This window comes from Arthrobacter sp. sptzw42 (assembly GCF_059089685.1).
Map to the genome: position 1 here is coordinate 338,081 of NZ_JBNHEX010000003.1, position 53,809 is coordinate 391,889.

Below are 53,809 nucleotides of genomic sequence, written 5' to 3' on the forward strand. Positions count from 1 at the left end.
GGACACTAAAGCGTCCGTCCGTCATAGGGAGTGACGTTGACGGGGTGAAGAAATGATGGAAAAACCCATCCGGCTTGATCATCTGGCTGGCAATGACGGCTGACAGGAACCCCGGATGTTCCTCGAGGAGGACTATGTACAAGTGGAAGTCGCGGCATAAGGCGCCACAGGCTCGAAGCAGACGGCGCCTGCGGCTGGAAGCGTGGGCGGTAGGTGCCACCTTCCTTGTCCTGATTACGGTCACCGTTGCGCAGTCGCTGTCCTTCGCGCCCTGAGGCGACGCGGACGGGGGACCCCGGCACAAAGGAAGGCGGACGACGGCGGGACGCCGCCACGAAGGAAGCTGTCGACGGCGGACGTTCCGCCGTCGTCCGCCTTGCCTTAAGCGGTCGGCACATTGACCGCCCGCCGGTAACCGGCAACGATGAGGTATGACTGACTTCGCTGATACCGCCGGTGCCCCTTTTGATGACGATGACAGCGTGGAGGAGGTTGATGGCGTGGAAACTGCGGAAAGCATCGCAGAAGAGGTCAAAGACGAGATCCGCCTGGGCCACGTCCAGGACGACGTAAGCCATGTGCTCGAGGAGCGGTTCGATGAGGCCGGCATCGAGCTTCGGCCCGAAGCCGTGGACGAGCTCGCCGAGGAAATCGAAAAGGACGTCTCGAGCTAGCCAATTTTGCGGGCTGTGCGGGCCTGAAACGGTAGGGAACAACCTGGATTAGTGCGCTGGCCGTGTTGGGCGCATGGCTTTTCGAAGTCATACCGGTGATCCAGGTGGCCCGCACTTGACTTGCTGGAAAACGGAAGCGGGCGACGGCGGGTGGAAACCCGCCGTCGCCCGTCCTCGCTTGGATAAGCTGCTAGTCCTCGTAGGTGTTGGCGATGTAAACATCGCAGGGGGCGTTGTGCGCCACGCTGTTGGCGACGCTGCCGAGGAGCCGGCCAATGCCGCGCATTCTGCGGTTGCCCACCACGATCACCCGCGCGTCGAGGCGGATGGCTTCCTTGATCAGGGCATCAGCCGGTTTGCCCCGGGCAGCGGAGTGCGTGATTTCCAGCCCTTGCGCTGAATTGCCCAGGGCCTTCGCGACGTGTTCGGCGCTGTCGGCGTTCGAGACCCTGACCGTGTCCGAGCCGCTGCCGAAGGTCTCGGCGTTCTCCGTCTCGAAAGCGGTCACCACATGAAGCGACGCACCCAGCGAGGCTGCCAGGTCCCGGGCAGCCTCCGCCGCCTTCCTGGCCGACTCGCTGCCGTCCACTCCTACAACGACTACTCCGCTCATCTTTGCTCCTTCGTCCCTTGTTGCGGCTTACGTTTCCCTGGCCAGTCTAGAGAACTTGAGGCTGAAGACCCTACGGCAGGACTTGAGGTTCGGCCTCAGCACCGTCGTCCAGTGTCCGCCCCTCCGGTAGCCTGTTGGGATGGCGCGTGGAGTGACGGATTTGGGCGCAGAGGGCATCCTGCTGGCCGGAGCAGGCCGTGCCATCCTGCTGCAGCTCGCTGACCCTGCGGTGGGCAGGGGCGTTGCCGAGCACAGCAGCTTCACGGACCGTCCCATCGACAGGCTGACGGGCACACTCACGTACGTCTACGCAGTTGTGTACGGCACGGACGACCAGCTCAAAGAGGTCCGCCGCCGGGTGAACCGGGCCCACGTTCCTGTGCGCCGGGCGGCTGATGAAGATTCCCCGGGCTACAACGCCTACAACGCCGAGCTGCAGCTGTGGGTGACGGCGACGCTTTACGACACTGCCCACACCATCATCGAGAAAATCTACGGACCGCTTGACGACGAATCCGCCGATGCGATGTACCGTGACTACGCAAAAATCGGCACGGCCCTGCAGCTTCCGGAGCGGATGTGGCCAGAGGACCGGGCAGCGTTCCGCCGCTACTGGGATGAGCGCATCCGCACACTGCGCGCCGATGAAAACGCCGTGCGGGTGGGCCGCGGCCTCCTCTACCCGGAGCGCGCGGCTCGCTGGCACCGCGCGGGCATGCCGGCCGCCAGGTTCCTCACGGCCGGGCTCCTTCCGCACCAGCTGCGCCAGGACTTTGGACTGCCCTGGAGCGACCGCCACGAGCGCCGCTTCCACCGCACCATGCACGTCCTGGCCCTGACCTACCCGAAGCTGCCGCAGGGCATCCGGCACTGGTTCAAGAACTACTGCTTGAACCAGTTGGCAACCCAGCAATAGATAAGCCCTCCAAGCAAGATAAGCTTGCTTACTAAATTCGGGTAAGCGGCAGGAGGGCTCAGGAAACATGGTTGCAGCGAAGGATCTGCCGGAAGCCGGGGTGAGCGGCGAAGTTCAGCAGGACCGCTTTGTGGGCGGACAGGACCTCACCCGGTGGGATACCAAACCCGGCCGGCTCCTGGCCTCCACGGTTCAGCGGATCAGCGCACTTTTGGGTTCGCATGCGGCATTGGTCCTCATACTTGCCGCCGGTGTGGCCCTGGCCGTTGCGCTGGCCGCCGTGTTCGCTGAGGTGTATGAATCCGTAGTCGAGGCCGACGGCGTCGCGGGACTGGATCATCCGGTCCTGGACAGTGCCAAAACACTGCGGTCCCCGACCCTGGACGCCGTCATCACCGGCTACACGGACGTCGGCGGGACGGTGGGCATGCCCGTGCTGGCACTGGCCATCATGATTGGACTGGCAGTGAAGCGGCGGTCCGTGACACCTGTCATCCTGATGCTGGTTGCCGGGCTGGGGTCCCTTCTGATGACCATCGCCGGCAAGGAGCTGGTGGGCCGGACCAGGCCGGACCTTGCCGACGCGGTGCCGCCGTACGAATACTCGGCGTCATTCCCCAGCGGCCACTCATTGAACTCGGTGGTGATCGCCGGAATCGTGGCGTACCTGATCATCCTCCGCCTCAAGTCCGCCCGCGCACGCGTCCTCACTGGCGTGGCAGCAGGTATCTTCGCGGTCACCATGGGGCTGAGCCGTGTCTACCTCGGGCACCACTGGCTCACCGATGTCCTGGGCGCCTGGGCGCTCGGAGCGGCCTGGCTGGCACTGGTCATCACCGCCCACCGCCTCTACCTCACCAGCCGGGTGCATCCAGCCTGATCTGCCGTGGCAACGCAGCGCCACGATCCGCAACTCGGGTTAATGTGACTGGAAGGGGAAATGTGATGGATGGGAGAAGCACATGCGCCACGGGTTAGTCGCTGCGGCAGCCATTGGAACCGCCGTCCTGCTGGCAGGCTGCACTGCCGCCCCGCCGCCTCCCACGCCCACCTCCAGCGCTTCCCCCGAACCGGCATCTTCTGCTCCGGCGTCCTCTGCACCGGCAAGTGCACCCGCTCCGGCGGCAGCGGCCCGCATCGGCGGCACGCCGCAGCCGGTGGCCACGGACCTTGACGCTCCGTGGTCGGTGGTCTTCCGGGACGGCACGCCACTGGTCAGCGAGCGGAACAGCGGGCGCATCCTCGAGCTTGCACCGGACGGATCGGCGCGGCCCATCGGAACCGTTGAGGGAGTGGCTGCCAGGGGAGAATCGGGCCTGCTGGGCCTTGCCGTGGGCCGTGAGGGCAGCCTGTTCGTCTATTCCACGGGGTCGGACGGCAACCGGGTCCAGCGCTTCGCCGTCACCGGCGAACCAGGCTCATTGTCGCTGGGCCAGGCTGAGACCCTCCTCGATCGCCTGCCGTCGGCGAGCATCCATGATGGCGGCCGGATCGCCTTTGGCCCTGACGGCATGCTGTACGTCACCGCCGGCGACGCGAGCCAGCGGAACAGCGCCCAGGACCGGGACTCGCTGGCCGGGAAAATCCTGCGGATGACTCCGGACGGTGACGTACCCGCCGACAACCCCTTTCCAGGCTCCCTCGTCTATAGCTACGGGCACCGGAATCCGCAGGGCATAGCGTGGGCGGACGACGGAACCATGTTCGCCACGGAGTTCGGCCAGAACACGTGGGACGAACTGAACATCATTCGACCGGGTGCCAACTACGGCTGGCCCACGGTCGAAGGAATTGCGGGACGGGAAGGCTTTGTTGATCCGGTGCAGCAATGGCAGCCCACCGCCGCAAGTCCCAGCGGCATGGCCCATGCAGGCGGGACCCTCTTCATCGCCAACCTCCGCGGCCAGGTCCTGCGGTCCGTTCCCGTTTCCGACCCCTCCACCGCCACAGAACACTTCGGCCGCGAGTACGGCCGGATCCGTGACGTTACGGTGGCCCCGGGCGGGCAGCTGTGGTTCCTGACCAACAACACGGATGGCCGGGGTGACCCCCGGGCCGGGGATGACCGGATCCTGGAAGTGCCGTTGTCCCAGGGGTAACGGGTCCGGGGCAAGCGGAGGGCCCGATGCTAGTTCCGTGCTCCTGCCAGGGCCAAACCAACAATGTTTTCCGTCACGGCCCAGGATGCGAGGAGCTTGAGGGCCTCGTCGGAGGGGCTGCCCGGAGTGGCCGGGTACACCGTCAGGGAGTGCCCCGGATCTTCTTCCAGGCCGAGGACCTGGTAGTTCAGTTCGAGGAGTCCCGCCACCGGGTGCTGGAAGAACTTGGTGCCGGCGTAGTGGCTGCGGACGTTGTGTGCAGCCCAGCGCGTGCGGAATTCGTCGCTGCGCATGGACAGCTCTCCAATAAGCTCGGCAATGCCCTTGTCGTGCGGATTGCGGCCCGCTTCACGCCGCAGTATGGCCACGTTGGCGTTCGCCGCCCGTTCCCAGTCGGTGTAGAAAGCATGGGAACGGGGGTCCAAAAAGATGAACCGGGAGTGGTTCGCCGGCCTGGCAGTGCTCTTATACATGTCGGAGTACAGGGCGTAACCAAGGGTGTTGGCCGCCACGATATCCATCCTGTTGTTACCGATGAACGCAGGCGCCCCGCTGATGGTGTCCAGGAGGTACTGCAGTTCCGGTCGCACCCGTGACGGAACCGGGGCCGCCGAACGTTTTCGGCCGGACATGTTGGCTGCCCGCGCGAGGTCATAGAGATGGTCGTGCTCAGCGCGGTCCAGCTCGAGGGCCCGCGCGATGGAGTCCAGCACGCTGTCGGAGACGCCGGAGAGATTACCGCGCTCCAGGCGGGTGTAGTAGTCCACGCTGACGCCGGCCAGGCGGGCCACTTCTTCCCGGCGGAGCCCTGGCACGCGGCGCCGCCCGCCGTACGGTTCAATGCCTGCCTGCTCCGGGGTGATACGTCCACGGCGGGTGGACAGAAACTGCCTGACCTCGGATCGGTTATCCATAGGCCAACGTTACGACGAAAGGGGAAGCCCTAAGGGGGTTCTGCCATACCCCGTTTCGGCAGGGCCCTCGCTACGGCTGCCGGTCATCTGTTTGATGTTAATCAACCCTGTAGCATTCAGTTATCCCCCCAAAACCCACAGGAGAACCATGACCACCGTCAAGGCCTACGCATCCCCGTCCGCCACCGAGGACCTTTTTGCCACCACCATCGAGCGCCGGGAAGTTGGAGCCCATGACGTCCTGATCGAGATCAAGTTCGCCGGCATCTGCCACTCGGACATCCACACGGTCCGCGGCGACTGGGGCCCGCAGCAGTATCCGCTGGTCCCCGGCCACGAAATCGCCGGCATCGTCACCGAGGTGGGCGCGGAGGTAAGCAAGCACAAGGTTGGTGACCGGGTCGGTGTCGGCTGCATGGTCAACTCCTGCCGCGAATGCGCCAACTGCCTGAAGGGCGAGGAACAATACTGCCTCAAGGGCAACGTGGGAACCTATGGCGCCGTTGACCGGGACGGGACCATCACCCAGGGCGGCTACTCCACCCACGTCGTCGTCACCGAAGACTTTGTGGTGACCATTCCAGAAGGCCTGGACCTCGACGTCGCCGCACCGCTGCTGTGCGCCGGCATCACCACCTACTCCCCGCTGCACCACTGGGGCGCCGGCCCGGGCAAGAAGGTCGCCGTCGTCGGCCTCGGCGGACTTGGCCACATGGCCGTCAAGATCGCCCACGCCATGGGCGCAGAGGTGACGGTCCTGTCGCAGTCGCTGAAGAAGCAGGAAGACGGCCTGCGCCTGGGCGCCGACTCCTACTTCGCCACCAACGACGAGAACACCTTCACGGAGCTTGCCGGCCACTTCGACCTGATCATCAACACGGTCAGTGCTTCGATCGACATCAGCTCCTACCTGCAGCTGCTGACCCTCGACGGCGCACTGGTCAACGTCGGCGCCCCCGCCGAGCCGCTCCCGGTCAACGCGTTCGCCCTGATCGCCGGCCGCCGCTCCTTCGCCGGTTCGATGATCGGCGGTATCCGCGAAACCCAGGAAATGCTGGACTTCTGCGCCGAGCACGGGATTGGAGCGGAGATCGAGGTTATTCCCGCCGACAAGATCAACGATGCCTACGAGCGCGTCCTCGTCTCGGACGTGCGCTACCGCTTCGTGATCGACACTTCCACCTTCTAATAACAAAACGCATTCGACGGCGGCCGGCTCCCCAAGGGGCGGGCCGCCGTCGGGCTTTAAGCCCCGAAAGCCTTTCTGTTACTGGGCACAACGGTTCGGCGCCAAACTGGCAGCCCCCAGGTCCGGAACCTGCCGGCGGTTCCACAATTGGAGGACAAGTTTCCTGGCCTTTGGAGGGTGACATGCGCAGGTCCGGCGGGCTGCTGCCCGCATTGATTCTGGTTTCTGTCGTACTTGCCGGATGCGGTCCGCAGGCAGGGCCGCCCACCGCGACAAGCACCGCACCCGCGACCTCAGTATCGCCCGGTACCGAGCCCACTGCCCCCAGCTCCGTGGCTTCTTCCTCGCCTCCGGCACCCCCACCCGCCACAGCCCCGCTAGCAACGTCCCCTGCGTTGACCACCCCGCCCACAGTCACTGCCACGAAGGGGGCCTGGTCCACGTTTACGACCGCGGACGGGCAGTTGGCCTTCGACTATCCCTCCGCCTGGAGCGTCCAGGACCCGGCCGGGGAGTTGCCTGAAGGCGGCGGCGCGTTTGCTGAGGTCACTAACGAGGCCGGAAGGCCACTGGCCACGCTGAGGACCAACATGGCAACGGGATCCACCTGCATGGAAAAGTATCCCTACTCAGAGTTTGAGTCCCAGGAACTTCCTGCGTTGGCTCAGGATGGCGCAGCGCCGCGGTACGTCTTTGAAACCCGTGGAGACGCCAACGCTCCCGGCCCCGCTGATACGCCGGCGGCCGCCTACGGCATCACATCCGTTCCCGCTCCCACCGGCGATTCAGCCTGCGCCATGTTCCACTTCTTCACCTGGCCGCCCACCGCGGCAATGTTCGGGGCGTTCTATGACCCCGTGAACAACCGGACGCCGGGTGCTGAATCCATGCCATACCTGGAACAGGCCCGGAAGTACATGGACACCACCGAATACCAGAACATCAGGCGCATGATCACCTCACTCCGGCCCGCGGGGTAGAAACATCCGCCGACTGCGGCAACAGGGGACGCCGCCACAGCGGCGGGCAGCGGAAGAGGGGGCGCGTCAGTAGAGGAAGATGTCGATCCACTCGCGGTTGTGGGCGTGGATGAGCACCAGGAACAGCACAAAGTCGAACAGCAGGTGGACGCTGACGATGTAGGACAGCGACTTGGTGATGGTGAAGAGCCGTGCCTGGAGCAGGGCGAACGGGAAGATAAAAAACGGCGCCCAGGAGTGGAAGCCCAACTCCCACAGGAAGGACGTGAAAAGCACTGCCTGGAGCAGGTTTGCCTGCCAGTCGGGAAGGTGCCGGCGGAACAGCGTGAAGGCAGTGCAGATGAAGAAAAGTTCGTCCCAGATTCCCAGCACGTTGGTTCCCAGGAAGAGCCGGGCGATGCCTTCGGGGTCACTGACGGCGGGCCAGTTGGTGTAGACGCCGGTTCGGATCATGTAAACGGGCATCAGGGCGTACCCAATCACCAGCACCGCGGGCAGGTACCACTTCTCGGCTGGGGTCCACGGCTGCCCGGTCCTGACCGGGAAGCGGATGGCGTGGTCCTTGGTGATGAACCGCGATACCGCGTAGGGGATGCCGACGGCGAGGATCATCGCAGTGCCCATCACGGCCATGTGCCCGGTACTGATATCGGTGGTGATCGGGACCAGGCTCATGGCGGTTAGTCCCACCCCGATCAAGGCGAGGTCAATAACAAGGCGGCGGCTGAGCATTGCGGCCAGGACCAGGGCGGCAGCCAGGAGGAGGAAGCCCGAGATGCGGTCCTGGCGGGCAAACAGCAAGAAGCCCGACGCCGAGACCAGCGCCGCCGGGATAACGTTCAGCGACGGGAGGGGAAGGGCAGCAGGCGCGGCTTCGCGCGTTTGGGCTTGCGCTGATTGCTGTTTCACAGCGTCGCCAGGAGTCCGGCCGCCTCATCGAGGGCGCCGGGGACGAGAGAAAAGTATGCCCAGGTGCCCCGCTTTTCCCGGTGCAGCAGCCCGGCGTCCACCAGGATTTTCAAGTGGTGTGACACCGTGGGCTGGCCGAGGTCCAGCGGTTCGGTGAGGTCGCACACGCAGGCCTCTCCCGATTTTCCGGCCTTAACGATGGACAGCAGGCGAAGCCGGTTGGGATCGGCCAGCGCCTTGAAAACCAGCGCCCTTTGCTGGGCTTCCTTCGCGCTCAATGCCGGCTTCTGCGCAGGATTGCAGCAGGCGGGGTCCACCTCGGGCTCGAGGGTTTGCAGGGCTGTCATGCTCCCCATTATGCAACGGATTGACGGCTGTCGATATAGCCCGCCAAGCGCAGCGGGAACCTGTAAACACGCAACGCCCGAACATTCGATGCCAGCCTGGGCGGCACTAAAACGGGCGACGGCGGGACATGCCGCCGTCGCCCGTGTTGCTGAGGCGGTGGAATTAAGCGGAAGCCAGCGCGAGGTCCTCGCGAACGCTCAGGGTAAAGGTGTTCGGTCCGCTGCAGGTGACGGCGATGCGGCACGTGGTGGTGTTGTGGCGTGCTGAGAGGTCGCTCACTGCGGTGTCCAGCGTGTGGTGGAGGGCAGACCTGTCCCAGATCTTCAGGGTCACGGAGTTATTGGTATCGAACGTCATTATTCAACTTCCATTTCGCGTTTTGGCAGCCCGGAGTCGTCATTGCCCGGACTGTGTCCTCGTCTATGAGGACGGACTGCAGTGGGAAAGCGCATTCCCGTACCTTCAATGGTGCAGGTTGCCGGGAGGATTAGCAACCTTCGCAGGGGTGGATGTGACCAAGCACACGGCTCCTTGAGGGGATGCCAGGAAAGGTCACCACCCTGCATTTCCATAGTGCCCAGAGCGCGGGAGGCGACTCAACCAAAGCGCGTTTTGTTGCAGGTGAGTCTCATCACGTCGCCAAAAGGGGGCGGCCCAATTGCAGATCAGCGGACACCCGGTGAGGCAGCGGGATCCACCAGCCCTGCCCCTGCCGGCGTGATGGATCCGCCCCAGATGAACCAAGGTAGGGTGGGGAGATCGTTTGGAAGTGGGCGTTATGGAACCGCACACCAAGAACTGAAGCGGTTAAACCCCAACTTCAGGAATGTGCAATGGACGCCTCACCCAATATCGCTGTCGATTTACCCGGCACTGCTGATGCCATCCCTTATTCGGCTGCCTTTCAGGGCGGGATCGCCTCCCGTCTGCAGGACCTCGTCCTGCAGACTGCTGACGCCCAGGACTTTTTCGAGGAACTCGCAGTTTTCTCAGCTTCCCTCCTTGCCCCGCCCGGTGGTGAGGTCATCTGCAACGTCACGGTGGCCCGCCGAAAGAAGCCCCTAACTGTCGCCTCCAGTACGCCGCGGGCGCGCGAAATGGATGAGTTGCAGTATTCCTTCCAGGACGGTCCCTGCCTCCACGCCATGCGAACAGGCGAAACCACCTACGTGGGTGACGTCAGCAGCGAGCGCCGCTGGCCGGAATATGCACGGGCGGTTGCAGCCCACGGCGTCTGCTCACTCCTCTCGGTTCCGCTGGAACTTGAAGGGGACTCGTCCGCTGCCCTGAACATCTACTCCACGGCCGTGCTTGGTTTCTCGCCAGAGGACATCGCGCGGGCTGAACTGTTTGGGGAACAGTCCGCCAAAACACTCCGGCTGGAGCTGCGCCTTACCCAGTTGAGGGATGCGAAGGAGGACCTGGAGGCGGCAATGAAGTCCAGGACGGCCATCGATGTGGCCGTTGGCGTCATCATGGCGCAAAACCGCTGCAGCCAGGCCAAAGCCATGTCCATCCTGAGGAAAGCGTCGAACAGCCGCAACATCAAACTGAGGGATGTGGCGGTAGGCGTTATCCGGTCCATCACACCGGACCCGCAGTTGCGCACCCACTTTGACGAATAGCAGGCCGGAACGTGGGGGAGGGCTGCCAGTGGACACGCGGACGGCCAGCGCGTAAGTTCTAAGTGGCGGGTGTCACATCATTGTGATGCTCCCCCTCCGGGTCTTGTGCAGGGCCGTCAGGAGAAACCGCTGTAGCAAGACGGCGGATGGATGCACGCCAGCGAAAGAGAGCCATCATGGCTGCCTCGCATTTTTCAACCTTTCTTGCCGAATCCACCATTCCCGATTTTGACACTGACTGCCCCCTGTCCGCAGACTGCCTTTACGGCCTGTATGTCAGCTGGTGCTTCATTCACGGCCTGGAGGCAAAACCGGATGTTGCCTTCCGCGCGGGCATGCACCGGGCGGGAATTGACGTCCACGACAGCAGGCTGCGAATGGTGGGCCCGGCAGCGGCTGACTACATCCTGTCCAGCTACCCGTCAGCTGCCTGATCATGTCCATCCATCCGGAGGGACCGGACCATCGCATCCAGGGGAAGCGGACTGACGGCCGCCCGCTTTGGTGCACGGGGTGCGGCACCGACCTCGACCTGGCCCTGCACTCCATCGCCGCCTTGGACCCGCCCGCGGGCGCGTTTGTGGAAGTTGGTTACTCCTGTGGCTCATGCCGGCGCCACTACCTCCACCGGGCTGACGTCGCTGCTGTTGCCGCAGCGCTGAGCCGGCTCGCGAGCTCCGAGGACGTGCTTGCCTTCGGCGGGCAGTACGTCCATTGTGGTCGCCCGATGCAGAAAACCGGCTCCGAACTCCGCCGGCTCACTGCACCTGCCTTCACTGACCAGGCTATCGAGGACGCGCTTGACGTCTATCTCACAACGCAGGTTTTGCATTGTCCCTGCGGCTTCCAAATGGAGGTGCCCGAATAGCAGGCGGCTCCCATCCCAGTGAATTCATTGGAGGTAATTGGAAATATCCTGGCCCGGCCATTCCTGGTTCATGTCCGTCCAACCGCTTCCCACTACGGCAGGGACATAAGATAGGCCCATGTGGAATTCATCCGGGAGCGACCCCCTTGAACAGCTTCAGAGCATTCTTGTGGGCACTGAAGATGCCGCCGAGTTCCTCTCCGGACTCTCCAAACTGGCTGCCGCCGCGGTTTCCGAAGCGGCCGGCGACTCAATTGAGTGTGCTGTAACCGTTAAGGTGAGGCGAAAGCCCTCCACTGCCGCGGGCAGCAGCAGCAGGGCAGTCGAGCTGGATCAGCTGGAGCAGGCCGTAGGAGACGGTCCCTGCATCAAAGCGCTGCGGGACATGGCTCCGGTAGTGATTGATGACGTCGCTTCCGATTCGCGGTGGCCGGAGCTGGCTCGGAAATTTGCAGATGCAGGCGTTTACAGTTCCTTGGGAGTGCCCCTGGAAATCAGCAATGGAGCCAGCGCCGCACTGAACTTTTTTGCTTCAAAGCCCAACGTCTTCACGCCGAATGTTTACGACAAAGCCGTTGGCTTTGCTGCTGCCGCCCACAGCACGCTCCTGTTGTCGGTTCGCATCAACTCCGCGGAGGAGCGGGCGGAGGATTTGGAGGCGGCGATGGAGAGCCGCACAGCCATCAACCTGGCATGCGGAGTCATCATGGCACAGAACAGGTGCTCACAGGCGGAAGCGATGGAAATCCTCACCAAGGTCTCCAGTAACCGCAACCGCAAACTTCGGGACGTCGCCACCGAACTGATTGAACAGCTCTCCGGCAACAGCATCAAGACGCACTTCGACGCGTAGGTCGCCTCCAACAGCCGGTTCTCCTGGTTCAGGTGCACGCTGAGCGGACGGAAACGCGGCATCCTGTTTCGGCCCTGCGGATATCCCAGCAGTTGCCGCTGCCGATTACCGTAAAGTCCCCCCTGCTGCCGTCTGAGAGGACTATTGCTGTGTTTTCATCGACGGCGACAGCCCTGTCCACGAGTCCGGCGGCCACGGCACCCACAGCCCTGCTCAGGGTGCCGGCCTGGGCGGCATGGACGTCCACGGCGAACGGAACAAGCCCCAATCCCGCGCGGATCTCCACGTCATCCAGTTCCTCTGAACACTCCTCCCCGCACACTGCTATGCCCTCAATGCGGTAACCGCCGATGATGCCCCTGGCGGGAGCAATCATGGCCCCGGCGGAAAACCCGAGGTAGGGGACGCCGTCGGCCGCCTTTTCCGCCAGGGCGCCGGCGCATCCGTGCAGCCCTGCCAGGTACTCCGGAGTCAGCCCCCCGCCCACCACCACAGCGTCTGCGTCGCGGAACACCGCGGGATCTGCGGGACTGCCGGCACGGAGCAGGACCGGAGCCACCTCGCAGGACATCAGGGACTGAAGGGGCCCGGCGTAATCCTGCAGCACGCCTTCCGGGTGCCCGCCGCGGTGGTGCACCACGATAGCGATCCGGGCCGGCCGTGCCTGGCCGCAGCGTTTTCGGATGTCCTCGACGAAGTGCTCAAACACCTCCGGAAAGGAGCGGTAGTCCGGCCCGGCGCCGGCCAGGAAAATACCCATGGGCTACAACATACCCGGTGGCAGGCCGGGCCCCGGGATCAAGGTGCCTGGAGCATTGACACCGGTAACCGTGGAGGACTATCGTACAACCAAATGGTTGTAGATCAGCTCCGTGAAACCGAACTTGACCGTCTTTTCCAGGCGTTCGCTGATTCCACCCGCCGGGACATCGTCCGGCGCGTGACGGTGGGCGAGTACACAGTCTCCGGCCTCGCGGGCCTGTACGCCATGAGTTTCGCCGCAGTCCAGAAGCATGTTGCGGTGTTGGAGCGCGCCTCCCTGGTGACCAAGGAAAAGCGCGGAAGGGAGCAGATCGTGCGGGGAAATCATGAAGGACTGCAAAAAGCCCGGCGGCTGCTCGATGAGTATGAGGCTATCTGGCGGCAGCGCGTCGGCCGGCTCGCTGACATTCTGGCTGAAGGATAAGGAAGGGGTTCTGCAATGTCGGTTATCAGTTCCACCAAGAATCTTGAGGCGCTCAGCTTCACCCTTGTGGCCGAGTTCGACGCCGGCGTCGAACGTGTCTGGCAGCTTTGGGAGGACCCGCGGCAGTTGGAACGCTGGTGGGGACCGCCCACCTGGCCCGCCACTTTCGACACGTTCGACTTCCAGTCCGGCGGAAAGGCCGGCTACTACATGACCGGTCCGGAGGGGGAGAAGGCCGGCGGCTGGTGGCGCTTCACCGCCATCCAGGCGCCTCACAGGCTGGAGTTCGACGACGGTTTCGCCGACGAAAACGGAGCGCCCGTCGATTCCATGGGCATCACCCACGCAACCGTCTCGCTTGAAGAGGCAGGGGCGCGCACCAGGATGACCATTGTCTCCACCTTCGAATCGGAGGAACAGATGGAACACATGGTGCAGATGGGCATGGAGGAAGGCATGCGCGAAGCTGTGGGCCAGATCGACGCCATCCTTTCGACGCACGCCAACGCCTGACCGGCTTACCTGCCCAGCGCCACAGCGCTCAGGGCATGCGCGGCGTGCTGACCGCGGGCATCACCAGCAGGGAACTGGTGGCGGTAGCGAGCAGTTCCCCGGCAGGACCAACGATGCGTCCCTGGGCGAAGATGACGCGCTGGCCTCCTTTGACCACCGAACCCTCTGCCCGTAGGACTCCATGGTTGGCCGTGATGGGGCGAAGGTAGCTGACGGAGAGGTCAATGGAGGTATAGCCGGATCCCGCAGCAAGGGTGGTGTGGGCCGCGCATCCCGCCACGGTGTCCAGCAGCGTACAGGCAAGCCCGCCGTGCACCATCCCCAGCGGGTTGTAATGCGCTTCACCCGGCCGGCACTCGAACTCGACCTGCCCGGGAGCCACCCCCACAAGAGTCAAATTCATCAGGGCTGCCATGGGCGGACGCGGGATGGTCCCGTCCCGCATGCCGGCGAGAAACTCCAGCCCGGACATGTGCGGGAGGTGCTCCAGCCCGACGCGGGGATCCATCCAGCTGAAGGTTTCCGCCCGTTCTGCTGATCCGCTGGCATCCATGGGTTACTCCTCTTTGATCGACCCGGTGACCAGCTTATGCTTCGCGGGATTTCGCCCGCGGCACTGGCGTTGATCAGGACGGAAAGCTTCTGAATACTGGAAGGAAGGATTGCTCCAAGGGTAAGGCGGTGGCAGGGATGGGCAGCGGCGCGGAGGACTTCCGAAGGCGGCTGGAGCGAGCCGCCGAAGTCCGGTCGTACCGGGGAGCCGGCATCAGTGCGGACGAGGAAGCCGCGCTGGACGCCCGGGATGAGAAGGAACGGGAAAAGCGCCGGAAGGTGGGCGACGCCGCCCGGGCGGAGTACCTGGTCCGGGACGCCATGGCCCACGGGAAGTTCGATAACCTCAAGTACGCGGGCAAACCGATTCCGGGGCTGGGGGAGTCGTACGACCCCGACTGGTGGGTCAAAGGCCTCATCCAGCGGGAAAACATCAGCGGCCTGGGTCCGGCAGCCATCCTGCTCCGCACTGAGGACGCGGAACTCGACGCCAGGCTTGATGGGCAATATACCGAGCAGCAGGTCCGCGACATCCTGCAGGACTTCAACCGCCGCGTGATCGACGCCCGCCGCCAGCTCCAGGGCGGCCCGCCGGTAATCACCAGGACCCGGGACGTGGAGGAGGAAGTGGAACGGTGGCGCGGGCGCCGGGCGGCATCCCATCCTCCGCAGGCGCCACCCGAACCGGAGCAGCCCCGCTCGTGGTGGCAACGGCTGTGGAAAGGGGCGGGCTAGTGGCGCCTGTGCGCTTCGAAAAGCTCACACAGTGAGTTGTAGTACCTCTGGGTCTGTCCGACGTGCGCCATGCCGATGCGCAGGCAGACCTTCTGTGACGCCGTGTTAGCAGGGGCCGTCACTGCCACGACCTTGTCCAGGCCGCCTTCCAGGGCATGGGCGAGGACCGCAGCCGCCGCCTCAGTGGCGTAGCCGTTGCCCCAGTGGCTGGGGTGGAAGTGCCAGCCGATTTCCGTGTCGCCGGACGGCTGGAGCGGAAGGGATTCGCCCGACGCCGGGATGGACTTCAGGAGGAGGGTTCCGGCGAGCGGCCCCGGCGTTCCCGTCCCCTTCAACTGCCCCGGGCCTTTGAGCTGTACCGCCCAGATGCCGTGGCTGGTGTGGGCCATGGGCTGCTGATGGATGTTCCGCCAGGTGTGGATGCGCTCCTCAGCCTCCGCCAAGTCCCTCATCACCTGCGGATGGTTCCCGATGAAGCGCTGGACCTCCCAGCGGGAATAAAGGTCAAGCACAAAGCCGGCGTCCTCCAGCTCCCACTGCCGGAGGACCAGCCGCTCTGTCTCGAGGCTTTTCACCCGCCCATCCTGCCAGAGCATGGGGAGTTGGGGCAGGATTTCCGGCCCGGCCGTTCAAACCCTGCCGAAAGGCTAGCGGCCGGGCGTGGGCGGCGGGTTGGGGTCCGACATGGACGGCGGGGGCCCCGGGAACGGCGCCGCCGGGTAGAGCGGGGCCACATTCACCATGTAGTTCGCCCACTGCGGCCCGGCGATCATGAAGCCGTCCAGGCGGGGATAGAAGGTGCCGTTGATCGTAACGTTCTGCCCCGCCCTTTGCTGGCTTTCCAGTGCGTCCCCGAAGAAGGAAGCGGTGGAAAGGCCAGTGGTGTAGCCAACCACCCAGGTGGCGCCGTTGTTGTTGGAGGTGCCGGTCTTTGCCGCCACCGGAACCTTCTCATGGACCTTGGGATTGATCCAGACCCCGGAACCGACCTTCATCACGTCCTGCAGCACCGAGTTGACGCCGCGGGCCACATCGGGCTTCACCGCGTCCCGGCACTCACTTGCCTGGACGGGAAGCTTCCCGCCGGCGGCGTCGGTGACTTCCTGCAGCGCGATCGGTGTGCAGTAACGCCCGTCATTGGCAAAGGTGGCGAAGGCGTTCGCCATGTGGAGCGGAGCCACATTGGTGGCGCCCAGGAGGTTGCCCAGTTGGTGCATGTTGATGGGCGAACCGTCATGGCCGTTGTGAAGGCCCACGGCATCCACCATCTTTTGGATGCCGCAGAAGTCGAGCTGGGTAGCGGAAGCGAAGGTCGCAGTGTTGATGGAGTTGTAGAGGCCGTAGTTGATGGGCATCTTCCGGTAGAAGCCCTCCTCTGCGTTCTGGAGGTCATCTGCCGCGCCCAGCTCAGGGTTCTTCTGGGCTGTACTGTAGGCGCCCAGCACCTTTCCACAGCTCGACCGCCAGGGGAAACCCACGGGGTAAACGCGTTTCGACGCATCCACCTCTGCGTTGAGCCGCTTGCCCTCATTCAGCCACTGGGCGAACGTGAACGGCTTCATCGTGGATCCGGTCTGGAAGCCGCCGGCTCCGTTCAGGTTGTTGCCCTGCGGGTCCTTTGCGTCGACATTGAAATTCAAGTGGGTATCGAACTTGCCCGGCTCCGCCAGGAAGACCGTGTTCTGGGCCATCGCCAAAATCTTGCCGGTTCCGGGCTGGACGGTCACCAGCGCAGCCCCCCAGCGGTCCGGGTTAGGCCCCGCCGTGCCGTCCACCTGGGACTGGGCGGCTGCCTGGAGCCTGCTGTCCAGTGTTGTGGTGATGGTCAGGCCGCCCCGGTAGAGCTTCCTCTCCCGTTCCTCCACGGTGGGTCCGTACGCCGGGTTGTTCAGGATCAGGTGTGAAATGTAGTCGCAGAAGTACGGGGCCATGGTGGCGTTGGCGCAGCCCTGCCGCTCCGGACTGACTTTCAGGTCGATGGGGGCCGCAACGGCCTCGTCGTGCTGTTCCTGCGTGATCTTACCGAGGCGGAGCATCTCGCCGAGTACCTGGTTGCGGCGGGTCACCGACTTGTCCGGGTTGATGGCGGGATTGTAGAAAGTGGGGCTGTTCACGAGCCCGGCCAACAACGCGGACTGGGGAAGGTTCAAGTCCTTCGCGCTGGTGCTGAAGAAGTACCGGGCTGCCGCTTCCACTCCGTAAGCGTCACTGTTGAAGAACACGATATTCAGGTAGCCCTCAAGGATCTGCTCCTTGCTGAACTTCTTCTCCAGCGCAACAGCCAGTTTCATCTCACGCAGCTTGTCGCCGATGTCCTTCTGGCCGCTGAGAACCACCTCCTCCGGCCGGTCCTGGGACAGTTTTGCCTCGTTAAGGACGTTGGTGACGTACTGCTGGGTGATGGTGGACGCGCCCTGCTGGTCGCCCTTGGTCAAGTTCGCAACCACCGCCCGAAGAATGCCCTGCGGGTCCAGGCCGGCATGTTCGTAGAACCGGCTGTCCTCGATGGCGATGACGGCGTCCTTGATGAACGGCGAGATCTGGTCCAGCGGAATCCTGACGCGGTTCTCCGCGTAGAACGTGGCGATAGGTTGGCCATCCGAAGTGAGGACCTTGGTGGATTGCGACGGCGGCTGGACAGTGAGCTCTTCCGGCAGGCTTTCAAAGAAACCGATGGAGGTGCTGACGCCGTACCCGGCGGCCGCAACAGACGGCACAACCAGGCTGGCAGCCAACACCCCGCACATGGCGCTCGCTGCGATAAATCCCAGGAGCCGTCCCCACGCGGAACCGCTGCGCCTGCGCTTCTTTTTCGTCGCCATGTTTCAGCCCTCAAGCTCGGAGAGTGCCAAAAGAATACGCCGGCCCCCAAGGGCGATCCAGAGGAAGGAAGGTCATGATTTGATGAATTCTTTTCCTTGACCAGCGATAGTTAACGACATATCGTTAACTATCGCTGAAGGAACAGCGAACCAACACACGAAAGGATGATGCCACGATGAAGGGCATTTCTCATGACGATATTTCAGGCCCGCACTCCGGCAGGAGCCGGTTCGAGCGCGGCCGTGGCAGGCGCGGACCGCACGGACACGGCGGTGGCGGCTTCGGACCCGGGTTTGGAGGCGGCTTTGGACCCGGCTTCGGCCCAGGTTTTGGCCCTGGGTTTGGGCGGGGCCCACGCAGGGCAAGCAGGGGTGACGTGCGCTCCGCCATTCTCTCGCTCCTGGCCGAAGCTCCCTCAAATGGTTACGGGCTGATTAAGGCGATTGCCGAGAAGACCAATGGGGCGTGGCGTCCGAGCCCCGGATCGATCTACCCCACGCTTCAGCAGCTGGTGGACGAGGAACTTATTGCGGCCCTCAGCGAAGGCCGCGGGACGGAGTTCACGCTGACTGATGCGGGAAGGTCCTGGGTGGGGGAGCATGCCGAGGACCTGGAAAACGCCTGGAATTCCGGGCCGGACAACCCGGACAGGGACTTCCACCAGAGCATCGGAAAGCTGATGGCCGCCGTCCACCAGTTCCGCAGCGGTGTCACGGACGAACAGCGGGCAGCAGCCATCGTGAAGCTCGATGAAACCCGGCGGGCCCTGTACCAGATCCTGGCCGATTGATTTTCACCAGGGTCAACAGCTAGGCGAGTGAGTCTTCCCGGGCCCGTGGGCCGGCAATGTTCTGGATCGCGGGGAAGGACGAGGACGCGGGGAACTGCGGTGACGCGATGCGTGAAGGGTGAAAACCTGCCCCCGTTTCCCCGAAGGCATAGGCGGTCTCGGCGTGTTCGGCCAGATCAACGCCCGCGGTCTCGGCCTCGTGGCTCACCCTGAATCCGATGGTCCTGTTGATGGCGCGGCCAATGACCAGGGTTCCGGCGCCTGACAGCAGCAACGTCACCACCACCGCCACGGATTGTGCCACAAGCTGCTGGAAACCGCCGCCGTAGAACAGTCCGCCACCCTGTCCGTCCACGGGCAGGGCAATAAAACCGAGTGACAAGGTTCCGATAAGTCCCGCTCCCAGGTGGACTCCTACTACGTCAAGGGAATCATCCAGCCCAAACCGGTACTTGAGGTCCACAAAGACGGCGCAGGCCGCTCCGGCCACAAGGCCCAGGCCGATGGCGGCCACGGGGCTGACGTTGGCGCAGGAAGGCGTGATGGCAACCAGCCCGGCCACCACGCCGGACGCGGCTCCGAGCGAGGTGGGGTGTCCGTGGCGGATCTTTTCCGTGACAAGCCAGCTGAGCATCGCGGCTGCCGGTGCCACCAGGGTGTTGACCCAGATCAGCCCGGCCTGTTCCGCGGTGGTCGCCGCGCCGCCGTTGAAGCCGAACCAGCCGAACCAGAGAATGGCGGCGCCCAGCATAATGAACGGGACGTTGTGCGGCCGGTGGTTGGGGTCCTTCGCGAATCCGTGCCGCTGGCCCACTATCAGGGCCAGGACCAAGGCAGCAGTGCCGGAACTGATTTCAACCACCGCGCCGCCGGCGAAGTCGATGACCTGGCCGAAAACGGCGGTGATGGCTCCCTCGGCGCTCATCAGGCCACCGCCCCAGATCATGTAGGCGAGGGGGCAGTAAACCACGGTAACCCACACGGGAACGAACACCGCCCAGGCAGCGAACTTTGCGCGGTCGGCAATGGCACCGCTGATCAGTGCCACGGTGATGATGGCGAAGGTGGCGCTGTACCCTGCCTTGATCAGGTCGGGCGAACCCATCAGGTTCCGGAGCCCGAAGCTGGCGAAGGGATTTCCAAAGATGCCCAGTACGCCGTCGCCGGTAGTCATGGAGTAGCCCCAAAGAACCCAGACCACCCCAACGGTCCCGGCGGAAATGAAGCTCATCATGATCATGTTCAGGGCGGCCTTGGCGCGTGTCATGCCGCCGTAGAAGAGGCCCAGCCCTGGCGTCATCAGCAGTACCATCGCGGCTGACACCATCAGCCAGACATGTTGGGCAGTGATCTCCACCTGCGGGTCCCTTCGCATCGAGCCTCGAAGCGGGGACACTTGCCGGCCCTCGCACTTCCCCCGGCGTCCATCTTTCGGGTTCCGTGTTTCGGGGAAGGGCCGGCAAAGTTGCGCTCGCGTTACAGAAACTGGTGCTCCATGAAGGCCGTGTGTCGGAGGTGTTTCAGTCGTGTAAATGGCTCCCATCCGGAGGGAGATCGGGGAGGAGCATGAACGATCTGAAAGGCGGAAAACGACGACGGCGCCCCGCACTGGGAAGGCGGCGCGCCGTCGTCGTGGCTTCTTTCGCCGGGGGAGACCCGGCGGGGCGGCAGGCTTTTAGGAAAGGTTCAGAACGGGCGGGCGTTGGCCAGTACCGGGAGCTTGGCGCGCACCTCGTCCACCACTGAGGGATCAATGTCCACGACTGCGAGTTCCGGTTGACCGCCCAGCGCGGCCACCACTGAGCCCAGCGGGGTAACGACGGCGCTGTGGCCGATGCCCGTGGGTGCGGTTCCGGCCGGGCCAGCGCCGATGGTCTCTGGATCACCCTGGCCGCAGGCCACCACGAAGGTGGTGCTGTCCAGTGCCCTCGCACGGACCAGAAGGTCCCACTGTTCCGCTTTGCCTTCGCCGGCGCCCCAGGAGGCGCACACAATGTTGACCCGGGCGCCGGCCCGGGCGTTGGCGGTGAACAGGGAGGGGAAGCGGACGTCGTAACACGTTGCGAGGCCAAAAACAGTGCCCTCGATTTCAAAGGTGACAGGACTGGTACCCGCGTCCACGGTTTTGGACTCGGCGAAGCCGAAAGCATCAAAAAGGTGCACTTTGTCGTAAGAGGTATCCACTCCGGGGCCGGCGACCAGCAGGGTGTTGCGCACCCGGCCGTCCGTTCCGGGAGTGAACATTCCCGCGACGATGGCAATGTCCAGTTCCAGGGCCAGTGCACGGACCTTTTCCGCCCATGGGCCGTCCAGGGGTTCCGCGATGTCTGTCAGGGAGTGCCCGAACGCGCGCATGGTCGCCTCGGGGAACACCACCAGCCTGGCGCCGGCGGCTTTTGCCTGGGTGGCGTAGTCCCGGATGAGCTCCAGGTTGGCGGCAGGGTCTGCACTGCTGATGATTTGGGCGACTGCCAGGCGCATTGGAAGGCTCCGATCTGTTTTACACAAAATGCATGGGAGGTTCAGGCGCGCGGGTTCGCCCAGTACACGTGGAGCAGATGACTGAACCGATCGGCTGACTTCCGCTGAACGAGGGTAGGGGGCTACTGCTTGTAGCCCTCTACTTCGCTGACCGGCCGGGCTTCAGCCTCGTTGGGGTTTTCGCCGGATTCCGCTTTGGCCCTGCGCTGACGGAGCAGGTCCCAAGCCTGGTCCAGCCTTTCCTGCACCTGCTTGAGCCTGTCCTGGTCCGGCGCCTGGCCGTCGCCGGCACCGTCACGGAGGGTGTGTTCCTCCTCCACGAGGCCTTGGATACGGGCCAAAAGATCTTCGTCGTTCATGCCTACCCCTTCCGCGGAAACGTTTCCCCCAGCGTACGCCTGTACCATCAGAATCATGCCCACTGTGCTCGATATGGCAGGTCCAATCCTGGAAATGCTGACTTGGTTGTGCCTGCCTGCCGGGTTGGGATTGCTCTTTTACACAGGCTTCCTGCGCCGCTTCGTGCACCCGTGGGCCATGGCCGAAGCGGTGGTGTATTCGGACAGCACCGGGGTGGGTTTCCGCTGGTTCGACCGGAAGTACCAGGTGCACCATGCGCCCATGTCACCACACGACATCAAGGACCTGGCCGTGGGCGATACGCTCCCCATCTACTACCACCCCAAGCGCCCTACCCAGTGGCAGACGGCGGCTCCGGACGAGGCTGGAAAAACAGCTGCGGTGTTGGGCCGGTGCCTCACCGGAATCGGCGCAGTTGCTCTGCTGGCGGGCTTTGTCCTGCCGATGTTCTAGCCCTTAGGGCCTGGAGCCCTAGCCGGCGAGGACCACGCCGATGCCGAGTCCGCCCAACACAACCCCGGCAAAAGCTGTCCAAAGCACGGCGGTGGTATCGGCGTCGGCCATTTCCCTGGCGATGCCCCGTGAACTGGCGGTGTAGCGGCGACGCTGCGTGAAGTAGATGGCTGCTGCTGCCGCGGCCGAGACGGCAAATAGCAGCAGGATGGGCAGCCCGTGGACAGGAAGCCAGCGGAGGAAGATGGCGCTCACCGTCACCAGTGCCAGCATGGTCCTGCCCCAGGCGAGCGTGGTCCGCTCCGGCTGGAGGCCCGGATCTCCGTGTGCCCCGGCGGAAGGATGTATGTGCGGCACGGTTCAACGCCAGAGGATAAAGACCAGCACGACGGCGGCTGCCAGCGCTCCTGCCACGGCAAGCAGCGGAACAATGAGTGGCAGCGGCAGGGGTGCCTTGTTGCGCATGCTTTGTTCCACCCGCAGCCACCGCACGGCAGAGCCGGCGCTCAGCAGCATGCCCAGCAGGAGCAGCACTACTGCCAGGCCCTTCCGGACGGGCTCCAGGAAAAGGTCGGCGGTGAAAGCCTCGATGGCAATGCCGCCGGCCAGGAGAGCCAGGGAAGTACGGATCCAGGCAAGGAAAGTGCGTTCGTTCGCAAGCGTGAACCGCGGATCCGGCTCCTCGCCGCCGGGCAGCAGCCGTTCGGCAATTCTCCCGCGCGACGGCGGCCTGCCGGCGCCCGCATGCTGCTCACTCTTGGTCACGGTGCCAGTTTAGCCACGGCGCCAGTTGGTCCCTGCGCCTTTCGCAGCCGGCTGGCCCCGTCCCTAAGCTGCTTGCTCAGGCGGGCGGCAGCTGCTTCTCATGCCGTCGGGGAATGTCCCGGTGGCTGCCGCAGTTGGGGCAGGTATGGAGCGCATTGGATTCCTTTCATTCGGCCACTGGGGCCCCGGCCAGGGTTCCCACACCCGGACGGCAGGCGACGCCCTGCTGCAGGCAATCGACCTCGCAGTCGCGGCCGAGGAACTCGGGGTTAACGGAGCATTCTTCCGTGTCCACCACTTTGCCCGGCAGCAGGCCTCGCCGTTTCCCCTGCTGTCCGCCATTGGTGCGAGGACAAACCGGATCGAAATCGGCACCGGGGTGATCGATATGCGCTACGAAAATCCCTTGTATATGGCAGAGGACGCAGCGGCGGCCGACCTCATCAGCGGAGGCCGGCTTCAGCTCGGCATCAGCCGTGGTTCACCCGAGCCGGCGCGGGACGGAGCGGCAGTGTTCGGTTACCGTCCGCAGCCGGGGGAGACGGACGCCGATATGGCCCGCCGGCATGCAGCCATGTTCCGGAAAGCCATCAGCGGCGCCGGCATCGCGGAAGCCGATCCCCGCTACGCCGGCGGTGCCACCGGGCTCCTGCCCGTTCAACCGCAATCACCGGGCCTGTCCGAACGCATCTGGTGGGGAGCCGGCAGCAGGAAGACTGCCGTCTGGGCTGCTGAGCTGGGAATGAACCTGATGAGTTCCACCCTCCTGACCGAGGACACCGGCGTGCCCTTCCATGAACTTCAGGCGGAGCAGATCCGGCTGTTCAGGGACGCCTGGGCTGCGCAGGGCCACCAGCACACGCCGCGTGTTTCGGTCAGCCGCAGCGTGCTTCCCATCGCGGACAGTGAGGACAGCCGCTACTTTGCCGGAAGTGCGCTTCGGGACAGCCGGGACCAGGTGGGCGTCATTGACGGGCTGACCGCCCGCTTCGGGAAAAGCTACGTGGGAGCACCCGATGTCCTGGCCGAGGAACTTGCGGCAGACACAGCGGTGCAGGCCGCCGACACCCTTTTGCTCACCGTCCCCAACCAGCTCGGCGTCGGGTTCAACACCAAGCTCCTGGCAAACGTCACCCGCTACATAGCGCCCGCACTGGGATGGAGGCCTTCCGGCTCCTGACCCAGAAGAGGTGGCGTAACGATCGCGCCCGCCATGTAAAAATATCTCTTGCCGCCCCTGACCGCGGTATACTAAGCATGCTTACTGAATGTGGGGGAACCTTCCGCATACCGCAGCCGTTACTCTTAAAGTGCGGCTTGGGGGCTTAGCGCCCCCACTACAGCGTGACTGCGGAACGGTCATATGACGGAGAGAGAGAAATATGGCCCGCGCCGTTTTAGGCTTGATCGCATGATCCGGCTACGCCAGTTGGCCCAGGCGGCCTCTGTACTCACCACGCCCTTAGCGCCGGAGGACATCTTAGCGCTGTTCAACCCCGTCTACTCTGCGCGGCAGCTTCGTGGTGTGGTCACCCGGGTAGTCCAGGAGACGGCGCAGTCCGCCACCATCTTCTTCCGGCCCGGCCGCGGCTGGCACTCCCACCTTGCCGGCCAATGGGCCCGCATCGGTGTCGAGCTGGACGGGGTCCGCCACTGGCGGTCCTATTCCCTCAGCGCCCCCGCCGGCAAGGACCCCGCCATCACGGTCACCGACGTTGGCGCAGTCTCCGGCACGCTGGTGCGCACCACCCGCCCGGGCGACGTCCTGTTCCTGGCGCCCCCGCAGGGTGACTTCGTGCTCCCGGAGCACCCCCGGCCCCTCCTGATGGTGACGGCTGGAAGCGGCATCACCCCGGTGATGTCCATGATCCGCACGCTTGTTCCGCGGCGTCCTGATGCCGACGTCGTGCTGGTCCACTCGGCCCGCACCCCCGGCGACAGCCTCTTCCGCGAAGAACTCGCCGAGCTCGCTGATCAATTCCCCAACTTCCGCCTCGCCCACTGGTTCACCGGCGAGCAAGGCCGCATGGACCTGACCAACACCGCACAGCTGGACGAGATCTGCCCGGACTGGAAGGAACGCGCCGCCTATGCCTGCGGTCCGGACAGCTTCCTGGACGACGCCGAGGCGCTGTGGAAGCGTGCCGCGCTGACCACGGCGGCGCCGGGTTCGGATGTTGCGGTGGCTGGTGACCCCGGAAACCTCATGATTGAGCGTTTCAACACCACGTTCAACGCGGGGGTGGGGCACGACGGCGGCATGGTCACCTTTGAAACGTCCGACCGGGAAGTGGAAGCCGACGGCGACACCCCCCTGCTGGACGTGGGCGAGGACGCAGGCGTGCTGATGCCCAGCGGCTGCCGCATGGGCATCTGCCACAGCTGCCTTACCCCGCTCCGGGCCGGACAGGTCCGCGACCTCCGTACCGGAGAAATTCATGGCGAACCCGGCCAACTGATCCAAACGTGTGTCTCGGCAGCCGCCGGACCCGTCAACCTCGAAGCCTGAGGAGAACCACGTATGTCTGTAATTACCCCAAGCAAGCACACACCTGCCGAAAGCAGTTCCACCGGAGGGTCAAGGACGCGCCCCGGAAAGCTGGCAGAAACCGGCAGCCCCACCGTCCGGCCACCTGCTGCCGCCCACCTGACCGACGAGCAGGTGGCCGAGCTTGGACGCGAACTCGATGCCATCCGCGACGAGATCCTCGGCAAGCGCGGAGCGGAAGACGCTGCCTACATCCGCCGCATGATCAAAATCCAGCGCGGCCTGGAAATCTCCGGCCGCGCAGCCCTGCTGGTCAGCAAAAACAAGGTTGCCTGGGTTACGGGCACCACCCTGCTGAGCCTGGCCAAGATCCTTGAAAACATGGAACTGGGCCACAACATCCTGCACGGCCAGTGGGACTGGATGCGGGACCCGGACATTCACTCCACCACCTGGGAATGGGACTTCGTCACACCGTCGCGCTCCTGGCAGCACACCCACAACGACCTCCACCACCGCTGGACCAACGTGGTGGGCAAGGACAACGACGTCGGATACAACCTCCTGCGCATGGACGAGAACCAGCCGTGGAAGCCCATTAACCTGGCCAACCCGCTGTTCAACGCCATCCTTGCTCCCGTCTTCGAGTGGGGCATCGCCATCTACGACCTCGAGCTCACCGAGTTCAAGGAAGGCACGAAGTCCAAGGAGGCCCTGCTCAAGGACCTGAAAGCCCTGGGCAAGAAGGTTGTCACGCAGTTCACCAAGGACTACGCCGCCACGCCGGCGGTCGCGATGCTCACCGGCTCCGGCAAGCAGGCGCTCTACGGCACCCTGGCTGCCAACGCCGTACGCAACGTGTGGGCCCACGCCGTCATCTTCTGCGGACACTTTCCCGAAGGCACTGACACCTTCACGGAGGAAATGGTGGAGGGGGAAACCCGCGGCGACTGGTACGTCCGCCAGATGATCGGGTCCGCCAACATCTCAGGTTCCAAATTCATGCACCTCATGACCGGCAACCTGTCGCACCAGATCGAGCACCACCTCTTCCCGGACCTGCCGTCCAGCCGGTACGCCGAAGTGGCGCCGAGGGTCCGCGAGATCTGCCAGCGTTACGGCCTAAAGTACACCACCGGACCGCTGCTCAAGCAGGTGGGCTCCTCCTGGGCCAAGGTCTTCAAGCTGGCCCTGCCGGGCAAGACCGCCAAGGCCTGATCAAAGCACGGCAGCATTAGAACACTGAATGCACCTCCGGTACCGGGAACCAACCCCGGCGCCGGAGGTGCATTTCTGTTCCCCCCGACGCTCTCTCACCTTCTGCAGGCTTCTCCCCGACGCTCTCTCACCTTCTGCAGGCTTCTCCCCGACGCTCTCTCACTTTTCGCAGGCTTTTCCCTAACGCTCTCTCACTTTTCCGGGCGGACGCCGCATAATTGATCCCACAGCCGCCACGGCCTATGGAGGAATCATGCGGATTCTCGGAGCTCTTGTTGTTATCTGGCTGATCATCGGTGGTGTGGCCGCCTGGCAGCGGGGCTACTTCGGGGGAGCACCGGGCACCTGTGCGCAAGCCGGGACTGTAGCGATCACCATCGTCGCCGGCCCCCTGAACTACATGGGCGCCAATCCGCAGATATCGTGCGAGCTTCCGCAGCCCTCACAGTAGCGCCGGGCACGGCGGACCACCCTAGAGTAGGGATTGCGTGGGCAAGGGACCTCTCCCGCCCGCACCGATACCACAGTCTCGAAAGGACCTGCCGCGATGGCCTTCATCACCGTTGGAACCGAAAACAGCACTGACATCGAGCTTTACTACGAGGACCACGGCTCGGGCCAGCCCGTCGTGCTGATCCACGGCTATCCCCTGGACGGCGCCTCCTGGGAGAAGCAAACAAGGGCCCTGCTCGACGCCGGCTACCGCGTTATCACCTATGACCGCCGCGGCTTCGGCAAATCGAGCAAGACCACCGAGGGCTACGACTACGACACTTTCGCTGCCGACCTCAACACCATTTTGACCGATCTGGACCTGAACGAGGCAGTACTGGTTGGTTTCTCCATGGGCACCGGCGAAGTGGCCCGCTACCTGAGCACCTATGGCTCCGCGCGGATTTCCAAGGCAGCGTTCCTCGGATCCCTTGAACCTTTCCTGCTGAAAACCGATGACAACCCCGACGGCGTTCCGCAGGAGGTCTTCGACGGACTAACTGAGGCTGTGACTGCGGACAGGTACGCCTTCTTCACCGAATTCTTCAAGAACTTCTACAACAGCGACACCTTCCTGGGCACGCCCCGCCTCAGCCAGGAGGCGGTCACTGCCAGCTGGAACACCGCCGCCGGCGCCGGAGCCACGGCATCTGTTGCAGCCCAACCCACCTGGCTTACGGACTTCCGGGAGGACATCCCCAAGATCGACGTTCCCGCACTGATCCTCCATGGCACTGCGGACAACATCCTCCCCATCGACTCCACAGGACGGCTGTTTGCCAAAGCCCTGCCCGATGCCGAATATCTGGAAATTGAGGGTGCCCCGCACGGCCTGCTGTTGACCCACGCTGCCGAGGTCAACGAAGCATTGCTGCGTTTCCTCGCGAAGTAGCCCTCGCACAAGGCAAGAACTTCCGACGGCGGCGGGGAACCGCCGTCGTCGGAAGTCACCGAGCGCTGGCATCATTCTGCATCAGGTGAGAGAGCGTGGCTGGAAACGTTGCATCAGGTGAGAGAGCGTGTCTGGAAACGTTGCATCAGGTGAGAGAGCGTGGCTGGTTTCGACGACGGCAGATGTCGGCCGGGCAGGCAGGCTAGCGGAGGGACTTGCCGGATACGCGGGGCGCCTGCGAAAGAGGCTGCGGGGAAGAATCTTCCGGAGTAAGGGGCGCGGGGCAGAGCTGGTTCGCCAATGCCTGGAGTTCCTTTGGGTGGAAGGGCTTGGTGAGATACGCGGCCGCGCCGGAGGCCATTCCGGCAAGGACGTCGTCATTTTCGGACCGGGCCGTGAGGAACAGCAGGGGAGCCTTGCTCAGCGCCCGGACAGCGCGGGCCACCACATGTCCGTCCATGTCGGGCAGGCCCAGGTCCAGGGTTACCAGTGTGACGGCAGGGTCCGCCGCGGCCGCGATACCCTCTGCGCCGGTGGCAACTGCCCTGACAGTGAAACCTGCACGGGTCAGGACCACAGTGATCAGTCCGCGGATATCGTCGTTGTCTTCAACGACGAGGCAGACACGCTTGTTTTTCATTGGAGCCCCCCGGCAAGAGTTGGCCCCAGTCTACCCCCGGGCCCGGGCCAGGGAAGCAACTATGACAGGCAGGCCGGCGACGGCAACACACGTCGGTCGCCGGTGGTGCCAGAAGCCCTCTGCTACCCGTCGTAGTGGGTGCGTGCCGGGCCCTGGCCCAGGGACTTGACCACTGCCGTGGCAACCTCGTGCAATTTCGAATTGCGGGTGCTGGACGCTGTCTTTAGGATTTCGAAGGCGTCCTGCTGGCTGCACCTGTTTTGGGCCATGATGATGCCCACGGCCATGTCGATCACTGTCCGGGACTCAAGTGTGGCGCGCAGGTTTGCCGCGGTCTCGCTGTGATGCTCAAATCGGACTGCCAGCCGGAGTGCGAGGGAGGTCTGGCTGACGAAATCCTGGGCGAATTTGAGCACCCGGGCCTCAAACCTGTTCGGGCGTCCCGAGTACAGCAGCAACGCAGCTTTGGTCTCGCCTTCGAGCTGGAAGGGCAGCGCGAGGACGGAGCGGACGCCCTCGCCCAACAGTGCTGCGGAGTAGTCGGGCCACTGGCCGTCATGGCGGATGTCCGGCACCTGGACGGTTTCCTGGGTGGTGGAGGCCGTCAGGCTGGGAGTCTGGTTGAACTCGTACTCAAGCCGCGCAACGGCCTCGGCGGCAGGACTGCTGCTGACCACAGTTGCGGCCTTTCGCCGGCGCAGCAGCGTGATGGCGCTCAGAACCTCGTCGCCCGGCTCGGAAAGACTGCGGGCCGATACCTGGGCCAGTTCCATAAGGAAGTCCTCAACATCGGAGCTGTTGAGGACAAGTTCGTGCAGGTGCTCGGTAATGGATGTATCAATTTTTGCAGTTAACTCGCTGGCCACGGATTCTTTCAAGCCATTCGCTCAGGTCTAAGCGAGCACGTAGCGTTCTGGCCGCCCCGAAGGGGAAGGCCGCAGTGCTCGCTGGATCGACGAACTTTCCAACGGCCTGCTGCTAAACCGATATCCAGAAGTATATACATCCCCAGAGGCCCGGAAACGTCGGTTCACGCTGCGCAGGCCCGCTGATACTGGCGCGGGAACGGGCATTACCGGCAGAATGGGGCACGCGCCGGTGCTGCCGGCGGCGGACCCGGAAAGCCAGCGTCAGTTGCGCCATGGAGGGACAGACACATGACCAGGTTGCTCATCATCGGTCCGCCCGGCTCCGGCAAGGGAACGCAGGCAGAACACCTGGCGCGGCATTTTGGTATCCCGGCCGTTTCCACGGGTGAGATCTTCCGAAGCAACGTCAGCAGCGGGACTGAACTGGGCAATGAAGCCGCAAGGTACCTCGACGACGGCGAGTTCGTGCCGGACGACCTCACCAATGCCCTGGTCAAGGACCGGCTCCTGGACGCCGACGTCCAGGGCGGCTTCCTTCTGGACGGCTATCCGCGCACGGCAGCGCAAGTAACCGAACTCGACAATATGCTGTCCTCCCAGGGACACGGCATCGATGCGGTGATCGAGCTCCGGGCCCCTGACGCCGAGCTGGAGCGGCGGATGCTACGGCGTGCCAAGGACGGAGGCCGCGGGGACGATACCGTGGACGTGTTCCGGCGCCGCCTTGACCTCTATCACCGCGAGACACACGAGGTCGTGTCCGTCTACTCGGGCCGGAGCCTGCTGGTGCCAGTGAACGGCAGTGGCGACCCTGGCGACATCACGGAACTCGCGATCGCCGCCGTCGAACGCTTCATCAAGGAAAAAGGAGAACGCGCATGAGGGTGGCAGTAACGGGAGGAAGCGGAAAGCTGGGACGGCACGTGGTGCGCAGGCTGACCGGCGACGGGCACCAGGTGCTGAACCTGGACCGGGCAGGGGAGCGGAACCCCAGCCTGGTGGTGGTGGATCTGCGGAACTATGGCCAGGTGGTGGATGTCCTGCTCGGGCTGGACGACCGGCACGCCGGGTTCGACGCCGTGGTCCACCTGGGTGCCGTTCCCGCGCCCGGCATCATCCCGGACGCGGCCACGTTCGAAAACAACATGCTCGCCACCTACAACGTGTTCCAGGCGGCCCGGCGCGCCGGCATCAAGAAGGTGGTCTACGCCTCAAGTGAAACGGTGCTGGGACTGCCGTTCGACATCGACCCGCCCTACATTCCGGTGGACGAAGAGTACCCGGCGCGGCCGGAGAGCACCTACTCGCTGGTGAAGCACCTCGAGGAGCAGATGGCCGTGGAGCTGACCCGGTGGGACCCGGAACTGAGCATCTCCGGGCTCCGGTTCTCCAACGTCATGGACGTGGAAGACTACGCCGGGTTCCCAGCATTCGACGCCGATGCCACGCTGCGGAAATGGAACCTCTGGAGCTACATCGATGGCCGCGACGGCGCGCAGGCCGTGGTCCGCGCGCTGGAAAACGCAAAGCCGGGCTTCGAGGCGTACATCATCGCCAACGCGGATACGGTGATGAGCCGGTCCAGTGCGGAACTGGCTGCGGAAGTGTTCCCCGCCGTCAAGGTCACCAAGGACCTGGGCGAGCACGAAACCATGCTGTCCATAGACAAGGCACGGCGCCTGCTGGGTTTTGAGCCGGAATACTCGTGGCGGAACCACCGGCTGAGTGTCCCCGCGGGCGCCTCGATCTGAGCTTTGGCGCAGAGCCGCAGAAATCCCAAAGGGTTGGCACAGGATCCTGCAAGGAGCCGGATCCAGTGCGGAAACGGGTCCTAGTCTTTTGGCAGGGCGGGACGATCCACCTGCCCGCGCAGCCCGCAACGCCGAAGCAAGGACCCCAAAATTCGTACTCCATCCTTTGTGCTGCCCGCCGCAGCAGTGCTGGTTTCCGCCGTCGCCCTTTCCGCCGCTTCCCTGCCGGCATCAGCAGCGCCGCCGGCGCCGGCCGAAGCGACGGGACGCTACATTGTCCAGTACGCAGCCAATGCCGATGTTGCCGCAGAGGCAGCCGCAATGCGGGGGCAGGGACTGGCGGTAGGCCGCACCTTCGCCCACGCCATCCGCGGAGCAGTGGTAACTGCCAATCCTGCACGGGCCGCTGCCCTGGCACGGTCCGGCCGCGTGGTCTCGGTGGAAGCGGACGCGCCCGTCAGTCTTTCCGCTTCCCAGCAGCCCGCACCCTGGGGCCTGGACCGCGTGGACCAGAGGCCCCTGCCCCTCTCCGGGTCCTACTCCTGGACGGCGTCCGGAACAGGAGTGAACGCCTATGTGCTGGACACGGGGGTCCTTGCCTCCCACGCCGATTTCGGCGGCCGGGTTGCAGCCGGCTGGTCTGCCGTCGCTGACGGCCTGGGCTCCAGCGACTGCAACGGGCACGGCACCCACGTGGCCGGATCGGTTGCCGGGTCCACTTACGGTGTGGCCAAGGGCGCCACCGTGGTGCCGGTGCGGGTTCTGGACTGCAACGGCTCCGGCTACAACTCCGACGTCATAGCCGGCCTGGACTGGATCGTCGCCCACCATCCTGCCGGAACGCCCGCTGTGGCAAACCTCAGCCTCGGCGGCGCCGCCAGTTCCTCAGTGGACGCCGCCATCACGGCTGTAATGAACGACGGCGTCGCTGCAGTGGTTGCCGCCGGCAACTCCGCCGTTGATGCCTGCGGCGGTTCCCCCGCCCGCGTCCCAGGGGCAGTCACTGTCGCCGCCAGCGACTCCGCTGACCGGCAGGCGCCCTTCTCCAACTTCGGCTCCTGCGTGGACCTCTACGCGCCCGGCGTCAGCATCACCTCCACCCACCACACTTCCGCCACCGCCACGGCGTCCATGTCCGGAACCTCCATGGCCGCTCCCCATGCGGCAGGGGCAGCTGCAGTGCTGCTTTCCCAGGACCCGGCACTTTCGCCGGCGCAGGTAGCTGGCGCGCTGGTGTCCAACGCCACCGCCGGAGTGATCACCGGAGCCACCAGCGGCACGCCCAACCGGCTGCTGTTTGCCGCCCCTGTGGCTCCGGCACCCGCGCCCGCACCCTCGCCCGTTCCTGCTCCGGCTCCTGCGCCCACCGTCACCGCCGCGACGCCGGCAGCAGACGCGTCGGCGGTGGCAACGGGAACCAACGTGACCGCCACCTTCAGCGCCGCCGTCCAGGGAGTCACCACCGGAACGTTCGTGCTTAGGAACTCTGCCGGCGGCACCGTTCCCGCCAGCGTCACCTACAACTCCACCACCCGCACCGCCACCCTGGACCCGGCCGCCGCGCTGGGCGCGGACACCCGCTACACGGCCACCCTGGCGGGCGGCACGTCAGCCATCCGCGACAGGGCAGGAACTCCGCTGGCTTCCACCAGCTGGAGCTTTGTTACGGGACCCGGCCCCGTACTCACCGGCTACACCCCCGGCAGCAGTGCAACGCTGGTACGACGGACCAACAACATCAGCGTTACGTTCAGTGAGGCTGTCCAGGGCGTTACCGGGACCACTTTCACGGTGAAGAATGCTGCCACCGGGGCAGTGGTACCGGCGGCTGTTTACCGGAACGGCACTACCAACCAGTGGATCCTGGACCCTCAGCAGGCTCTGGCTGCGAAGACCAGGTACACCGTGACGGTGACCGGTGGCAGCGCCGGAGTACGTGACCTTGCCGGAAACCCGTTCGCCGGCAGGAGCTGGCAGTTCACCACGGGATCGTTCTAGCCCACACAGCAGGAACTACGGCATCTCCAGCAGGAACTCGGCCCGGCCATGCACGGTTCCGTTGATCTGCAGCTCCAGCGCATGCAGGCCCGGATGGTGAACCCTGGTGGTCATCTGCCTGAAAGCATGGCGCCTGGACAGGCTCCGGCTTTCACCCGGGGCCAGGGTGAGGGTTGAGATCTTGAAGACCTTCGCGGACTGGCCGCCGTTGGCCTTGCGGTAGTGCACCAGGTAGTCCACGGCGAGGCGCACGTCCTCGGTGCCGGTGTTGGCGACCTCAAAGGCAAACGTCAACTCACCCGGCAATGAAAGGACGTTCCGGTCAAGGCGCGGGCCTGTAACAGCCACTGACGCCGGCGGAAAGCCCAGCAGGGTCAGAGCGCCGGGATGGCCCTTCTTGACGAGGGTCCGGAGCCCGTGGCGGACCACCCATTCGGTGTTGCCGTCCGCCGCAGAAAGCCAGTGGCGGGCGGTGTCCACAACAGCGTCGGGGGCATGCCGGGCGAGGTCGTTGAGGTGGTTCGCCACCGAACGCCGGACGTACTCGGACGGGTCGCGGTAGAGGGCAGTAAGGATGGGAAGGGTGGCGCCGGGCCGCTGAAGGAGGGCCGGGACGCGCACCGCCCACGGCAGGTAGGGGCGCGTGCCCTCGCTGGCCAGACGGCGGACGTGCTCATCGGTGCTGGCCGTCCAACCCAGGATTGCTGCCAGGGCCCGCTCCGGATTATTTGCCAGGAGGCGGCGGACTGCGAACTCCCCGGTGAGCCTCGGCGTCAGTTGGGCCAGCAGGCCGAGGCAGTTGTCGAAGTCATCAGCTGAACCTGATGCAAGAGCCAGGGTGACGGCCGCCTCCGATACGGGCCAGAGGACCCAGCCGGTAAAATCCGGAACTGCCAGTGCCGCCCGGAAGGCGGCAGACGCCGTCGTATATGCCGGGGCTGGACCTGAGCCGGCGTCAGCGGCGAGGGCGTCTGCCACCAAATCAGTCCTGGCCCGCAGGTTCAGGTCACCGAGCAGCGACGCGGTGGCAGCCGTTTGTGTCCACTGCACAGCTGGTGCGCTGTCGCGGAGGATCCGGGTAAGCGCTTCTATGCCCCGCGGATTGATCAGTTCATTCATAACGCCCATCCAGTCAGGCTACCGCCGGGGTACGGCGTATAAGCGGCCTTAGGCTCCGGGGCGGAAGTGCCGTTCCCGGCTACTGATCAAAGCAGGGCAGACGGGATAATCTTCACCCTAAGCATTTCTCACCTAGGGATGGGCATGACAGGACACCAGGGATCAGCAGGATCCGGAGCTATTGGAAAGAGCGCCGGCAAATGGCGGGCCTTCCACGACAAGTTCGTAGTGGAGGAGCGTTATCTGGAGCCGGAGGACCGGCGCGGCCTGTACCGCGCAGCCGCCATCCTCGCCGTGGTGGGGGTGGCGCTCTTCATCACCACCCTGGTCAGCGTCCTGCAGGCCGATGGCCTGTCCGCAGCCGACGGTCCCGCCCGGGACTGGCTGCTCGGGCTGAGGTCCGAAGCCCTTACCGTCGCAATGATCGTCCTGGCGGTGGTCTTCGGGCCCATTGCCCTCCCCAGCATCGTGCTGGTGGTGGTTGTGGCTTGGGGGTTTTCTGCGAAGCATGCCTGGCGCCCAATGCTGCTGGCCGCCGCAATGCTTACCGGCGTGATCATTTCGCAGATCATCCTCCATATTGTGAGGCGGTCCCGACCCCCCGTGGATCAAATGCTTTTTGGCATTGACCACACCTTCTCGTTCCCGTCCGGGCACGTCCTGGGAGCATGCGACTTCCTGCTGGTGGGTGCCTTTTTGATCTACTCCCGGCGCAGTAACCGGCGGGCTGCCTTATTGGGGTTTGTTGGCGCAGGGATCGGCATTGTGCTAGCAGCGCTGAGCCGGCTGTACCTGGGATACCACTGGCTCAGCGATGCCCTGGCGTCACTTTCGCTGTCCCTGGTCATTTTGGGTGGCGTTATTGCCCTCGATACCTGGCGGACAGCGCGGATTCCGGGCGAGCGGATTACCGGCGAACTGTCGAAGGCGGATGCGCCGCGCGACTGAGTTGGCGCGGCCGGCAGGCATGTGGGCCCGGCGGCGCTTTGTCTTGCCCCGGCTGCAGGCTCCTGGGCTTTGTCAGGCAGGCGGCCGGGACCGGGCACGCTTGAGCGCCCGGTGAAGCTTGATGTTGGCTTCCTCCAGTTCCAGGACCTTTGCCACTCCGGCGAGGTTCAGTCCCTGTTCCAGGAGTTCCCCGATCCGCAGCAGCACCGCAATGTCCGCGTCGCTGTACTGCCGCGTGCCGCCGGAAGTGCGCGACGGCGTCAGCAGCCCGCGCGTCTCATAGAGACGGATGTTCTGCTGGCCCGTGCCTGCCAGTTTCGCCGCAACTGAAATGGCATAGAGGGCACGTCCCTTTGCGGGCACTGGGTCCCGCCCTGCTTTCTGCTCCGCCATCAGTTCTCCAAAAAACTTTGATGAGTCTTGCCTCAGTGTCCCACGGGTGCTATAAAAAATCTATATCCATCACCATAGATCATGGAGTTGGATACCGCACCGATCCAACATCTAACAAGCTGAAGGAGTGGGAAATGATGTTGATGCGCACCGATCCGTTCCGTGAGCTGGACCGGCTCACGCAGCAGGTCCTGGGAACCGCCGCCCGCCCGGCCGCCATGCCCATGGATGCCTGGCAGGAAGACGGTGAGTTCGTGGTGGCCTTTGATCTTCCGGGCGTCAAGCTCGATTCACTGGACCTGAACGTTGAACGCAACGTCCTTACGGTCCGGGCGGAACGGCAGGACCCCACCCAGCCCAATGTAGAGCTGGTGGCTTCCGAGCGTCCCCGCGGCGTCTTCAGCCGGCAGCTGATCCTGGGCGACACCTTGAACACGGACAACATCAAGGCCAGCTACGACAACGGCGTCCTGACCCTGCGTATCCCCGTAGCGGAAAAGGCCAAGCCCCGCAAGATCGAGATTGAGACGCAACAGGGCCAGATGCAGCAGATCGGAACCTAAAGCAGGTGGTGGCGTCGGCGCAGGGTTGCCCTGGCCGCCCTGCGCCGCGCGATCGGCACAACAGCGGACCGGAAGAGTGAGGATGAGCAAAACCCCGGACTACTACGCCGCGCTGCACGTCCCGCGGGACGCCACCCAGCAGCAGATTTCGCGCGCCTACCGGGCCCTGATGCGCAGCCACCATCCGGACATGGAGGGGGGCCGGGCTGCCGCAGCCGGGCAGCAGGGTGTGCAGCACGGCGGGCAGAGGACTGACCCAGGTGGAGGCACACCGCCGCCTGAGGCGGAACTGTTGCGGATCATGCAGGCCTTTGCGGTCCTCCGCGATCCTGCCCGGCGGGCGGCGTATGACCGTGAAGCCGCGGCAGGGCCGACAGCCCGTACAGCACCGGCGTCCCGGACCGGGACCGACATCCCGGTCCGCAAGGTCCGGACCCCGGCCGGCTCACCCGGGGATGCTATTCGTGTCACCCCCGTGCGCTGGGAAAGCGGCCCCTGGGCCTAGGTACCCGGTGCCCCTTGCGTTTCGACGTCGAAGCTGTCCGGGACCGTCCCCGGGAGCACCACCTTGAGGAGGCAGAGAACTGTATGAGCGACTGGCGCCGCTACGATTCACACCTGATGCCGGTGTTCCACGAGCGCTTCGAGCAGCGGTGGGGCAAAGGCACCGCGCCGTTCCTGGATCCGGAAGCCCACGAGGAACCCCTACCCCGAGCCCAGTGGATCAACCCCGCAACGGGCGCGGCGCTCGCCGTAGTGCCGGTCTGGACGAACGACGAAAGGCAGCAGCGGTCCTTCGGTGTGTTCTATCTTCCCCCCGCCGGTGACATCTGGGTCCTGCGGCCCGGCTACACCGGGTACCTGGAACCGGCCGACGGCGACACCGAGCACCTCGTTACGCTCCGGAACGATGCCTTCCGCAAGGCCGTGGCACACGCGAAGGAATTCCTGTTCGGTGAACAGTAAGCCTCTGGGCCAGTGGTGCCCAGGCGGCCAGCGGGTCCCGGAAGCCCCTTGCCCGGCGTAGGTGAGGTCAAGCGGTGCCGGCGGCGCCGCTGCCCAGCAGGCTCCGGGTCAGGGATTCGGCGTCGCCCAAAAGTTCTTCGGTGGCCGCAGCCAGGTGGGTGTCGGACACCGGCACGTCCTCGAGGGCTGCAGCAACGACCGCCCGGCGCACCAGTTCACGGGCGAACGATGCAGTGGTTCCGTGGGTACGTTCGGCGGCGGCAGCCACGGCGTCAGGACTGAAACCGGCACGCCGGCCATAGAGGCGGATCAGCTCAATCCGCTCGCCCGGCGCAGGTAACGGGATCTCCACGGCCAGGTCCACCCGGCCGGGCCGCTGTGCCAGCGCCCGCTCCAGCCTGTCCGGCCGGTTGGTGGTGAGGACAAAGGCGACGTCAGCGTCGTTATCCAGGCCGTCCATGGCATCCAGGACCTCAAAAAGCAGCGGCTGCGGCCCGTGGCCGAAACTCCTGTCCTCCGCAATCAGGTCGCAGTCCTCCAGCACCACCATCGAGGGCTGCAAAGCCCGGGCCATCCGTGCCGCCTCCGAAATGCGGGCAAGGGAGCCGCCGCTGAGGAGGATGGCAGTGGTTCCCTGACTCTGTCCAAGAAGGTACCGAACGGTGTGCGTTTTGCCTGTACCGGGCGGGCCGTAGAGCAAAATGCCGCGCTTGAGGTGCTGGCCGTGGCGCTTCAAGGTCTCGCGGTGGCCGGCAATACCGACGGCGTGACCCGCTACCTTCTGCAGAAGACCCGCCGGAAGGATGACGTCCTGCCCCGGCAGGTTTGGCCGGTGATGGAAGGTCACCCCGCCGCTGCCAGGCCCGAACTCACTCATGGTCAGGGAAATGACCTGGCCCTTCAAGACGCTCTGGCTGTCCATCCGTCGCCGGTACCCGGCGAGGAACGCCGCCCCCGTTCCAGTGTTTTCCGCCACCACCTCGAGGGCAGCTGTCTGCCGTCCGGAGCGCGGATCCGCCGCGCGCTGCAACACAGCCAGCCGGCCGCCGTCATACGTCAACAGGCGCAGCCCGAAAGCCACTGCCTGGCGTTGGGAGTCCGGCCCTACGGCCAGGTTGACGTAGTCGGGCTGGGCAATCGGAAACTGGGGAAAGGCCTGTGACTGCTGAAGCATGTCGCTCAACGACTGGTGGTGCCGCTGGCCGCCGCCGCCAATTCCCACCAACCGGCTTTCAGGATCCAGCGCCGCGATCTCCGCCGTCACGATGTCTGCATCCACGAATCTGTGCGGCGGTATCTGTTCCTCCACCACGGCGAGGTCCTCAGCAGCCCGGCCCACGTGCGCCGTTACCGTATCCAGCAGCTGCACTCCGGCCTCGCGCCGATGGCTGCGGGCCTGGGCCAGCTGCACCAAATCAGCAAAATTGTCGATGAACTTCCCCAGTTTTCATCCATTCCCAGACCCTAGCAGCACGCTCACCAGCAGCTTGGGAATCATGCGAGGATATGGTCCTGACCTCGCGCGGGTTCTAGGACCCTCGCTTGTACCGTCCTGTCCGTAGTAAGGGTTTACTCAATGCATATTTCCGCCAAGGACCTCGCGGCCCTCATCCCGCCGGGGTTCACGCTCGGGGTAGCCACTGCCGCCTTCCAGATTGAGGGCGCGCTGGAGGAGGACGGCCGGGGACCTGCCGGGTGGGATGTGTTTGCTGCCAAGCCGGGTGCCATTGTGGAGGACCACAGCCCGGTGGTGGCCTGCGACCACTACCACCGCATGCCCCAGGACGTGGCGCTCATGAAGCAGCTGGGCGTGGACTCATACCGGTTTTCGTTCGCCTGGCCCCGCATCCAGCCCACCGGCAGCGGCCCTGCCAACCGGGCCGGCCTGGCCTTCTACGACCGGCTCCTTGACGAACTCCTCGCCAACGAAATTTCGCCCATGGCCACGATCTACCACTGGGACACACCCCTGGCCTTGGACGAGGCAGGGGGCTGGATGAACCGCGATACTGCCTACCGGCTGGGGGAGTACGCCGGCATCCTGGCCGAGGCGTTCGGCGACAGGGTGGCGAGGTGGGTGACCATCAACGAGCCCGCCACCGTGAGTACCAACGGGTATTCCCTCGGCCTGCACTCGCCGGGGAAGGAGCTGGTCCTGAATGCCTTCCCCACCGTCCACCACCAGCTGCTGGGCCACGGCCTGGCTGTGCAGGCCCTGCGGGCCGCGAAGGTTCCCGGCGAAATCGGCATGACAAACGTCTACTCGCCCATGGTGCCCAACACCATCAACCCGCTGGACTACATCAGCGCTGGCCTGATGGACCTGGCGCAGAACCGGCTTTATGCGGACCCCGTGCTCACCGGGAAGTATCCGGACCTGATCCGCGCGGCCAAGTTCTTCAGTTCCTTTGAGCACCCGCCCGAAGACATGGAACTCATCTCCCAGCCGCTTGATTTCTACGGGCTGAACTACTACATGCCCACCAAGGTGGCTGTGGGGCCGGGCGGCGGCGCCGTGCCGGCAAGCATGGCCGAGGCGATGGGCAGCGACCTCAGTGCTGCGGGCAGCGGCGGAACGCCCTTCCATGTGGAGACCTGGCCGGAAGCGGACATCACGGCTTACGGCTGGCCGGTGAAGCCCGAGTACATGGCGGTGGCCCTGAAGGAGATGGCGGAGCGTTATCCAAACCTGCCGCCGGTAATCCTCACCGAGGGCGGGGCCAGCTTCGAGGACATCCTCGTCCGGGACAAGTCCACCAATACGCGGTTCATCCCCGACGAGCGCCGCCTGAAATACCTCTCGGACCACCTGGAGGCAGCGCTGCGGGCCACTGCTCCGGGCGGTGACGCCGAATCCATCGATCTGCGCGGCTATTACGTCTGGTCCCTCATGGACAACTTTGAGTGGTCCGCCGGCTACAACCAGCCTTTCGGGCTGCTCCACGTGGACCGCGAAACCCTGGAGCGTACGCCCAAGGCCTCCTACTTTTGGTTCCAGGAACTGATCGAGGAGCGGGACCTTGCCCTCGCCGCGGAGATTGCCATCGCGCAGGCGGCAGTGTCCGGGGACCTTGATGCCGGGGTTCTGGATCCGGAGGTGCTCGATACCGAAGCGCCCGACGACGGCGTCGCGCCTTTGGGTGCCAGCGCCTAGGGAGTTGCCCCAGCGGCAAGCTATGGGCCGGGAAACATGGTTAGCCGCGGTTCCCGGCCAGGCTTGTCAGAGGACGTCCAGTGTGGCGAGCTGCTTGGCCATGCCCGCACCGTCCGGCGAGTAGATCCACGGTACCTGGGAGGTGGTGTGGTCCCCGTCCTCGGAGTGGCCGCCGGCGAACACCGACTCGCTGACGGACAGCTGCCGGATGGCGATGGCCGCGACCCGGTTCGGGTTCTCCTGTGCGAATTCTGAGTAAATCGCCTCGTCGTGCTGGCCGTTGTCACCGATCAGGAGCCACTGCATGTCCGGGAACTCACTGGCCAGGCGCGCCAGGTTGCGGAGCTTGTGGTCCTGGCCGCTGCGGAACCAGCGGTCCTGCGTCAGTCCCCAGTCCGTGAGGAGCAGGGCGCCGGACGGATACATGTTGCGGGTCAGGAACCGGGCCAGCGTGGGGGCGGCATTCCACGGCCCCGTGGACAGGTAGATCACCGGCGCGTCGGGGTGCTCCACCGTGAGCCGGTCCAGCAAGACAGCCATGCCGGGAGTTGCCATGCGCGCCCGCTCGCTGAGGACAAAGGTGTTCCAGAGGGCCAGGAACGGCCGGGGCAGGGCCGTCACCATCACGGTGTCATCGATGTCCGAAACGATCCCGAACTTCACGTCCGGTGCGACAACCCGGATCCGGGCCTCCACAGGATCCGTTCCCTCCGCCCGAAGGACGGCGGTGTGCCAGCCAGGTAAAAGCTGGACGTTGACCTCGGTGTCAACCAGCCCGCCCCGGTCCGCCCGGACGTGGGTGACAACGTCGCCGATAGTGATTTCGACTTCGGTGAATTGCAGCGGCACGCTGGTGAAAGCCCGCCAGCCGCGGACGTTCTGGTTGCCGTTCTGCGCCGCGTGCTCCGCTTTGCTCCCGGGCAGCGGTTTCTGCGTCAGCAGGACCCGTCCGAGGACGCGGACCTGGGTGGTGGAGCCGTAACCCTGATAGGCAATCGTTTGGGGGACAAACTTCCAGCGCTTGGCCAACCGGATGCGCACCGAGTTTACGGTGTCCGAGATCCGGTGTGCCAGCCGGAACACCCGGTTTCCCGAGAGCGCTTCCGGCAGTCTGGCTTGCGCTGTTTTCTCTGACGAATTATTCGGAGCCGTGTCCATGGTTCCACTCTGCCACAGGGCGGCGCCCGTGGATGGGAACGCTGGGCTGCGGGGACCTGTGTGACGTCATCCTTCCCCCAGGATTGCCCGCAGGGTCTCGGCGTTCCGCACGGCGTGGCCGTCGCCGTCGTTATTGAAATACGCGTAAACATCCAGCCCCCGGCCGGACCACTCCCTGATCCGGTCCGCCCACCACTGCAGGTCCGCGTCGGAATAGGAGCCGGCATACAGGTGCTGGTGGTCCGGTCCGTGAAGCCGGACATAGGTGAAGGGCGCTGTGGTGCGCAGGAGGCAGGGAAGGTTGGCGCCGCTCATGATGCAGTAGGCAGCCTGGTGGCGCTCCAGCAGGGCGAATACTTCGGGGCAGTCCCAGCTGGGGTGGCGGAATTCCACGGTGACGCGGATCCAGTCCGGGACAGCGGCCAGGAAGTAGTCCAGCCTGGCATCGTCCCGTTCCATGCCGGGCGGCAGCTGCACCAGGAGGACGGCCCGCTTATCGCCCAGCTCGTGCCAGCACCGCGTGATGCGCTCGAGCCACACCTCGGGTTCGTAGAGTTTCCTGGCGTGTGTCAGGCCCCGGGGAGCCTTGACGGACATGTTGAAGCCGGGCGGCAACCGCCGGTTCCAGCCGGCAAACGTCGTGTCCCGGGGCCAGCGGTAGAAGCTGGCGTTCAGTTCAACGGTATGAAAACGGGCCACATAGTGCTGGAGCCGGTCCTTCACCGGCAGCTTGGGAGGATAGAGGACGTTCTCCCAGTGGTTGTAGCTCCATCCGGAGGTGCCGATGTGGATTGCCATGAATGCCTCCGGTGACTGCTGCTTTGTTTTGAGGCTACACCCCTCCACCCGGTCCACTGAGGCTCCGGCTGTGGCAGGGTAAGGGCATGGCGCGAATTGAAGATTATGCGGTTGTCGGCGACCTCCACACCGGGGCGCTGGTCAATAAGGAAGGCTCCATCGACTGGCTCTGCCTTCCCCGGTTTGATTCCCCCGCGTGCTTCAACGCACTGCTGGACACGCCCGACGCCGGCCGCTGGCTCCTGGCGCCTGCCGCCGGGGGCCCTTGTACGCGCCGGGGCTACCGGGACGGGAGCCTCATCCTGGAAACGGAGTGGGAAACCCCCGAAGGAACTGTACGTGTCATCGACTTCATGCCTCCCCGGGACTCGGTGGCGGACATTGTCCGGATTGTCGAAGGCGTCAGCGGAAGCGTCAGGATGCATGGGGAACTGACCCTCCGTTTCGACTATGGCCACATCATCCCCTGGGTGCGGCGGGACGAATACGGCCTGCACGCGATTGCCGGCCCCGATGCCGTCTACTTTGTCACCCCCGCCCCGCTGCACGGCGAGAACATGCACACCGTCAGCGACTTCACCGTCAATGCAGGGGAACGGGTCCCCTTTGTCCTCACGTGGGCGCCCAGCCACGTGGGGCGGCCGCATACCGTCGATGCCGAGGAAGTACTGGGCACCACCTATGCGTTCTGGCGGGGCTGGGCCTCGCAGTGCACCGTCGAGGGCAGATACCGGGAGGCAGTGATCCGGTCCCTCGTGACCCTGAAGGCCCTGACGTACGCCCCCACCGGCGGTATCGTGGCGGCAGTGACCACCTCGCTGCCCGAGCAGCTGGGCGGCCCCCGCAACTGGGACTACCGCTACTGCTGGCTTCGCGATGCCACCATGACGCTCCAGGCTCTGCTGGCCGCCGGTTACACCGCCGAAGCGGCCGCCTGGCGGGACTGGCTGTTGCGGGCCGTGGCCGGTGATCCGGCGGACCTGCAGATCATGTACGGGATCCATGGCGAACGGCGCCTGCCCGAGATGGAGCTGCCCTGGCTGAAGGGCTACGAAAACTCGTCCCCGGTGCGCATCGGCAACGGGGCGGCAGAACAGCTCCAGCTCGACGTTTGGGGGGAGGTGCTGGACTGCCTTGCGCTCACGCGCAACTCCCTGCTCGCGCACTCCGATGAGGCCTGGGATGTACAGGTGGCGCTGATGGAGCATCTCGAGACCATCTGGGACCAGCCGGATAACGGGCTGTGGGAAATGCGCGGCCCACGCCGCCATTTCACCCATTCCAAGGTCATGGCGTGGGTTGCCGCGGACCGGATGGTGAAGGGTGTCCGCGAGTCCGGACTGCCCGGGCCGGTGGAGCGCTGGGAAACACTCCGCGACACCATTCACCGGGATGTGATGGACAACGGATTTGATGCCCGCCGCAACACGTTTGTGCAGTCCTATGGGCGCCCGGAGCTTGACGCAAGCCTGCTCCTGATCCCGCGGGTGGGGTTCCTGCCGCCTGACGATCCCCGCGTTGGCGGAACCATCGAAGCCATCCAGCGGGAGTTGACCGAGGACGGGTTCGTGCTCCGGTACCGTCCAGCCGAGAGCGACGACGGCCTGCCGGGGGATGAGGGCGTCTTCCTCGCCTGTTCCTTCTGGCTCGTGGAGGCGCTGCTGGGCGCGGGCCGCCACGAGGAATCGAGGAAACTCTTCGAGCGCCTCCTGGGCCTGCGCAACGATGTGGGGCTGCTGAGTGAGGAATGGGGCGTCCGGGCGGGCCGCCAGCTGGGCAACACGCCCCAGGCCTTCAGTCACTTCGCGCTTGTGACAAGCGCCTTGGAGCTGCATCAGGATACGGTTCGGCGAAGTGACACCCCTATCCCGCCGGAAACGGCGCCGGCGCGCTGAGGCGGTGCGTTCAGGGTGGCACTTCTCCTTCGCGGAACAGATAAGTATACTTACTAAAACCTCATGGAGTGCTCCCAGTAAGCACATTGCCGTGACTGACGGAGGAGTGATTGCAAATGGCCGGGTATTTTGAGCTCGTGGATGCGCCTGACGGCGGCTACAGAATTCGCATGATGGACGGGACCGGGAACCTGATGGCCATCTCGGTAACCTTTCCTACCAAAAGGGCAGCGGTCGCCGGAGTGGCAATGGCGCGGGAAATCGCCGGGACCGGCCTTATCCGGGATAAGAGCCACGACGGCGCCGGCACGGTAATCCGGGAGCGCGTGCGTCCCGTAAGCACGGCCAAGGATGACGCCGCCCGGGCCAGGAAAACTCCCGGAGCCAGGCGGGCAGCGGTCGGTTAATGGCCGCGCAGAACTCTGGATCCCCTGGCGGCCGGCGCCGGCAGGGGATCCTCTTTGATATCGACGGCACCCTGATCGACTCGTCCTACATCCACACCATTTCCTGGTGGGGCGCCTTCCGACAGCACGGTTACGATATTCCGATGGCCTCCATCCACCACTACGTGGGAATGGGCGGCGACCGGTTGGTGGACAACCTCCTGCCGGCAGGCCGTGAGCGGTCCCTTGATCCTGACATCATGGCCAGCCACGCCGCGCTGTACGCCTCGCACTGGCCGAGCCTTCGTACCTTCGACGGCGTCCAGGAGTTGCTGGCGCAATGCCACGAGGCGGGGCTCGCGGTGGCCCTTGCCTCCTCGGCGCGCAAGCAGGATCTGCAGGTCATGAAGGCCCACCTGGATTCGGATGCCTTCATCGATGCAGCCACCAGCGCCGACGACGCCAAGGAAAGCAAGCCATCCCCGGACATCCTCGTGGCGGCGTTGGAGGCACTTGGCGTTGAGGCCTCCGACGCCGTGTACGTGGGAGACGCCGTGTGGGACATGAAGGCCGCTGGCGCCCTGGGCATGCCGGCTATTGCGGTGACCTGCGGGGGCGTCAGCGCCGGTGAACTGCTGGAGGCGGGGGCAGTAGAGGTTTATGAGGGACCGCGGGACCTGCTGGACAACCTCGCCACAAGCGCCATCGGCAGGCTCCTCTCGCTGGCGCCGAACGCCTGACGAGCAGCGCGTCAGAGAGTCTGGCCGCCGGCTACCGTGTCCTCGTCACCCGCGTTGGCCGGCTTGGCCCAGGAAACCGCGACACGCACCCCGCCGTCGTCGCTGCGGTCGATATCCGTCACCACATCGGATGGGCTGGCGCCCATCTCCACGATCCTCTCGCGGTAGTTTTCCACAAGCAGTTCCAGGCTTTCCTCCGTCCACTCCCCAGGGCGCATGCGGGTGGAGATCTCGACCGGTTCGGGCTGGTAAAGCGACATGTTGTTCCTCTTTCGCTGGTGAGTCCTGTGGGTATGCCTCTTCCTACGCTAGAAGCTGCAGGCCGTGACAACAAGGATTTTAGTCAGCCTGCTTACTTTTTGTTGCAGGAGCCGATAGCGTCGAAGGATGCGCGGCATGTCCGGCTGCAGTGAATAACTTCCAGGAAAGGTGAATTGTGAAAGCACTGACATGGCAGGGTAAGCGCTCCGTGAGTGTGGCAGAAGTACCTGACCCGGTGATCCAGGAACCCATGGACGCCATAGTCCGGATTACCTCCACCGCGATCTGCGGATCAGACCTGCACCTGTACGAAGTCCTGGGTCCCTACATGCACAAGGGCGACGTCATCGGCCACGAACCGATGGGTATCGTCGAAGAGGTGGGAAGCGCCGTCACCAACCTTCGCAAGGGGGACCGGGTGGTGGTTCCCTTCAACATCTCCTGCGGCCGGTGCTACATGTGCGCCCAGGGCCTGCAGTCCCAGTGCGAAACCACCCAGGTCAAGGACAAGGGCTCCGGCGCCGCACTGTTTGGCTACTCTGAGCTTTACGGTTCCGTTCCCGGCGGGCAGGCCGAGTACCTGCGCGTACCCCACGCCGACTACGGCCCGGTTAAGGTGGGCACCGAGTTGCCGGACGAGCGGTACCTTTTCCTCTCTGACATCCTTCCCACCGCATGGCAGGCAGTGGAGTACGCCGACACCCCCGCCGGCGGAACACTGGCAGTGTTCGGGCTGGGGCCCGTGGGACAGTTTTCGGGCCGCATCGGGGTCCAGCGCGGCCTGCGCGTCATTGGCATTGATCCGGTTCCCGAGCGGCGTGACATGGCAGCCCGGCACGGGATTGAGACGCTTGACTACACCAAAGACATCGCAGACCAGTTGCGGGAGATGACCGCCGGACGCGGACCTGACGCGGTGGTGGACGCCGTCGGTATGGAGGCCCACGGATCGCCGGTGGCGGGTTTCGCGCACCAGGCGCTGGGCCTCCTGCCGGATAAGTTGGCCCAGAAGGCGATGGAGACATCAGGCGTGGACCGGCTCGCTGCCCTGCATGCGTCCATCGACGCGGTGCGGCGCGGCGGAACCGTCTCCTTGAGCGGGGTCTATGGCGGGCAGGCCAGCCCCATGCCGCTGCTGACCATGTTCGACAAGCAGATTCAGCTCCGGATGGGGCAGTGCAACGTGAAGCGATGGATAGATGACCTTCTTCCCCTTGTGGAGGACGACGCCGATCCGTTGGGTGTCATGGACCTGGTCACCCACCGATCGGGGCTGGAAGGCGCACCGGCACTGTACGAAAAGTTCCAGAAGAAGGAGGACGGCTGCATCAAGGTGGTCCTCAACCCGGGCGCCTGAGCCCTGACCCTGATGCCTTGCCCCACTGGCCCGCAGTGAGCGTCCCTAAACCCTGCATGGCGGCGCTGGCTGCGGGTCAGGTCGGCCCGCACAAACTGTTCATGGCTTCCTGGGCCACGTCCTGCAGTTCGAGGACCAGCGGGTTGGATTCCAGGGTCGGTGGGGCCGGTGGGTAGGTGAGGGCCATGGTGAGCTGCCTGCTGCCGTCCTCGCTGGTCATGGACACCATGCCGTAGCCGTCCGTGTCACCGGGTAGGCCGTAGTAGAAGCGGTTGTTGCAGGTGTTGTTCCACCGACGCAGGGCAAAGCCGTAATACTGGGAGTAGCCGCCCTTCATGGCTGTCACGCTTTCGGGCGTCAGCAGCCTTCCCTGCAGCAGCGCGGCGTAGAAACGGGACACTTCCTCCACGGTGGACACGGCTCCAGTGGCAGGCCTCCCGGTATGGGAGGCCAGCATGGTTGTGTCCCTGCGGGCGCCCTCCACAGTGACGTAACCATGAACTATGTCCTTGGGCGCCGGCCCGCCCAGCCGAGTTGACTTCAGGCCCAGGGTCCCGGCGAGGTCCTCAGCCAGGACCTGTCCGATCCGCTGGCCGCGGAGCCGCTCAACGATCAGCGCGAGGGCTGCGTAGTTTGAGCGGGAATAGTCGAAGATCCGCGTCAGCCGGCCGTCCCAGGGCACGGTGGCGGCCAGAGCGAGTTGCTGTTCCAGGCTGAGCGGCCGGTTCATTGTCTCCTCCCATGGTCCGGAGGCCAGGAGGGGGACGGTGAAGTCGGGGAGGCCGGATTCGTGCGTCAGAAGCTGGCGGACTGTGACCGGCCCGGGCGGGTGGAGCACGGTCCCAAACTCGGGCAGATAGCGGCTGACCTGTGCCTCCAGGTAAAGCTTTCCCTCCTCCACCAGCCTCATCACGGAGACTGCAACGAAGGTTTCGGTGACGGTGCCTACGTGGACGGGATCGGCAACCGTGGCAGGTTCACGGGAATCGAGGCTCCGGACGCCGGCTGCATGTGTCCAGGTCTGGCCCCGGTCCCGGACGGAGATCAGGACTGCGGGGGCACCTTCCTCCAGCATGCGGGCGCTGAAATCTTCCAGAAGGGCGAAGGCGGCGGGCTTGTCCGGCTCCGGGGCTGGCGGTTCCTCAATGCAGCCCGCCGAGGCGGCCAGCAGCAGGACGGAGAACAGGGTCGCTGCAATCGCCTTCCACCCGCCCCGGTTTGTGCCCATAACCAATCTTGCCCCCGCCAGGTAGCGCAAAGTGCGGTTTTGGGATTCCAATACGACACTTAGCGCTGCCTGGTTGGGGGAGGGCGCTTAGGTGAGGCGGACCTGGCGGTTCATATCCTTGTACAGGAGGTACCGGAACTCACCGGGGCCGCCGGCATAGCAGGCCTGCGGGCAGAAGGCACGGAGCCACATGAAGTCGCCGGCCTCCACCTCCACCCAGTCATTGTTGAGCAGGTACATGGCCTTGCCCTCCAGGACGTACAGGCCGTGTTCCATCACGTGGGTTTCCGGGAACGGGATAACGCCGCCCGGCTGGAAGGTCACGATGTTGACCTGCATGTCGTGGGCCAGGTCGCTGGAGTCCGTGAAACGGGTGGTCTTCCAGACGTCGTTAGTGTCCGGCATCGACGTCGGCTCCACGTCCTTCTCGTTGGTAACGAAGGACTTGGCCTCATAGCCCTCGAGGCGTTCGTAGGCCTTGCGGATCCAGTGGAAGGAGACGACGTCGTCGGAGACGTTCTCCAGGCCCCACTCCGAGCCGGCGGCCAGGTAGGCGTAGCCGCCTTCCTCCAGTTGGTGCAGTTCGCCGTCCAGGGTGAGGTTGACCTTGCCCCGCGTCACAAAAACGACGCCTTCCACGCCGGCTTCGAACTCGGCCTTGGGAGCGCCGCCGCCGGGGCCAATCTCCACGATCAGCTGCGAGAACGTGGTGGCGAAGCCCGAAATGGGACGGGCAATAATCCAGGAACGGGTGTGGCTGAAACCGGGCAGGTTGCTGGTCACGATGTCTGTCATGACACCTTTGGGGATCACCGTGTAGGCCTCGGTGACGATGGCCCGTTCGGTGGTGAGGTGGGTCTGCGGCGGCAACCCGCCGGTGGGGGAGTAGTACTTACCCATGAAGGAGGTCCTTTGCTGGAGAATTGGAGGTGGCTGCGAGCCGCGGGTGGGCCAGCGCAGTAAGTTGGGCGATTCCGACGCCGGCGAGTGCCTGGACTTCATCGGCACCTACTGCTCCGCACTGGACGCCGCGGAGCACAAACGCTGCCAGGGCACGGGCGGTGGCGGGCTCGTCCATGACCCCGCCTTCAGTCTGCTCCACGTAGTTCCGCAGCCGCGCCGCAGCGGCCGGAAGCCCCTGCCGGTAAAAGGCGTAGGTGGCGGCGAAGCGGCTGGGCAGCTGCGCGGGATGCAGGTCCCAGCCCTGGTAGTACCCGCGTTCGAGGGACCGCCGCACCAGTCGCCCGTGCAGCTGCCAGGCGTTCTCCACGTTGTCACCCACCGGAATGATGTTGGTGGAGCCGTCGGAGAGCCGGATCCCGGTACCGGCCACGGCCAGCTGCATGACTTCCTTGGCGAAGTCCGCCACCGGGTGTTCCATCGACTGGTATTCGGCGGCAACCTGCAGCGACGCCGAGTAGTCGTACGTGCCATAGTGCAGGCCGCTGATCCGCCCCGGAACCGCGTGCGGCAGCTGCGCCACCGGAGACGTTCCCTCCGGCCCGAGAATGAGTTGCGGGGTTTCCACCTGGACCTCGAAGCGGAGCCGGCCGGAAGGCAGTGAGTGCACTTCCTCCAGGCGGGAGACCGCGTAGTCCATCGCCCGGACCTGGGCGACGGTGGTGACCTTGGGCAGGGTCAGGACCAGCCCCTCCGGCAGTTCACCTGCGGCAGCAAGTCCCGAAACGAACAGGTCCAGCGTGCGGAGCCCGCGGGCCCGGGTGGCAGCCTCGAAGCACTTGAAGCGGATACCGATGAACGGTGGAGCAGAGCCGGCAGTAACGGCGGCGGCCACTGCGGACGCCGCGGCGACGGCGGCGGTGTCCTCGGCGTCGTCGCCCCTGTCCCCAAAGCCGTCCTCAAAGTCCAGCCGCAGGTCCTCGATTGGTTCACCGGCAAGCTTGGCCTCGACGCGGGAGGCAACCGCCTCCGCCAGCGCGGCGTCCTGGCCGAGCAGCGCGCCCAGCTTGTGGAGGCCCCCGTGCGCCTCGGCCGTCGCCAGCGCCTCTGCACCCCAGCTGGCAGCGAACGACGGCGTAAAGCGGTCCGCGGGCACGTACACCGTGTGCACGGGCTGGCGGGAGCCGTCGTCGCCGGGGTAGTTGCGCTCCAGCAGGCGGTCCGTGGCGGCCAGTTGCCCGTCAATATCTGCCAGGTCCGTTGGCGACAGTGACACTTTGGGTCCTGCCATGCCTCAGCCCACCAGTTCGTAGGCCGGGGTGGTGAGGAAGTCCGTGTAGTCCTCGGAGAGGCAAATGCCTGCAATCAGGTCGCTGGCCGGCTTGTAGTAGCGGCGGAAGGCTTCATCGCCGAATTCAGTGCGCAGCCGTTCGGTTTCCTCCCCGAGGATCCGCTCCACCAGCTCCCGGGTAACAGTGTTGCCGGTGTCCGCAAGCACGGACTTGTTGCGGATCTGCTGCCACACCTGCGAGCGGGAAATTTCCGCGGTGGCGGCGTCCTCCATCAGGTTGTGGATGGCCACAGCACCGTTGCCCGAAAGCCACACGGCAGTGTAGGCAACGGCCACGTAGAGGTTCAGCCGCAGGCCCGCCTCCGTCACCTGGCCGCCGGCTGAGGCGATATCCAGCAGCTGCCCGGCCGTGACGGACACCTCGGGCCGCTGCTTGTCCAGCTGGTTCGGCCTGTCACCGAGCACGGAATCAAACACCTCACGGCACGTCGGGACCAGGTCCGGGTGGGCCACCCAGGAACCGTCGAAGCCGTCGTTCGCCTCGCGGGTCTTGTCCGCGCGGACCTTGGCGAAGGCCGCCTCGGTAACCTCGGGGTGGCGCCGGTTGGGGATGACGGCTGCCATGCCTCCCATCGCGAAGGCGCCCCGCTTGTGGCAGGTCTTGACCAGCAGTTCGGTGTACGCACGCATGAACGGCGCAGTCATCAGGACAGAGGCACGGTCCGGGAGCACAAATTCCTCGCCGGCGTCCCGGAAGTACTTGATGATGCTGAAGAGGTAATCCCAGCGGCCGGCGTTCAGGCCGGAAGCGTGGTCCCGCAGTTCGTAAAGGATCTCGTCCATTTCGAAGGCGGCCGGAATGGTTTCGATCAGAACAGTGGCACGGACGGTCCCCTGGTTCAGTCCCAGCTGATCCTGCGCGAAGACAAAGACGTCATTCCAGAGCCGGGCCTCGAGGTGGCTCTCCATCTTGGGCAGGTAGTAGTAGGGGCCCTGTCCGTTGAGGACCAGCTGCCTGGCCACGTGGAAGAAGTGCAGGCCGAAGTCCACCAGCGCGCCCACGGCCGGTTCGCCGTCGATGAGCAGGTGCTTTTCCTGCATGTGCCAGCCGCGCGGGCGGGCCACCACGACGGCGAGCGGCGCGTCGGTGCGGAGCTTGTATTCCTTGCCCTCCGCGGAGGTATGGCTGAGGGTGCCCCTGGCGGCATCGCGAAGGTTCAGGATGGCGTCGATGACGTTGCCCCAGGTGGGCGTGCTGGCATCTTCAAGGTCCGCGAGCCATACCTTGGCACCGGAGTTCAGCGCGTTGATGGCCATCTTCGCCGGCGACGCGGGACCGGTCATCTCCACCCTGCGGTCCTGCAGGGGTGCGGGCGCGGGCGCAACCTTCCAGTCGCCGTCGCGCACGTCCTGTGTTTCCGGCAGGAAGTCAAGCTTTCCCGTTTCCGCCACTCGCTGCCGCTTGACGGCGCGGGCTGCCAGGAGCTCATTGCGGGTGCCGGCGAAGCGGGTGTGCAGCTCCTCCACAAAGGCCAGCGCCTCGGGGGTGAGGATCTCCTCCGCGCGGTCGATGGGCCGGGGATCTGTGACAGTGATGGCCATTTCTGGTCCTTTCCTTGTACTGAAGTCAGGCAGTGAATCAGGCGCCGGCCAGGGCTTCTTCGAGTTCCTTGGCTGCAGCCGCGGTTGCCACGTTGGCAGCGTGGGCGGCGGCAGCAACGGCTGAGGCAACATCGGCGGCAACATGGGGATCGAAGACGCTGGGGATAATGTAACTGGCATTGAGCTCGTCGTCAGCTACCCGGTTGGCGATGGCCTCCGCGGCGGCCACCAGCATCTCCGGGGTGATGTCCGAGGCTCCGGCGTCCAGCAGGCCCCGGAAGAAGCCGGGGAAGGCCAGCACATTGTTGATCTGGTTGGGGAAGTCGCTCCGGCCGGTGGCCACCACTGCGGCATGCCTGGAGGCGACGACGGGATCGATCTCCGGCGTGGGGTTGGCCATGGCGAACACGATGGCGTTTTCTGCCATGGCGGCAACCTGCTCCTCGCCGATCACGTGCGGGGCGCTGACGCCGATGAACACGTCGGCACCTTCGAGTGCATCGTGCAGGGTTCCGGCGAAGCCTTCTTCATTGGTGTTCGCGGCAATCCAGCTGCGGTGCTCGTCGTTGTACTTCTCGCCGGAGTGGATGGCGCCAGAGCGGCCTGCGGCGATGATGTGCCGTGCGCCCTGGGCCTTCAGCAGCTGGATGATGGCGGAGCCTGCGGCGCCGACGCCGGAAACTACAATCCGAACCTCATCAAGCTTCTTGCCCACAACGCGGAGCGCGTTCACCAGGGCAGCGAGGGTGACGATGGCGGTGCCGTGCTGGTCGTCGTGGAAGACCGGGATGTCCAGTTCCTCGCGGAGCCGGTTTTCGATCTCGAAGCAGCGCGGGGCTGCGATGTCTTCCAGGTTGATGCCGCCATACACGGGAGCCATGGCCTTGGCGATCATGATGATTTCCTCGGTGTCCTGTGTATCCAGGCAGACGGGCCAGGCGTCAACGTTGGCGAACTGCTTGAACAGCGCCGCCTTGCCTTCCATCACCGGCAGCGCCGCTGCCGGGCCGATGTTGCCCAGGCCCAGGACGGCCGAACCGTCGGTGAGAACGGCGATGGTGTTGCGCTTGACGGTCAGGTTGCGGGCTGCCGCGGGATCCTCGGCGATGGCCAGGCAGACGCGGGCGACGCCGGGAGTGTAGGCGCGGGAGAGATCGTCGCGGTTGCGCAGGGCCACCTTGGGGACGACCTCCAGCTTGCCGCCCAGGTGCATGAGGAAGGTGCGGTCCGAGACGTGCTGGACCGTGACGCCGTCGAGCGCGTTGAGGGCGTCTTTGACCCTGCCGGCGTGCTCGTCGTCGGTGGTGTTGCAGGTGACATCGACCACCAGGGTCTCGTGGTGGGACTCACTGACGTCCAGGGCGGTGATGGCTGCACCCGCGGCGCCGACGGCCGCGGCGAGCTCGCTGGTGGCGCTGAAGCTTGAGGGTGCTTCCACGCGCAGGGTGATCGAATTTCCGGGGCTGGGGTTCGCCATTGAATGTCCTCTTCTTCGGCCCGGGACGGGCAGCTGCTGAAACAAAATGTTTTCGTATTATGGATATTATTATCTACTTAGTGGAAAGACAACCCCTTCCGGTTCGTCATCGCTTCCATAAGACAGGTGCTGTATCTTGAGAGCATTAGGGCAATTCTTTTCACGATGCGGATAAGACTTGTCGGAATCCGAGTCCACAGGAGACTGGTACATGGCTGAGAAAGCCGCAGGTGGCGTCCAATCCGTTGAGCGCGTCTTCGAACTGCTGGAACTGATCACAGACGCCGGCGGCGACGTCACTCTTAGCGAACTGTCCTCCTCTACGGACCTGCCGCTGCCTACGATCCACCGGCTGCTCCGGACACTGGTGTCGCTGGGCTACATCCGGCAGCTGCCGAACCGGCGGTATGCCCTGGGCCCGCGGCTCATCCGGCTGGGGGAAGGAGCCAACAAGCAGCTTGGCGCCGTGGCCCGCCCGCAGCTCAAGACTCTGGTGGACCGGCTGGGGGAAACCTCCAACATGGCCGTGCTCGACTCGGACATGGTGATCTATGTGGCGCAGGTGCCGTCGCTGCACTC

The 53,809-nt window shown here is 64.9% G+C and carries 61 protein-coding genes (2 of these 61 cut by a window edge); 34 read left to right on the plus strand and 27 right to left on the minus strand.

The features are described from left to right. Both AC5RT4_RS05605 and AC5RT4_RS05610 read left to right on the plus strand, forming a co-directional pair. Positions 1-34, plus strand: partial view of a methylenetetrahydrofolate reductase gene (locus AC5RT4_RS05605; RefSeq protein ID WP_494105108.1) — the 3' portion only. It extends 794 nt beyond the left edge of the window; only the last 34 of its 828 coding nucleotides appear in the window; the start codon falls outside the window, past its left edge; its stop codon occupies positions 32-34. Between the two features lie 397 nt (positions 35-431). Beyond that, positions 432-674: a hypothetical protein gene (locus AC5RT4_RS05610; protein ID WP_494041358.1), complete on the plus strand. Its 243-nt coding sequence runs from the start codon at positions 432-434 to the stop codon at positions 672-674. A 190-nt stretch (positions 675-864) separates the two neighbouring features. Here the strand turns inward: AC5RT4_RS05610 and AC5RT4_RS05615 are convergent, their stop codons facing one another. Beyond that, complete coding sequence (locus tag AC5RT4_RS05615; protein WP_494105109.1) at positions 865-1,287, minus strand: universal stress protein; 423 nt, start codon at positions 1,285-1,287, stop codon at positions 865-867. A 139-nt stretch (positions 1,288-1,426) separates the two neighbouring features. On the opposite strand from AC5RT4_RS05615, the gene AC5RT4_RS05620 reads away from it, so the two are divergent. From AC5RT4_RS05620 to AC5RT4_RS05630, 3 genes are all read left to right on the plus strand, one after another. Next, complete coding sequence (locus tag AC5RT4_RS05620; RefSeq protein ID WP_494041360.1) at positions 1,427-2,203, plus strand: oxygenase MpaB family protein; 777 nt, start codon at positions 1,427-1,429, stop codon at positions 2,201-2,203. 67 nt (positions 2,204-2,270) lie between these two features. After that, positions 2,271-3,083: a phosphatase PAP2 family protein gene (locus AC5RT4_RS05625; protein ID WP_494105110.1), complete on the plus strand. Its 813-nt coding sequence runs from the start codon at positions 2,271-2,273 to the stop codon at positions 3,081-3,083. Between the two features lie 82 nt (positions 3,084-3,165). Continuing rightward, positions 3,166-4,302 carry a PQQ-dependent sugar dehydrogenase gene (locus AC5RT4_RS05630; protein WP_494041362.1) on the plus strand — a complete coding sequence of 379 codons (1,137 nt, stop codon included), beginning with the start codon at positions 3,166-3,168 and terminating at the stop codon, positions 4,300-4,302. A 29-nt stretch (positions 4,303-4,331) separates the two neighbouring features. Here the strand turns inward: AC5RT4_RS05630 and AC5RT4_RS05635 are convergent, their stop codons facing one another. Beyond that, positions 4,332-5,216, minus strand: coding sequence for a helix-turn-helix transcriptional regulator (locus tag AC5RT4_RS05635; RefSeq protein WP_494041363.1), 885 nt, complete (start codon positions 5,214-5,216; stop codon positions 4,332-4,334). A 148-nt stretch (positions 5,217-5,364) separates the two neighbouring features. Here AC5RT4_RS05635 and AC5RT4_RS05640 point away from each other — a divergent pair, with 148 nt between their 5' ends. Together AC5RT4_RS05640 and AC5RT4_RS05645 are read left to right on the plus strand one after the other, a co-directional pair. Beyond that, positions 5,365-6,405: an NAD(P)-dependent alcohol dehydrogenase gene (locus tag AC5RT4_RS05640; RefSeq protein ID WP_494041364.1), complete on the plus strand. Its 1,041-nt coding sequence runs from the start codon at positions 5,365-5,367 to the stop codon at positions 6,403-6,405. Between the two features lie 395 nt (positions 6,406-6,800). Next, the gene (locus AC5RT4_RS05645; RefSeq protein ID WP_494105111.1) at positions 6,801-7,385 is read left to right on the plus strand and encodes a hypothetical protein; all 585 of its coding nucleotides are present in this window, start codon (positions 6,801-6,803) and stop codon (positions 7,383-7,385) included. 66 nt (positions 7,386-7,451) lie between these two features. On the opposite strand, the gene AC5RT4_RS05650 is transcribed toward AC5RT4_RS05645, so the two are convergent. From AC5RT4_RS05650 to AC5RT4_RS05660, 3 genes are all read right to left on the minus strand, one after another. Beyond that, positions 7,452-8,294: a CPBP family glutamic-type intramembrane protease gene (locus AC5RT4_RS05650; RefSeq protein WP_494105112.1), complete on the minus strand. Its 843-nt coding sequence runs from the start codon at positions 8,292-8,294 to the stop codon at positions 7,452-7,454. After that, positions 8,291-8,641 (minus strand): ArsR/SmtB family transcription factor, encoded by a 351-nt coding sequence (locus AC5RT4_RS05655; RefSeq protein WP_494041367.1) that lies wholly within the window; start codon positions 8,639-8,641, stop codon positions 8,291-8,293. Before AC5RT4_RS05655 ends, AC5RT4_RS05650 begins: the two co-directional genes overlap by 4 nt. A gap of 163 nt (positions 8,642-8,804) precedes the next feature. Beyond that, positions 8,805-8,999 carry a hypothetical protein gene (locus AC5RT4_RS05660; RefSeq protein WP_494041368.1) on the minus strand — a complete coding sequence of 65 codons (195 nt, stop codon included), beginning with the start codon at positions 8,997-8,999 and terminating at the stop codon, positions 8,805-8,807. 476 nt (positions 9,000-9,475) lie between these two features. Here AC5RT4_RS05660 and AC5RT4_RS05665 point away from each other — a divergent pair, with 476 nt between their 5' ends. The 4 genes from AC5RT4_RS05665 (at position 9,476) to AC5RT4_RS05680 (ending at position 11,988) form a co-directional block, all read left to right on the plus strand. Beyond that, entirely contained in the window at positions 9,476-10,267 is a 792-nt protein-coding gene (locus AC5RT4_RS05665; protein ID WP_494105113.1) for a GAF and ANTAR domain-containing protein, read from the plus strand. 176 nt (positions 10,268-10,443) lie between these two features. After that, complete coding sequence (locus AC5RT4_RS05670; RefSeq protein ID WP_494105114.1) at positions 10,444-10,701, plus strand: hypothetical protein; 258 nt, start codon at positions 10,444-10,446, stop codon at positions 10,699-10,701. Between the two features lie 2 nt (positions 10,702-10,703). Beyond that, complete coding sequence (locus AC5RT4_RS05675; protein WP_494041371.1) at positions 10,704-11,135, plus strand: hypothetical protein; 432 nt, start codon at positions 10,704-10,706, stop codon at positions 11,133-11,135. 118 nt (positions 11,136-11,253) lie between these two features. Continuing rightward, positions 11,254-11,988 (plus strand): GAF and ANTAR domain-containing protein, encoded by a 735-nt coding sequence (locus AC5RT4_RS05680; protein ID WP_494041372.1) that lies wholly within the window; start codon positions 11,254-11,256, stop codon positions 11,986-11,988. 28 nt (positions 11,989-12,016) lie between these two features. Here the strand turns inward: AC5RT4_RS05680 and AC5RT4_RS05685 are convergent, their stop codons facing one another. Beyond that, positions 12,017-12,748 (minus strand): Type 1 glutamine amidotransferase-like domain-containing protein, encoded by a 732-nt coding sequence (locus AC5RT4_RS05685; protein ID WP_494105115.1) that lies wholly within the window; start codon positions 12,746-12,748, stop codon positions 12,017-12,019. Positions 12,749-12,841: 93 nt separating this feature from the next. On the opposite strand from AC5RT4_RS05685, the gene AC5RT4_RS05690 reads away from it, so the two are divergent. Beyond that, the gene (locus tag AC5RT4_RS05690; RefSeq protein WP_494105116.1) at positions 12,842-13,174 is read left to right on the plus strand and encodes an ArsR/SmtB family transcription factor; all 333 of its coding nucleotides are present in this window, start codon (positions 12,842-12,844) and stop codon (positions 13,172-13,174) included. A 15-nt stretch (positions 13,175-13,189) separates the two neighbouring features. Next, entirely contained in the window at positions 13,190-13,687 is a 498-nt protein-coding gene (locus tag AC5RT4_RS05695) for an SRPBCC family protein (RefSeq protein ID WP_494105117.1), read from the plus strand. A 28-nt stretch (positions 13,688-13,715) separates the two neighbouring features. On the opposite strand, the gene AC5RT4_RS05700 is transcribed toward AC5RT4_RS05695, so the two are convergent. Beyond that, complete coding sequence (locus AC5RT4_RS05700) at positions 13,716-14,240, minus strand: PaaI family thioesterase (RefSeq protein WP_494105118.1); 525 nt, start codon at positions 14,238-14,240, stop codon at positions 13,716-13,718. A 137-nt stretch (positions 14,241-14,377) separates the two neighbouring features. On the opposite strand from AC5RT4_RS05700, the gene AC5RT4_RS05705 reads away from it, so the two are divergent. Continuing rightward, the gene (locus tag AC5RT4_RS05705) at positions 14,378-14,974 is read left to right on the plus strand and encodes a DnaJ family domain-containing protein (protein ID WP_494041733.1); all 597 of its coding nucleotides are present in this window, start codon (positions 14,378-14,380) and stop codon (positions 14,972-14,974) included. Here AC5RT4_RS05705 and AC5RT4_RS05710 read toward each other — a convergent pair. Both AC5RT4_RS05710 and AC5RT4_RS05715 read right to left on the minus strand, forming a co-directional pair. After that, on the minus strand, positions 14,971-15,549 hold the full coding sequence (locus AC5RT4_RS05710) for a GNAT family N-acetyltransferase (protein ID WP_494041377.1): 579 nt from the start codon (positions 15,547-15,549) through the stop codon (positions 14,971-14,973). The genes AC5RT4_RS05705 and AC5RT4_RS05710 overlap by 4 nt on opposite strands. A gap of 72 nt (positions 15,550-15,621) precedes the next feature. Beyond that, entirely contained in the window at positions 15,622-17,796 is a 2,175-nt protein-coding gene (locus tag AC5RT4_RS05715; RefSeq protein WP_494105119.1) for a transglycosylase domain-containing protein, read from the minus strand. Between the two features lie 176 nt (positions 17,797-17,972). Between AC5RT4_RS05715 and AC5RT4_RS05720 the strand changes: the two genes are divergently transcribed. Next, entirely contained in the window at positions 17,973-18,587 is a 615-nt protein-coding gene (locus AC5RT4_RS05720; protein WP_494105120.1) for a PadR family transcriptional regulator, read from the plus strand. Positions 18,588-18,606: 19 nt separating this feature from the next. On the opposite strand, the gene AC5RT4_RS05725 is transcribed toward AC5RT4_RS05720, so the two are convergent. From AC5RT4_RS05725 to AC5RT4_RS05735, 3 genes are all read right to left on the minus strand, one after another. Next, positions 18,607-19,944, minus strand: a complete 1,338-nt coding sequence (locus AC5RT4_RS05725) for an ammonium transporter (RefSeq protein WP_494105121.1) — start codon at positions 19,942-19,944, stop codon at positions 18,607-18,609. Positions 19,945-20,273: 329 nt separating this feature from the next. Beyond that, a complete protein-coding gene (locus AC5RT4_RS05730; RefSeq protein ID WP_494041381.1) occupies positions 20,274-21,068 on the minus strand; it encodes a carbon-nitrogen hydrolase family protein in 795 nt (264 codons plus the stop codon). Positions 21,069-21,190: 122 nt separating this feature from the next. After that, positions 21,191-21,427, minus strand: a complete 237-nt coding sequence (locus AC5RT4_RS05735) for a DUF2630 family protein (RefSeq protein ID WP_494105122.1) — start codon at positions 21,425-21,427, stop codon at positions 21,191-21,193. 55 nt (positions 21,428-21,482) lie between these two features. Here AC5RT4_RS05735 and AC5RT4_RS05740 point away from each other — a divergent pair, with 55 nt between their 5' ends. Continuing rightward, positions 21,483-21,881 (plus strand): hypothetical protein, encoded by a 399-nt coding sequence (locus AC5RT4_RS05740; RefSeq protein WP_494041383.1) that lies wholly within the window; start codon positions 21,483-21,485, stop codon positions 21,879-21,881. Between the two features lie 18 nt (positions 21,882-21,899). On the opposite strand, the gene AC5RT4_RS05745 is transcribed toward AC5RT4_RS05740, so the two are convergent. Continuing rightward, positions 21,900-22,238, minus strand: coding sequence for a DUF202 domain-containing protein (locus AC5RT4_RS05745; RefSeq protein WP_494041384.1), 339 nt, complete (start codon positions 22,236-22,238; stop codon positions 21,900-21,902). Between the two features lie 3 nt (positions 22,239-22,241). Continuing rightward, positions 22,242-22,646 carry a YidH family protein gene (locus AC5RT4_RS05750; RefSeq protein WP_494041385.1) on the minus strand — a complete coding sequence of 135 codons (405 nt, stop codon included), beginning with the start codon at positions 22,644-22,646 and terminating at the stop codon, positions 22,242-22,244. Between the two features lie 145 nt (positions 22,647-22,791). Here AC5RT4_RS05750 and AC5RT4_RS05755 point away from each other — a divergent pair, with 145 nt between their 5' ends. From AC5RT4_RS05755 to AC5RT4_RS05775, 5 genes are all read left to right on the plus strand, one after another. Continuing rightward, complete coding sequence (locus AC5RT4_RS05755) at positions 22,792-23,826, plus strand: LLM class flavin-dependent oxidoreductase (protein ID WP_494041734.1); 1,035 nt, start codon at positions 22,792-22,794, stop codon at positions 23,824-23,826. Positions 23,827-24,057: 231 nt separating this feature from the next. Next, positions 24,058-25,155 (plus strand): ferredoxin reductase, encoded by a 1,098-nt coding sequence (locus tag AC5RT4_RS05760; RefSeq protein WP_494041386.1) that lies wholly within the window; start codon positions 24,058-24,060, stop codon positions 25,153-25,155. Positions 25,156-25,167: 12 nt separating this feature from the next. Continuing rightward, positions 25,168-26,352: a fatty acid desaturase family protein gene (locus AC5RT4_RS05765; protein ID WP_494105123.1), complete on the plus strand. Its 1,185-nt coding sequence runs from the start codon at positions 25,168-25,170 to the stop codon at positions 26,350-26,352. 253 nt (positions 26,353-26,605) lie between these two features. Continuing rightward, on the plus strand, positions 26,606-26,803 hold the full coding sequence (locus tag AC5RT4_RS05770; protein ID WP_494105124.1) for a hypothetical protein: 198 nt from the start codon (positions 26,606-26,608) through the stop codon (positions 26,801-26,803). A gap of 96 nt (positions 26,804-26,899) precedes the next feature. Continuing rightward, on the plus strand, positions 26,900-27,736 hold the full coding sequence (locus AC5RT4_RS05775; protein WP_494105125.1) for an alpha/beta fold hydrolase: 837 nt from the start codon (positions 26,900-26,902) through the stop codon (positions 27,734-27,736). Between the two features lie 202 nt (positions 27,737-27,938). Here AC5RT4_RS05775 and AC5RT4_RS05780 read toward each other — a convergent pair whose 3' ends face one another. Both AC5RT4_RS05780 and AC5RT4_RS05785 read right to left on the minus strand, forming a co-directional pair. Further along, positions 27,939-28,376 carry a response regulator transcription factor gene (locus AC5RT4_RS05780; protein ID WP_494041390.1) on the minus strand — a complete coding sequence of 146 codons (438 nt, stop codon included), beginning with the start codon at positions 28,374-28,376 and terminating at the stop codon, positions 27,939-27,941. 122 nt (positions 28,377-28,498) lie between these two features. Beyond that, positions 28,499-29,242, minus strand: a complete 744-nt coding sequence (locus AC5RT4_RS05785) for a GAF and ANTAR domain-containing protein (protein ID WP_494105126.1) — start codon at positions 29,240-29,242, stop codon at positions 28,499-28,501. A 291-nt stretch (positions 29,243-29,533) separates the two neighbouring features. Here AC5RT4_RS05785 and AC5RT4_RS05790 point away from each other — a divergent pair, with 291 nt between their 5' ends. From AC5RT4_RS05790 to AC5RT4_RS05800, 3 genes are all read left to right on the plus strand, one after another. Further along, the gene (locus AC5RT4_RS05790; protein ID WP_494105127.1) at positions 29,534-30,127 is read left to right on the plus strand and encodes an adenylate kinase; all 594 of its coding nucleotides are present in this window, start codon (positions 29,534-29,536) and stop codon (positions 30,125-30,127) included. After that, entirely contained in the window at positions 30,124-30,996 is an 873-nt protein-coding gene (locus AC5RT4_RS05795; protein WP_494105128.1) for an NAD-dependent epimerase/dehydratase family protein, read from the plus strand. The genes AC5RT4_RS05790 and AC5RT4_RS05795 overlap by 4 nt, the downstream gene beginning before the upstream one ends. Before the next feature lie 168 nt (positions 30,997-31,164). Then, positions 31,165-32,994, plus strand: a complete 1,830-nt coding sequence (locus AC5RT4_RS05800; protein ID WP_494105129.1) for a S8 family serine peptidase — start codon at positions 31,165-31,167, stop codon at positions 32,992-32,994. Positions 32,995-33,009: 15 nt separating this feature from the next. Here the strand turns inward: AC5RT4_RS05800 and AC5RT4_RS05805 are convergent, their stop codons facing one another. Continuing rightward, positions 33,010-34,122 carry a DNA alkylation repair protein gene (locus AC5RT4_RS05805; protein ID WP_494105130.1) on the minus strand — a complete coding sequence of 371 codons (1,113 nt, stop codon included), beginning with the start codon at positions 34,120-34,122 and terminating at the stop codon, positions 33,010-33,012. A gap of 135 nt (positions 34,123-34,257) precedes the next feature. Between AC5RT4_RS05805 and AC5RT4_RS05810 the strand changes: the two genes are divergently transcribed. Beyond that, positions 34,258-35,061: a phosphatase PAP2 family protein gene (locus AC5RT4_RS05810; RefSeq protein ID WP_494105131.1), complete on the plus strand. Its 804-nt coding sequence runs from the start codon at positions 34,258-34,260 to the stop codon at positions 35,059-35,061. Positions 35,062-35,133: 72 nt separating this feature from the next. On the opposite strand, the gene AC5RT4_RS05815 is transcribed toward AC5RT4_RS05810, so the two are convergent. Beyond that, on the minus strand, positions 35,134-35,454 hold the full coding sequence (locus tag AC5RT4_RS05815) for a MerR family transcriptional regulator (RefSeq protein WP_494041397.1): 321 nt from the start codon (positions 35,452-35,454) through the stop codon (positions 35,134-35,136). A gap of 137 nt (positions 35,455-35,591) precedes the next feature. Here AC5RT4_RS05815 and AC5RT4_RS05820 point away from each other — a divergent pair, with 137 nt between their 5' ends. From AC5RT4_RS05820 to AC5RT4_RS05830, 3 genes are all read left to right on the plus strand, one after another. Next, positions 35,592-36,017: an Hsp20/alpha crystallin family protein gene (locus AC5RT4_RS05820; RefSeq protein ID WP_494041735.1), complete on the plus strand. Its 426-nt coding sequence runs from the start codon at positions 35,592-35,594 to the stop codon at positions 36,015-36,017. A gap of 82 nt (positions 36,018-36,099) precedes the next feature. After that, positions 36,100-36,522 carry a J domain-containing protein gene (locus AC5RT4_RS05825; RefSeq protein WP_494105132.1) on the plus strand — a complete coding sequence of 141 codons (423 nt, stop codon included), beginning with the start codon at positions 36,100-36,102 and terminating at the stop codon, positions 36,520-36,522. An 83-nt stretch (positions 36,523-36,605) separates the two neighbouring features. Then, a complete protein-coding gene (locus tag AC5RT4_RS05830) occupies positions 36,606-36,983 on the plus strand; it encodes a hypothetical protein (RefSeq protein WP_494041399.1) in 378 nt (125 codons plus the stop codon). 67 nt (positions 36,984-37,050) lie between these two features. Here AC5RT4_RS05830 and AC5RT4_RS05835 read toward each other — a convergent pair whose 3' ends face one another. Next, complete coding sequence (locus AC5RT4_RS05835) at positions 37,051-38,394, minus strand: AAA family ATPase (RefSeq protein WP_494105133.1); 1,344 nt, start codon at positions 38,392-38,394, stop codon at positions 37,051-37,053. Positions 38,395-38,559: 165 nt separating this feature from the next. On the opposite strand from AC5RT4_RS05835, the gene AC5RT4_RS05840 reads away from it, so the two are divergent. Next, entirely contained in the window at positions 38,560-40,137 is a 1,578-nt protein-coding gene (locus AC5RT4_RS05840) for a glycoside hydrolase family 1 protein (protein ID WP_494105134.1), read from the plus strand. A 66-nt stretch (positions 40,138-40,203) separates the two neighbouring features. Here the strand turns inward: AC5RT4_RS05840 and AC5RT4_RS05845 are convergent, their stop codons facing one another. Next, positions 40,204-41,295 (minus strand): App1 family protein phosphatidate phosphatase, encoded by a 1,092-nt coding sequence (locus AC5RT4_RS05845; RefSeq protein ID WP_494105135.1) that lies wholly within the window; start codon positions 41,293-41,295, stop codon positions 40,204-40,206. Between the two features lie 66 nt (positions 41,296-41,361). Next, positions 41,362-42,093 (minus strand): DUF72 domain-containing protein, encoded by a 732-nt coding sequence (locus AC5RT4_RS05850; RefSeq protein ID WP_494105136.1) that lies wholly within the window; start codon positions 42,091-42,093, stop codon positions 41,362-41,364. A gap of 86 nt (positions 42,094-42,179) precedes the next feature. On the opposite strand from AC5RT4_RS05850, the gene AC5RT4_RS05855 reads away from it, so the two are divergent. From AC5RT4_RS05855 to AC5RT4_RS05865, 3 genes are all read left to right on the plus strand, one after another. Continuing rightward, complete coding sequence (locus tag AC5RT4_RS05855; RefSeq protein WP_494105137.1) at positions 42,180-43,988, plus strand: glycoside hydrolase family 15 protein; 1,809 nt, start codon at positions 42,180-42,182, stop codon at positions 43,986-43,988. A gap of 116 nt (positions 43,989-44,104) precedes the next feature. Beyond that, complete coding sequence (locus tag AC5RT4_RS05860) at positions 44,105-44,395, plus strand: hypothetical protein (protein ID WP_494105138.1); 291 nt, start codon at positions 44,105-44,107, stop codon at positions 44,393-44,395. After that, on the plus strand, positions 44,395-45,114 hold the full coding sequence (locus AC5RT4_RS05865; protein ID WP_494105139.1) for an HAD family hydrolase: 720 nt from the start codon (positions 44,395-44,397) through the stop codon (positions 45,112-45,114). The genes AC5RT4_RS05860 and AC5RT4_RS05865 overlap by 1 nt, the downstream gene beginning before the upstream one ends. Before the next feature lie 11 nt (positions 45,115-45,125). On the opposite strand, the gene AC5RT4_RS05870 is transcribed toward AC5RT4_RS05865, so the two are convergent. After that, positions 45,126-45,374: a hypothetical protein gene (locus AC5RT4_RS05870; protein ID WP_494041407.1), complete on the minus strand. Its 249-nt coding sequence runs from the start codon at positions 45,372-45,374 to the stop codon at positions 45,126-45,128. A gap of 176 nt (positions 45,375-45,550) precedes the next feature. Between AC5RT4_RS05870 and AC5RT4_RS05875 the strand changes: the two genes are divergently transcribed. Next, positions 45,551-46,732 carry a zinc-dependent alcohol dehydrogenase gene (locus AC5RT4_RS05875; RefSeq protein WP_494105140.1) on the plus strand — a complete coding sequence of 394 codons (1,182 nt, stop codon included), beginning with the start codon at positions 45,551-45,553 and terminating at the stop codon, positions 46,730-46,732. Positions 46,733-46,808: 76 nt separating this feature from the next. Here the strand turns inward: AC5RT4_RS05875 and AC5RT4_RS05880 are convergent, their stop codons facing one another. The 5 genes from AC5RT4_RS05880 to AC5RT4_RS05900 form a co-directional block, all read right to left on the minus strand. Beyond that, positions 46,809-47,960: a serine hydrolase domain-containing protein gene (locus tag AC5RT4_RS05880; protein ID WP_494041409.1), complete on the minus strand. Its 1,152-nt coding sequence runs from the start codon at positions 47,958-47,960 to the stop codon at positions 46,809-46,811. An 87-nt stretch (positions 47,961-48,047) separates the two neighbouring features. Further along, entirely contained in the window at positions 48,048-48,860 is an 813-nt protein-coding gene (locus AC5RT4_RS05885; RefSeq protein ID WP_494041410.1) for a bifunctional allantoicase/(S)-ureidoglycine aminohydrolase, read from the minus strand. Further along, the gene (locus tag AC5RT4_RS05890; RefSeq protein ID WP_494041411.1) at positions 48,853-50,151 is read right to left on the minus strand and encodes a DUF6986 family protein; all 1,299 of its coding nucleotides are present in this window, start codon (positions 50,149-50,151) and stop codon (positions 48,853-48,855) included. The genes AC5RT4_RS05885 and AC5RT4_RS05890 overlap by 8 nt, the downstream gene beginning before the upstream one ends. A 3-nt stretch (positions 50,152-50,154) precedes the next feature. Then, the gene (gene aceB, locus AC5RT4_RS05895) at positions 50,155-51,753 is read right to left on the minus strand and encodes a malate synthase A (RefSeq protein ID WP_494041412.1); all 1,599 of its coding nucleotides are present in this window, start codon (positions 51,751-51,753) and stop codon (positions 50,155-50,157) included. Between the two features lie 37 nt (positions 51,754-51,790). Further along, positions 51,791-53,230, minus strand: coding sequence for an NAD-dependent malic enzyme (locus AC5RT4_RS05900; RefSeq protein WP_494041413.1), 1,440 nt, complete (start codon positions 53,228-53,230; stop codon positions 51,791-51,793). A gap of 211 nt (positions 53,231-53,441) precedes the next feature. On the opposite strand from AC5RT4_RS05900, the gene AC5RT4_RS05905 reads away from it, so the two are divergent. Next, positions 53,442-53,809, plus strand: partial view of an IclR family transcriptional regulator gene (locus AC5RT4_RS05905; protein ID WP_494041414.1) — the 5' end (the start) only. Its footprint extends 388 nt past the window's final position; 368 of the gene's 756 nt are visible here — the first part of the coding sequence; its start codon is at positions 53,442-53,444; its stop codon lies beyond the right edge, outside the window.

Bases quoted from the DNA above. Each gene is read 5' to 3' on its own strand.
- AC5RT4_RS05795 (WP_494105128.1), top strand. From the start codon at position 30,124: ATGAGGGTGGCAGTAACGGGAGGAAGCGGAAAGCTGGGACGGCACGTG.
- aceB (WP_494041412.1), bottom strand. From the start codon at position 51,753: ATGGCCATCACTGTCACAGATCCCCGGCCCATCGACCGCGCGGAGGAG.
- AC5RT4_RS05740 (WP_494041383.1), top strand. From the start codon at position 21,483: ATGCCCACTGTGCTCGATATGGCAGGTCCAATCCTGGAAATGCTGACT.
- AC5RT4_RS05640 (WP_494041364.1), top strand. From the start codon at position 5,365: ATGACCACCGTCAAGGCCTACGCATCCCCGTCCGCCACCGAGGACCTT.
- AC5RT4_RS05840 (WP_494105134.1), top strand. From the start codon at position 38,560: ATGCATATTTCCGCCAAGGACCTCGCGGCCCTCATCCCGCCGGGGTTC.
- AC5RT4_RS05655 (WP_494041367.1), bottom strand. From the start codon at position 8,641: ATGACAGCCCTGCAAACCCTCGAGCCCGAGGTGGACCCCGCCTGCTGC.
- AC5RT4_RS05760 (WP_494041386.1), top strand. From the start codon at position 24,058: ATGATCCGGCTACGCCAGTTGGCCCAGGCGGCCTCTGTACTCACCACG.
- AC5RT4_RS05625 (WP_494105110.1), top strand. From the start codon at position 2,271: ATGGTTGCAGCGAAGGATCTGCCGGAAGCCGGGGTGAGCGGCGAAGTT.
- AC5RT4_RS05720 (WP_494105120.1), top strand. From the start codon at position 17,973: ATGAAGGGCATTTCTCATGACGATATTTCAGGCCCGCACTCCGGCAGG.
- AC5RT4_RS05665 (WP_494105113.1), top strand. From the start codon at position 9,476: ATGGACGCCTCACCCAATATCGCTGTCGATTTACCCGGCACTGCTGAT.
- AC5RT4_RS05900 (WP_494041413.1), bottom strand. From the start codon at position 53,230: ATGGCGAACCCCAGCCCCGGAAATTCGATCACCCTGCGCGTGGAAGCA.
- AC5RT4_RS05860 (WP_494105138.1), top strand. From the start codon at position 44,105: ATGGCCGGGTATTTTGAGCTCGTGGATGCGCCTGACGGCGGCTACAGA.
- AC5RT4_RS05810 (WP_494105131.1), top strand. From the start codon at position 34,258: ATGACAGGACACCAGGGATCAGCAGGATCCGGAGCTATTGGAAAGAGC.
- AC5RT4_RS05880 (WP_494041409.1), bottom strand. From the start codon at position 47,960: ATGGGCACAAACCGGGGCGGGTGGAAGGCGATTGCAGCGACCCTGTTC.
- AC5RT4_RS05820 (WP_494041735.1), top strand. From the start codon at position 35,592: ATGTTGATGCGCACCGATCCGTTCCGTGAGCTGGACCGGCTCACGCAG.
- AC5RT4_RS05815 (WP_494041397.1), bottom strand. From the start codon at position 35,454: ATGGCGGAGCAGAAAGCAGGGCGGGACCCAGTGCCCGCAAAGGGACGT.
- AC5RT4_RS05735 (WP_494105122.1), bottom strand. From the start codon at position 21,427: ATGAACGACGAAGATCTTTTGGCCCGTATCCAAGGCCTCGTGGAGGAG.
- AC5RT4_RS05790 (WP_494105127.1), top strand. From the start codon at position 29,534: ATGACCAGGTTGCTCATCATCGGTCCGCCCGGCTCCGGCAAGGGAACG.
- AC5RT4_RS05690 (WP_494105116.1), top strand. From the start codon at position 12,842: ATGGTTGTAGATCAGCTCCGTGAAACCGAACTTGACCGTCTTTTCCAG.
- AC5RT4_RS05830 (WP_494041399.1), top strand. From the start codon at position 36,606: ATGAGCGACTGGCGCCGCTACGATTCACACCTGATGCCGGTGTTCCAC.
- AC5RT4_RS05670 (WP_494105114.1), top strand. From the start codon at position 10,444: ATGGCTGCCTCGCATTTTTCAACCTTTCTTGCCGAATCCACCATTCCC.
- AC5RT4_RS05805 (WP_494105130.1), bottom strand. From the start codon at position 34,122: ATGGGCGTTATGAATGAACTGATCAATCCGCGGGGCATAGAAGCGCTT.
- AC5RT4_RS05865 (WP_494105139.1), top strand. From the start codon at position 44,395: ATGGCCGCGCAGAACTCTGGATCCCCTGGCGGCCGGCGCCGGCAGGGG.
- AC5RT4_RS05885 (WP_494041410.1), bottom strand. From the start codon at position 48,860: ATGGGTAAGTACTACTCCCCCACCGGCGGGTTGCCGCCGCAGACCCAC.
- AC5RT4_RS05620 (WP_494041360.1), top strand. From the start codon at position 1,427: ATGGCGCGTGGAGTGACGGATTTGGGCGCAGAGGGCATCCTGCTGGCC.
- AC5RT4_RS05680 (WP_494041372.1), top strand. From the start codon at position 11,254: ATGTGGAATTCATCCGGGAGCGACCCCCTTGAACAGCTTCAGAGCATT.
- AC5RT4_RS05825 (WP_494105132.1), top strand. From the start codon at position 36,100: ATGAGCAAAACCCCGGACTACTACGCCGCGCTGCACGTCCCGCGGGAC.
- AC5RT4_RS05630 (WP_494041362.1), top strand. From the start codon at position 3,166: ATGCGCCACGGGTTAGTCGCTGCGGCAGCCATTGGAACCGCCGTCCTG.
- AC5RT4_RS05660 (WP_494041368.1), bottom strand. From the start codon at position 8,999: ATGACGTTCGATACCAATAACTCCGTGACCCTGAAGATCTGGGACAGG.
- AC5RT4_RS05780 (WP_494041390.1), bottom strand. From the start codon at position 28,376: ATGAAAAACAAGCGTGTCTGCCTCGTCGTTGAAGACAACGACGATATC.
- AC5RT4_RS05685 (WP_494105115.1), bottom strand. From the start codon at position 12,748: ATGGGTATTTTCCTGGCCGGCGCCGGGCCGGACTACCGCTCCTTTCCG.
- AC5RT4_RS05635 (WP_494041363.1), bottom strand. From the start codon at position 5,216: ATGGATAACCGATCCGAGGTCAGGCAGTTTCTGTCCACCCGCCGTGGA.
- AC5RT4_RS05705 (WP_494041733.1), top strand. From the start codon at position 14,378: ATGGGCAGCGGCGCGGAGGACTTCCGAAGGCGGCTGGAGCGAGCCGCC.
- AC5RT4_RS05675 (WP_494041371.1), top strand. From the start codon at position 10,704: ATGTCCATCCATCCGGAGGGACCGGACCATCGCATCCAGGGGAAGCGG.
- AC5RT4_RS05715 (WP_494105119.1), bottom strand. From the start codon at position 17,796: ATGGCGACGAAAAAGAAGCGCAGGCGCAGCGGTTCCGCGTGGGGACGG.
- AC5RT4_RS05765 (WP_494105123.1), top strand. From the start codon at position 25,168: ATGTCTGTAATTACCCCAAGCAAGCACACACCTGCCGAAAGCAGTTCC.
- AC5RT4_RS05855 (WP_494105137.1), top strand. From the start codon at position 42,180: ATGGCGCGAATTGAAGATTATGCGGTTGTCGGCGACCTCCACACCGGG.
- AC5RT4_RS05890 (WP_494041411.1), bottom strand. From the start codon at position 50,151: ATGGCAGGACCCAAAGTGTCACTGTCGCCAACGGACCTGGCAGATATT.
- AC5RT4_RS05615 (WP_494105109.1), bottom strand. From the start codon at position 1,287: ATGAGCGGAGTAGTCGTTGTAGGAGTGGACGGCAGCGAGTCGGCCAGG.
- AC5RT4_RS05850 (WP_494105136.1), bottom strand. From the start codon at position 42,093: ATGGCAATCCACATCGGCACCTCCGGATGGAGCTACAACCACTGGGAG.
- AC5RT4_RS05775 (WP_494105125.1), top strand. From the start codon at position 26,900: ATGGCCTTCATCACCGTTGGAACCGAAAACAGCACTGACATCGAGCTT.
- AC5RT4_RS05870 (WP_494041407.1), bottom strand. From the start codon at position 45,374: ATGTCGCTTTACCAGCCCGAACCGGTCGAGATCTCCACCCGCATGCGC.
- AC5RT4_RS05730 (WP_494041381.1), bottom strand. From the start codon at position 21,068: ATGCGCCTGGCAGTCGCCCAAATCATCAGCAGTGCAGACCCTGCCGCC.
- AC5RT4_RS05755 (WP_494041734.1), top strand. From the start codon at position 22,792: ATGGAGCGCATTGGATTCCTTTCATTCGGCCACTGGGGCCCCGGCCAG.
- AC5RT4_RS05695 (WP_494105117.1), top strand. From the start codon at position 13,190: ATGTCGGTTATCAGTTCCACCAAGAATCTTGAGGCGCTCAGCTTCACC.
- AC5RT4_RS05845 (WP_494105135.1), bottom strand. From the start codon at position 41,295: ATGGACACGGCTCCGAATAATTCGTCAGAGAAAACAGCGCAAGCCAGA.
- AC5RT4_RS05610 (WP_494041358.1), top strand. From the start codon at position 432: ATGACTGACTTCGCTGATACCGCCGGTGCCCCTTTTGATGACGATGAC.
- AC5RT4_RS05700 (WP_494105118.1), bottom strand. From the start codon at position 14,240: ATGGATGCCAGCGGATCAGCAGAACGGGCGGAAACCTTCAGCTGGATG.
- AC5RT4_RS05770 (WP_494105124.1), top strand. From the start codon at position 26,606: ATGCGGATTCTCGGAGCTCTTGTTGTTATCTGGCTGATCATCGGTGGT.